Below are 42,136 nucleotides of genomic sequence, written 5' to 3'. Positions count from 1 at the left end.
AAATCTAAACTCAAGTTTTACTCGACTTACTAAGTGACTTGCTTGCCTCGCTAAGCGTTGCCTGCTCTGCCGTCTCAGTGGGGTCGCATTATAGGGAGAACAGATTTTTACGCAAGCGTTTTTTAAAGAAAACTTGAAATAAAGTACTGTTCGCTCACTATTCATGCCAAACACTACAAAACCTATACTTAATTTACGTTTTCATAACCTTATTAAGTAATTTAATGTAAAAAGCCCAGTGAAAATCACTGGGCTTTTTACTTGATAATAATTAGATGACAGTTGAACAATGCTTAATTAAGCGATGCCGTATTGTTCTCGGTATGCTTTAACTGCTTCTAAATGTTCATCCATTGTACCTTTGCTTTCAAGGTAACTAATAAGATCAGCTAGTTTCACAATAGAAATAACCTTAGTACCGAAGTCACGTTCAACTTCTTGAATAGCTGATAACTCTGCTTTACCTTTCTCTTGGCGATCAAGTGCGATTAATACACCACTTAAGTCTGCACCATTTTGCGCAATGATTTCCATTGACTCACGAATAGCAGTACCTGCGGTTATCACATCATCAACTAACATGATTTTTCCTTTGAGCTCAGAGCCTACTAATGTACCACCTTCACCATGCGCTTTTTTCTCTTTACGGTTAAAGCAATAAGGCACATCTTTATTATGATGATCAGCCAACGCTACGGCTGTGGTGGTCGCAATTGGAATACCTTTATATGCTGGGCCAAATAAAACATCATAATCGATTGCCGCATCTTCTAAAGCTGCAGCATAAAAACGGCCAAGGCGAGCAAGGTCACGGCCAGTGTTAAATAAACCAGCATTGAAAAAGTAAGGGCTAGTACGGCCTGATTTTAAAGTAAACTCGCCAAATTTAAGCACCTGCTTTTCAAGTGCAAATTCAATAAACTCTATTTGATAATCTTTCATTACTATTAAACCTATTACTTTATTAAGCGAGTGCTTGCTTTTGCACGTCAATAATTTCGCGAATTGAATGTTTAGCTAGAGTTAGCAGCTCATCAAGCTCGTCAAACGAGAACGGTTCACCTTCGGCTGTACCTTGCACTTCGATGATTTTTCCCGTTTCAGTTAGAATCACATTCATGTCTGTTTCAGCATCAGAGTCTTCTAGGTATTCTAAATCACTAATCGCTTGGCCTTTATAAACGCCCACAGAAATTGCAGCGATCATGAATTTAAGTGGATTCGAGTTGATCATACCTTTGCTACGCATATGAGTCAGTGCATCGACTAAGGCAACACAAGCACCACTGATAGATGCAGTACGCGTACCGCCATCGGCTTGAATTACATCACAGTCGATTGTAATCGTGTTTTCACCTAATGCTTTTAAATCAACCGCAGCGCGAAGAGAGCGTGCGATTAAGCGTTGAATTTCCATTGTACGACCGCTTTGCTTGCCTCGCGCCGCTTCACGACCATTGCGAGTATGGGTTGAGCGCGGTAACATTCCGTACTCGGCAGTGATCCACCCTTTACCTTGGCCTTTCATAAAACGCGGTACACCTGATTCAACTGTAGCTGTACACAGTACTTTAGTATTCCCAAACTCAACCAGCACAGAGCCTTCGGCATGTAATGTATAATTACGTGTAAATGTAACCGGTCTAATTTGGTTAGGTGTTCTTTCGCTTGGACGCATTAACGATCCCCTTAATTCTGAATTTGACATATTATAAGTATATATAGCGGCAGATGCCATGGTGAATTGTAGAAATGCTATAAGCAAAAACAACATCAACAAAAATTTCCGCTAGAGCTTATGCAGTGATACGGTATAATCAGTTCAATATTGTTTAAATAAACTAGGAAACCATCCATGATCCACAGTATGACAGCTTACGCGCGTCGCGAAATAAAAGGCGATTGGGGCACTGGCACGTGGGAAGTACGTTCAGTTAACCAACGTTACCTTGAAACTTTTATTCGTGCGCCTGAGCAATTTCGTGGCATGGAGCCCGTTATTCGTGAACGCTTACGTAAGCACTTACAGCGCGGTAAAGTTGAAGTATTCTTAAAATTTGTTGCCAACCCTGCTCACGTTGGTGAGCTTTCAATAAATGAATCGCTTGCTGCGCAACTTATAAATAGTGCTAAATGGGTGCAACAACAAAGTAATGGTGACATTAACCCTGTTGATATCCTGCGTTGGCCTGGTGTCATGGAAGCCGAAGAACTTGATATGGACAGCGTTAACACCGCCCTTATTTCAGGTTTTGATCAAGTTATCGAAGACTTTAAATCTGCTAGAGCTGATGAAGGTGCAAACCTTGAAGAAATGATAGCCACACGTCTTGATGCTATTTTAGAGCAAGTTGCTGTTGTAGAAACCCACATGCCTGAAATAGCAAAATGGCAACGTGAAAAATTAAATCAAAAGTTAGAAGATTTAAAAACCGATATCGATGAGTCTCGCTTAGAACAAGAGCTAATTTACCTTGCCCAAAAGCAAGATGTAGCTGAAGAACTAGACCGCTTAAAGTCGCATGTGAAAGAAACTAAAAAGATCCTTAAAAAAGGCGGTGCATGTGGCCGTCGTTTAGATTTCATGATGCAAGAGTTCAACCGTGAAGCAAACACCCTCGCCTCTAAATCAATCAACAGCGACATCACCAATGCAGCGGTAGAGCTAAAAGTATTGATTGAGCAGATGAGAGAGCAGATCCAAAACATCGAATAAGTTCCTAGGTAGAAAGTTACCCGTCCAAGAATGCCTTAGAAGCCCTGTATTACCTTGTGAGGAGCATTGAAAATAAAGGGCTTTTTCATTTTCCCAGTCCAAACCGGTTTGCAGATTTCCGTTACCTACGACCTGTTTTGTCGTGGGCAGAATGATAGGCAGCCCCCTCATTTTGCTCAATAAGCGTTTTGCGGTGAGAAAATCGGTGGTGAGCAACCATTATTACGCCCTCCATTATTTCAGAAGCTATGGAGTAAACATGGGAAAGTTCACAGCAAAACAGGTTACTGTATACAGCAAAGCCGCCCAAAAAATATTCAGACGGTGAAAGCCTATACTTTTGCGCTAGCAAACAGGGCTCACCTAACTGCATGAGCGGCTCTGTTGTATACCGTAAACACTTTAACTTAATCGGCGTAAAGCTGACATCTAAACTGGCTGTTCGTGCTTTTCTTCCGCCTCTTTGCTGAATTGACTTCACCTAATTCATCACATACGGAATGTTTATAGCTCAGCCCTGTTGCATCTTAAAGAGCGAGCACGAGTGACCGCTCTCTAACTATGTTGTCTGTGTAGGCAAGATGACATTAATGACTTACTGGCATTACTTTCTAAAGAAGCACTTATACTTACCAGACGTTTAGTGAGACGAAGATCATTAAGCTTAGCTTTACTGAAAATAAGTTGCGCCCATTCGAGAGATTCATTGCTTAGCGTATTCATGACCTAACTTTTTTGTTTATTAGATCATGAATCTAAGAAAATAGAATCTTCTGTATAAGAGACAGGCTGACGGCTAGATTTTCAATAATCCAACCAACCTCTCAATTTTACTAGTATCCAACTCGCCCATTTGTTCGCTGTTGCTTAAGGCATAAATTGCGCCTTCCACGGCGCTGTGATCGATGTCGGTTCTTGATTCTATTACATTAGCCCACAGTTCTAGGTCGTCTAAATCTATTTCGCCTGCAATGCAACGTTTAAGAACATCAAGTACGCTTTCGAGCGTTAATATGTAAGCAGGGCTTTGTTCATCTACTAGTGATGAAACAATAATACCAACTGCCTGCTCCTTATTTTTACCAAAGGTGACAAATTCTGCTAGCGCTTGTGCTCTGTTCATATTTGTTTATCTGTTATTCTAATAATGATTTTAAAAACTGAATGAAAATTAAATGACAACTTTAGCCTGTTCACAATGCCAAACCACGCTGACATGTAATGTTGATAACATTAATGCCTGTTGGTGCAATGAACTCCCCGCTATTTTACCCTTTGATAACACAACCACCAGCTGTTTATGTAAAGAGTGTACGTTGGTTAAAATTAATCAGTTTTTAACTACCTTGTATGACCAACCTTTAAAAGAACAACTAGCTTTTGCTAAACGCTTTCAAAGCAATGCCAACCTGATAGAGAACCTCGACTATGAAATGCAAAATAGCTATATGGTATTCACTCGTTGGTTTTTCTTAAAACGTGGAAAATGCTGCCAAAACAACTGCCAAAATTGCCCTTATAAAAAACCATAGAGTATTTATTCAAAATAATTACATAATCTTGCAAATAACGCATGACTAAAAGAATAAAAATACACTATAATTAGATATAAATTCACTTTATATCTAATTAATTTTGTTTAAAAAATCACTCAACTTTGATTTTAAAGCATAAATTAACTGTAACTTATTCGGAATAAAAACATGAACACCTTTAGGCCAGCACTTCTTGCATCAGCTGTTTCTGCTATTTTATTTAATAGCCAACACCTTGCAGCTGAAGAATCAACAACCCAAGCAGACAAAGCTATTGAGACTATACAAATCACAGCTACTCGTCGCGCCGGTTCAGTGCAGGAAGCACCTCTTAATATTACAGCTCTTGATGGTGATGTGATTAAAGATCAAAACATTGGTGATCTTGAAGATGTGGCCCGCTGGGTTCCAGGTTTAACTATTTCTGATCAAGGTGGCCGCGAAGGCTCTCCTATTATAGTTCGTGGCTTAAATACCAATACTTCTGACCGTATTTCTGACGGCGGCACTGTTGCAACATACGTAGGCGAAATTCCACTGAATATTGATTTACGCTTAACTGATGTTGACCGTGTTGAAGTATTAATAGGCCCACAAGGCACACTATATGGTGCTGGCACATTAGGGGGAGCGATTCGTTACTTATTAAAGCAGCCTGAGCTTGATATTACCGAAGGGCAAGTAACTGGCGATGTTTTTAGCATAGATGAAAGTGATGGCACCGGTGGTGAATTTGGTTTAGTTTTTAATACACCACTGATTGACGATGTATTAGCAGTGCGTGCCAGTGTAAATTATTACACAAACCCAGGTTATATAGATTATAACTACGTGGTACAAAACCCTGGTGTATCAAACCCAAATCCTGACTTTACTAATGAGCAAGACGTTAGCGCTAACTTGCGTAGTGTGAATGATGTGAACGATGAGCAAATTACCACAGGGCGTTTATCACTGCGTTGGCAAGCAAACGAAGATATTGATGCCACTCTTAACTACTTTTATCAAAAACAAGAGAACGGCGGCAATTCAACATCGCAATATAATTCATTAAGCGATAGCAGTGCGTTACAAGGCATGGTTGGGCAATATGAAAATGCAGCCCGAGTGCTTGAGCCTGGTGAAGAAGAAAACGATTTACTAAGCTTAGAAATTAAAGCTGATTTAGGCTTTGCTGAACTTGTATCTGCATCTGGCTGGTCAAGCTACGAGCAATCAGGGCAACGGGATCAAACTGACTTGCTTTACGACATTTGGAGCGGTTACGCGGACTTCCCAGCCTTTGTTGGACAAACACTAGATACATCTACACGTGATAGCTTTACCCAAGAGTTGCGCTTAGTCTCTAACTCCGACAGTGCTTTTAACTGGATTATAGGTGGTTACTACAACAAACTAGAAACTCATTCTGATGATAGAGAATATACGCCAGGCTTAACTGAGTTTTGGGGTGGTGGTATTCCAAATGTACAAGATGACCTTGAGTATATTTTAATTAGCGATTCAGAAACCACTGAAAAAGCACTCTTCGGTGAAGTTGGTTATGCTTTTACTGAGCAATTTAACGTAACCCTAGGTGCACGTTTTTATGAGTACGATGTATCAACCACATCAGGCTCTGCGACCCCACTGTATTCAGGTGACTTTGCATCTCTTGATGATTTAGCAATGGAAAATGTTAGCGCTAGCGACAATGGTAACCTATTCAAGTTTAACGCCAGCTACACGTTTGATTCTGGTGTGCTAGCCTACTTTACAGTGAGTGAAGGCTTTAGAATAGGTGGTGGTAACGGTATCGCACCTTGCCCTGAGGTACTACCCGAACAACAAATTGTTTGTGCATATCCAGATGAAGAAGATTACGAGCCAGATACTACGGTAAACTATGAGCTTGGTTTTAAATCAAGTTGGTTTAGAAACCGTCTTCATTTTAACGCAGCATTATTTAATGTTGATTGGAATGATGCTCAAGTTGGCTCTGCTACTGTCAATGGTCAAGAGCTTATTACGTCTAATGCCGGTGCAGCAAACTCAAAAGGTGTGGAAATTTCATCTCGCGCAATGATTGCTGATAACTGGACTGCCTACGCCACTTATGCCTATGCAAAGGCTGAACTAACTGAAGATGCACCTGGTTTGTTAGGCATACTAGGCGAAGATTACGCACAGTATCAAGCATACTATGATGGTGCTGATGGCGCTCGCTTACCGGGTGCGCCTGAACATCAATTTTCATTCGGTTTACGTTATGAGCAAGATGTATTGAATGATAAACTGCTGAGTATCAATTACGGTATGACGGCACAAAGTGACACCATCACTAAAGTTGGCTTAAAAGCGGATGGCGAAACATTAGCCGGTTATGCACTAAGTAACTTATCAGCCAAGCTAACAGGTGATATGTGGTCTGCGACTCTCTACGTTGATAATTTATTCGACAAATACGCGTTTACCTCAGTACGTCGCGATAAATCTTGGGCTGGTATGGCTAAGTACGAAGAGTTGAATAAAGAATTACCAGACTTACAACGTGTATACGGCCACTACACAACGGCGCCTCGAACTATCGGGATGAAGTTTACTTATAATTTTGAACTGTAAGTAAATTAACTTTATAAACAAAAGCCTTGGTGTTTTACATCAAGGCTTTTATGCTTGTGACTATGCAACTAACATCAGCTCAAACTCAGCTTCAACGCCATATTGACCAAGCAATTGCGCAAGGTAAACTTAATGACGCCCACCATTTATTAGTAAGCAATATAAAAAAGACCCCAAACGATCATTTTAGTTATTTTTTATTGGCACAAGTAAATTTAGCCGCGGGCGATACTAGTAAAGCACAAAAGCTACTCGAAAAAGCACTGAATATTACCAAGCATCCTTTATATATTGCTCACTTAGCAAAGCTTGCTACATTATCAGGCCAATTAAGGAGTGCTCAGCATTATATTGAACAAACATTAAAGAGTGAACTTGAAGATGCTACGTATTATGACCTTGTGGCCAACGTACTGACTCGGCTGGGGCAATACGAAATAGCTCTCGTTTGGCAGAAAAAAGCTTTTGCATGTCAGTCATCAAATCCGCAAGTAACTTATAATTTGGCGGTCGGTTACAAAGTGATGGGAGAGTTTGAAAAAGCTCGTGATTTACTACAGCAATTAATTACTCAGTATCCCTCTTATTTTCAAGCTCATTATTCTCTAGCGGAGTTAAATAACTCACACTCAGCAAAAGCCCATTTAGCGCAGCTTACAACCTTAGTTAAAAGTAAGCTATCAGCGCAAGACAACCACTATGCGCAACATGCTATGGCACTTAATTATGAACACTTAGGTGACTTTAAAAACGCTTACAATGCGTTTATCGCCAGCAAAAAGAACATTAACCAACTTGTAAAATATAACGCAGATCAACACAGTCAATTTTGTCAACAACTTATAAAGCTTAGCCAGCAATTCTCCAACACTCAAACTGATAACGACTTTGCACCAATATTTGTTGTCGGCATGCCTCGTTCAGGCACCACACTAATGGAAAAAATCATCAATCAGTCTGCAAAAGTACAAGGCGTTGGTGAGCTAAATGACATTGCTCAACTTTGCCAAGGGAGCAATCAACAAGTTTTAAATAGCGATGTTTTAATAAACGCCTACAATAATAAACACACTATTGAGCAACTTAATAATTATCAACAGCGCGTTAGCCAATTAGTGGCCCCGTCATTACATTGTTGCGATAAGCAGCCATTTAACTTTTATTATATTGACTTAATTTTAGCTGCATTTCCGCATGCTAAAATAATTTGTATGCAGCGGGGGCAACAAGATACCTGTATTGCAAATTTCCGTCAGCTTTATAACCCTGCCAGTGCTTTTCATCATTACAGTTATGATTTAAAAAATATAAACCGTTATTACTATGACTACTGTAACCTAATAAATCACTTCACGAGCACCTATAAAGACAATGTCCTGATCATGCAATATGAAGAGTTAGTAACTGAACCTGTCAGTAATACGCAAAAGGTATACGCTTTTTGTAATTTAGAATGGCAAGCAGACTGCTTAGACTTTTATAAACAACAAAGCCCCTCTGCTACAGCCAGTAAAGTGCAAGTGCGCCAACCGCTTAATCGTAAAGCAATTAACTATTGGCGCCACTATGACTTTGCAGTAAATACGCTGTAATTATAAACGCTTAGGGCAAGGCCCTGTTTCGATAGGAAGCTCGTCTCGTGCGCCCCACTCACTCCAAGAGCCATCGTAAACATGCAAGTTTTGATAGCCACACTCACTAGCAAATAACGCTAAAATGCACGCTGTGACCCCTGAGCCACAACTAAATTGCAATGTGGTCTCGCTATCAATGACTTTCTCAAAAGCAGCTTGAATCTGCTCAAATGATTTAGCTTCTCCGTTATCAAGTAGTTCACAGTATGGCATCGCACAGCTATTGGGTATGTGACCACTGCGCATGCCTTTTCGCGGCTCTGCCATTTCGCCTGTATAGCGTTTGTAACTGCGTGCATCCAATAGCAAAACGTCGTCGTTATCAATGCCATTAAACACCGCTGCGGCGTCAATAAAGTAATCGGCTCTGGGTTTGGCAACAAAGTTACCTGTATGGTGATTATGGCTGTATTCAACTTGAGTCAGGTATCCTAAAGACTGCCATTTGGCTAAACCACCGCTGAGTACTTTAACGTTATCAAAACCCATAGCTTTAAACATCCACCAGCCGCGCGCAGAGCTAAACAGGCCTTCATCTTCATAGATAACCACCAACGAATCTTGGTCGACGCCCATAAGCTGCATTTGCTGCGTAAATTGCGCAGGATTACACATAGTATGAGATAAACCGCTGGATAAATCCGCGAGTTGCTTTTTAAAATCAAAACGTTGTGCATTGGGTAACTTAGCGTCTGGCTGATACCTCCCAGGTAAGCCTGGGCGCACTATACCCGCATCAAAAATAACAAGTTTTGTATCGTTTATGTGCTCTTTTAACCACTGACAAGTTACTACATTCTTCATTGTTATCCTTTACGTTATTCAGTTGCTGCGAAAAAACATCTAACCCTATAAGACGTTCTTCGACAGCCTTAGCATGCTCTTTTGAGCAATCTTGCCACCTTCCTTCAATAGTGTAAACACGCTTTAAATAACAAAAAAACTAATCTCGTAACGCCAAGTTTAGTTGCCAACCTTGATCCAGTTGCAATAAGCGCTCAAATAGCTTTTGTCTATTATTTGCATGTAAAACTAAATCATCAATGTTGTAACATGCCTGACCAAGTGTAATTACCTGCTTTGCTAATAACAGCGCTTCTAATCCTACGGTTGAATTGATAGTGATTACAGCCTGTGCATTTTCGATTAAATCAGTAGTTGCATTGCCGTTTGCAAATATACCTTGAGGGTGCTTTTTGTATAAGTGTGTATAATGCTTATGCCACGATGGATGCTCTTTAAAAACCACTTTTAAATCAGGGTCATTTAACTTTTCTATAGCGTTCATTACCTCACTGTAAAGCATTTCCATTGAATTCAACCAAGGCGAGTAACACACAACTTGCGTATCATGAGGAACCTGAAACGGCACAAAAATATAACGCTTTGGCAATTTACTTTTAATAAATTCTTTGCGCTTTTTATGATTTGCTCTAGGGATTAAATTTACATCTTCAAGGTTAAAGTGACTTGGCAGCTTAAAAGGTACCGAAATACCCTATACCTAAGGGCGCCCATTATATGTATTTCTCTCTTCCAATATGTGAAATAAGATGCTTGCAGCACCGAACATATAAGTTTTTCATGAAGTGAATAAATGTTCCATCGAAAAGACAGTAAAACAAAAAGTACTTAAAAGTTAAGTTACAATATAATTTTGCAAAAAACTGAACACTAAAATTATTTGCAGCAACATATAATCGCCTATAATCCTTTACAGGCCTTTTACTCTGGTATACTTTTATAGGTTAATTCTTTAACACTATTGATGAGTTATTAATTATAATGAAATGCTGGCGCCAAATAGACTTCATAAACTGACGTTGGTACAATAAATTTTTTATAAAGACCTCAAGCTCAAGTAATGAGAAATAACTCCCTAGAAATAAAGATTTCAGTTACTGGCACGATCCTCGTAGTACTTCCCAAGTTTATTGGTGATGCAGTTAATTGCACCCCTGCACTTCAGTTGATTAAAGAAAACTACCCGAATCATAAAATTTCACTCCTGGTTAGGCCTCATTTAGCCGAGCTTTTCAAAAGAGATTCGCGCTACTCAGTAATTATTGACGAGCGTTTTAATAGCTCCAAGTCCATTTCAATGCTAGCTCAAGCCAAAATATTAAAATCAGAAAGAATTGAATTAGCCTTTATCATGCGTAATTCTTTATCTGAAGCTATGTTATGTTTTTTAGCGCGTATTAAATACCGTGTAGGTTATGCTAAAAACGGTCGCTCGCCTCTGTTAACACACAGCTTGATCCTCAACCCTAACCATCACTATATTTATCGCTATTGCAGACTTATTAATGAACCCCTTGGTAACCCATTTTCAACGATACCAAGTACTTCTTTAATGACAAATGAGAGTGAGTTGATAGGATGTACCAATAATAAAAATATTGGGATTTATTTTGGAGGTAAAAATAAAGAGTTGCGTCATTACCCTTTAAAACTTGCTCTAAAAAGCCTTGAGATAATTGCTAAACAAAATGATTGCTGCTTATATTTATTTGGTGATCCAACTGAAGTCGAAGATGTAAAACAACTACATGAGCAACTCATTAAGCAAAGTATAGACTCTAAAATGCTAGCTGGAAAAACATCAATAGCATCAATGGCCGATGCTATTGGTACTTTAGATTTAATGATAAGTATTGACTCAGGGCCCATGCATATTGCAGCGGCGCTTAATGTACCAATAATACCAATTGTAGGTCTAGGCACATCACCATGGAGCCTGGTCGCACCTAAAACCTTAAACCAAATAGCATTAGTTGCAAATGGCTCTCAATTACTTGAAGGCGATATCATTAAAGAAATAAATCCTAAAGATATCGCCGATGCCACTAAAAAATTATTAGATTAATCAAATATTAATAATCTCAGATCTTAGTGGTGCCATTTTCGCCAAAACTTGATTTTGTACCGAATGGCTGATGTGTTGCTCATCCATCGCATTAATTAATAAATCCACCACCCGATTAAAATCTCGTTCGCTAATATGCATTCCAGTATGAATATCAACCATATTATCGCCTTTATATTCACAGGGGCCATTTGTTATTGCGCATAAGTGAGTAATAAAGCCCGCTCTAAAGTGAGCAACATTGGCGTGCGTAAAATAAGGTAAGATGGTGTCGTCAGTGCCTATTTGATTAATAAAGCTATCAACCAAACGTTCAATGCCCTCTTGGCCATCCAGTTGCTGATATAAACTCAGCTTTGATGCTGATGTACATGCCATAAGTGTGGATAATAAAAGTACAAAGAAAAGGTTTTTCATTACCAATAACCTGTGACAGATAAATACCAACCTGTTTGATCTTCTGCACCTGCAATGCGGCCTAAATCAAGCCATGCAGCCGTCACACTTACATACTTATTAGGCATCCACGCTATAAATAAGTCCTGCCAATCCTGCTCACCTAAACCAAGATTATTAGACTTTTGCCGATACTCAATACCCACCGCTATTTCACGACTGAAAAATACCGCAGTACTGCCTTCAAATAAAACGTCTTTATTTTTACCGACTCCACCGAAACCTAATAAACCTAGTTGATTGGCATCACTGTAGCGTGTGGTTATGTTCCAAAACCAGTTATAACCGGCAATAGCGCCTAAATGTAGCTTACTTGCCGCTAAATAAATATCAGTCCCGCTGGTGTCTTGTGCGCCAAGCAATGTAGCAACAGTGCCATCTTCTAGTGACTTATGCTGTACGCCAATACTTAATTGTGGCCATTGACTATAAACAATATCACCATAAACTCTCACCTTAGCTGATGTGATTGACTGCTCGATTTGTGTATCGAGTGCTGGTACATCAAATTGTTGCTGTGCGTAACTAAATTCAACACGGTTAAACAAGTTAACTTGAGCACCACATACATCTAAACTGTAATCAGTAACATCTGCTCGGCTGCAAAAGCCGTTTATAGCAAATTCGTCATCACTGGCATAACCAGCTAACTGCGCCCAAGGTACAATACCACCTCCCGCACTGCCCTCCACTTGTGACACTCCTGGCGTAGCTAATAATTTACCTTGCGCAGCAAGAGTATGAAATGAATAAACACTTGTTATTAAAACTATGATTGCTTTAAGCGGGTTCATTATATTGCTCCAACCAATGCTCAAATACATCAGCTTTTAAGGGCCTACTTAAGTAATAACCTTGTACATGATCACACTGCATCGCTTTGAGTAACTCTAACGAGCCCTCGGTTTCAACTCCTTCAGCCACTACCGAAAAGCCCAACTGATGACCAAGTGTAATAGTTGATTCGACAATAAATTGATCTTTTTTCGATTCGTCTAGCTTTAAAATAAAACACTTATCCAGCTTAAGCTCATCGATTGGTAACATTTTTAATCGCCCTAATGACGTTTGCCCTACCCCGTAATCGTCCAGCGAAATTTTAACGCCAATGGCTTTCAAGCTCTCTAATGCTTGAATGCCTTTTTCTTCATTTTCAATCATATCGCGTTCAGTCAATTCAATAGTGATCAACGCAGGTGCTACCGAATGATTCTTTAATGTTTTTACTAGGTTTGCGTGAAAGCCTGGGTAAGCAATATCTTGAGCCGATACATTAATAGCCGCCTGCATAGCAATACCCTTTTGCTTCCATAAGTCGACTTGCGTCACAACGGTACTAATAACCCACTCAGTTAACTCAACGATGAGTCCTGACTGTTCAGCAAGATCAATAAATAACTCAGGTGATACCCAGCTGCCGTCTTTTCGTTGCCAACGGATCAAAGACTCAACTTTATCAATTTGTTCCGTGGCAATATTTAATTTGGGCTGATAGGTCATAAATAACTGCCCATCATCATCACTGATCGCTTGTTTAAGCTCATCGATCATGCGTAGGCTTTCAAGATGCTCTTCATCTTCACCATCTTGATAGTAATGAATATTTTCATGTTCAGTTGATGCACTATCAACAGCAATTAACACTCGACGGATCAAGTCATCGGCTTGCAGCCCTTGCTCTGGATAATTCACAACCCCAGCACTAAAACGTAAACTAATATTTAATTTTTGAATTGTGTAACAAGCCTGTAACTGGTCCATTAGACCTGGTATTCCACACTTTATATTTTGGCTGGTTAATGTAGGAAACACAGTTAAAAACTCATCCCCTCCGATACGTGCATGAAAGCCACCTAATTCATCAGAAAACTCGGCAATACGACACGCAACCGCTTTTAAACAGTCATCCCCTACTCTTGGGCCAAGTTTATCGTTTATATGACGTAGACCACGAATATCAATTGCGACTAAGGTGTACTGTTGAGTTTCCTCAAGAGACTCATTTAACACCTCAAGCATCGCGGAGCGATTATAAAAACCAGTTAACGAGTCATGTTTTGCCGCAAAACTAATTTGCTGTTCACGCTCGTTGATATCGTTACCCATGTTTTTAAAAGCATCAATAAGCGTTTTTATTTCATTGCTTTGCTTATTACTCATTGCGTCAACACTGTAATTACCGCGGGCGAACTGGCGAGCTAAGTTCGCCAATTGCGATAAAGGCATGGTTAAATTTTTTGCTAATAAGCTACTGGTGATAATACCGATTACAATAGTTAAGAAAGCTAAAAATATCAGCGTAAAAAATAGCCGTTCAAACTCAGTATAGCTTTGTGATAAATCAGCACTCAATAATACATTTACAGGACGCTCTTTCAATGAGGCTAAATGCAAATCACGATTACGATAGATAGGTCGCTCACCAAACAAACGTGAGGTCGTTGCCTGATGAAAATAACTATTTGGTACAAAAGGGGTTGGTCTAGACAATAGCGAGCTACGAATAACACCATCGCTTTGCGCAATAAAGCTAACATCCATGCTTGTCAGGTTTTTTAGCTCTGTTGCTACGTCGTCACTGATTTGAAAGCCAACCAAACTATAAGCAACCGTTCTAGGTGCTTTTACTGGCAGTAATATAACTTGATATAACTCACCTTCAAGTACCACAAAACTTGATTGCTCAGAGTTATTAAGTAGCTCGGTCATTAACTGCTTAAAATCATTACTAAACGTCTGGTTAGGCTTATTTGATGAAATTAACTCACCCGACAAATCCAACAGCAACATTACATCAGCATTAATACGCTGGCTATGATTGTATAAGGCACTGCTGATAGTATCTGCATCGCGTGTCGCTACAGCCTGTTTAAAGCCAAAATCTGATGTTAAAACCTTTGCCGCGGTTAATAATAGGCTTTCTTTCGCCGTTAAATATTGTTTGTATACATTCTCGGCAACGTTTATATCCTGAGTCACTTTATTTTCATTAAATTGACTCGTTGACCACCAAAAACTAGCCAAGCTAACTACTGTGGTTAATAACACCAAGCCGACACACAGTATAATAATGCGGTTTTTTAAACTATTGGTCATTCTCAGCCTTAAACTTATTACCAAATGTATTACGTTGCACAGGGGTATCCGTTTTAATCACAATAGCTAAACTGCTAACAGCATTTTCAGTAATGCTTAATAGCGCTTTTTCTTCAAGGGGTAGCGATTGCAGAGGATGCCAAAGGCTAATTTTCACAGGTAATCGGCTCTGCTCTATACGCACGATACCATTTGCATCACTTTGGTAAGTATAAGGACTACTTGCTATATAAATATAGCCCACCATAGAATCATGAATATTACAGCCAAGCACCACAATACCATCATTTTCAAACTCAACAGGCTGTTCTGGTTGTCCTGAGTACAATTTTAATTGAAATGGTTTAGCCTTCGAAAATGAATAAACGTGGTGGCGAATGTTATCACTATTGGGAAAGTTAACTTGCTGTCCCTGCTGGGCAACAAGTAAAGTCGGTGAAAAATGTTTATCTATTTGATCCATAATCAACACAGGTAAATCACCTGCAACAGCTTGATTATTCTGCCCGAGTAGCTCAACAACAGAGTTAGCTAATGGCTGGCCATGTTGATCCGTTATCTTAAGGGTAATATCAGCAGCAGAGATAAAGCAAGAGAATAGCAAAAGACCCAATGCCGCTATGTATTTAGTCACAATCCCCTGCCAAGCCATTTTATACCCTTGGATACACGAAGTACCATGTTTAAAGTTTTTATTAGGTTTTACTTAAGCTAATTAAACTGTGCTCTGTAATGCAACTATATACCCAAACCACCTAAAGATGCGAGTATCAGTTGAAATTAAAAGTGATTTAGGCAAGGCATTGATTGCAAGTAATAGTGGTTCTATTGTTAAAATCAATAACGCAGTATAAATCGCTTTTAAACCAACCCGTTGGGCGTTTCACAGGAACTTACTCTCATCGTTGTTACTTATTAAAAGGGACTGCCATTGTTGCAAAGTAACGCCTTGATATTAAGCCCCTGTGAAGCGCTGAATTCTGCACCTTGAGGTAGTTTGGGTATAAATGCCCAATTACACTAAATAATAGTAAAAAATTAGGCTTTTTAAAGTCACTTAACTACCAACTCATTATAAAGACTTAGTAATTAATCCATATTGCTCGTCTAATATGGCAATCACTTCACCGCGAGGATCCGCAGGGATAGTGATATCAGTACCGACAATTTTACTTGCAATACCAACATAAGTATCAGAAACAGCAAGCATGACAGACTCTGGAAGCACGTATTCTTGCGCTAGAGTTTCACGTTCATCCATACGGTCTTTATTTAGTAATACATCACTATCTGGCACATTGTTGATCAATAACTGGCGGAAACCTTCTTTTGAGTTTTCAACAATTTTACCATCTCGATATGCTGCTCCGTCCCAAATGCGTGATGAATCAGGTGTACCCACTTCATCGATATAAATCAGCTTGTCTGTACCATCTACATCTTCTACATAACCAAACTCAAATTTGGTATCAACAAAAATTTGGTCAAGCTTCGCAAGCTCTGCACTTATTAAGCCAAAGCCTTCTGTTAATAACTTTTCGTATTTAGCCACATCATCTTCAGACTTAAAATTAAAGACGCCCAAGTTATTAGTGATATTCTCACGCGTGATATTTACATCATCCACTTCAGGGATGTCTGCTACGCCCGTAATGATCCCTTTTGTAGAAGGAGTGATTAACACGTTATCTAACTTTTGGTTAGCCGTTAGCCCTTCTGGCAGCTCTAAGCCACAAAAATCACGTATGCCTTTGCTATAGTCACGCCACATGCTGCCTGTAATGTATTGACGCGCTATCGCTTCAACTTTAACTGTGCTCGCTTTACGTACAATCCACACATACGGGTGAGGAATATCAACAATATGGTTACCCGCAAGGCCAGCTTGATCAAATAATTTAAACCAATGCGATGCTACGCTATTTAATGCAATTCCCTTACCTGGCACACCATTTAATCCGTTTTCACCTTGCCAAATACAATCAAACGCAGAAATACGGTCAGAAATCACCATAATCGCAAGCTCAGTTCCTTTTGGCACCTTATAGCCTTTGTCGCTAATCAAACGTGCACTGTCTTCGTCTGTTAACCAGTAAACAGAGCGTACTTTACCACTGTGAACAGGGCCTTTTGTACGAATTGGTAAGTCATCGTTTACGTCTAAAACTTTATAGCTAGTCATGCTATCTCCGGATGTATGGCATGCCCATAGTGAGCATAAGTGTGGTATTGGGGTTATAAGGTGCTAATAATAATCGAGACGAGCCAAAAGCTCAATCTCTGCTCTTTTATACATAGCGTATAAATAAGAGCTAAAGGGGTATTCCAGTGTAACTTTGCTGTCATAAACAATATAGAGTTATAATATGGGTCTATTTATTGGGGGGACTATACTTGGACTATTTAACAGCAACTAAAAATAAAAAATACTTGATGTATATTTCTCAAAATTATTCTTATGCTATTTTGCGGCCATTACAGCAAGAAATACTAGCTCAAGGAGGTGAGGTAAAGTGGTTTTTGGAAGGAAATGAAGTTACATCTAGCTTCTTGAAAAATAATGAAGCTCAGCTATTAACGATTGAAGAAGTTATTAGGTGGTCTCCAGATGTGTCATTCGTCCCAGGAAATGTTATACCTCCTTTCATCCCAGGTATAAAAGTAGGTCTTTTCCATGGGTTCAATTCAGGCAAACGAAATCGTAAAGGCTTTGAAGATCACTTTAATATCAGAGGATGTTTTGATTTATATTGTACTCAAGGCCCTAATACAACATCAAGATTTGAACAACTGTCAAAACAATATAAGCACTTTGCTGTAAAAGAAACTGGTTGGCCTACATTAGATCCTCTATTTAATCCAGACACCAAAAGTATCTATACACAGCCTGATGATAAAAGAAAAACACTATTAATTTGCTCAACATTTTCAAGAAACTTATCTCTGGCACCGAGGCTTTACCAAACAATAAAAACTTTTAGTGAGCAAGGTAAGTGGCAAATTCTAATGCAGTTCCACCCTAAAATGCCAAATGAGTTAGTCTCTAAATATCAAGCTCTTGAGAACGAAAACCTAACTTTTATTGAAACAGATAATGTATTACCCCTTTTAAAAGCTGCTGATGTCATGCTCTGTGATACTTCATCAATTTTATTGATGTTTATTTTACAACGAAAACCAGTCGTCACTTTTTGCAACCAAAACCCAGGAAAACACCTTATTGATGTCACTGAACCTGAAAACGTAGAAGCTGCCATTGAGCTTGCTTTATCTCATCCTGCTCAGCTAATGGACGATATTGAGTCTTTTTGTCAGCAGCTTCATCCATACCAAGACGGCCTGTCGAGTCAACGTGTACTTGCAGCATGCAATGAATTAGTATTAACAAATCCAAAACTTAAGCCCAAACCGCTTAATTTAATTCGAAATTTAAAGATGCGTAAAAAGTTAAATTATTGGCGTTGGTAATAATTATATAGGTTTTTATGATCACACTTAACAATGTACTTTTCAAATGGCACAAGCAACAAGCAAAGCCCACGCTTAGCATAGCGGCATTAAACATTGCAGATGGCGAACATGTTTTTTTACATGGGCCGAGCGGCTCTGGTAAATCAACCTTATTGTCATTGCTTGCTGGGATCAATACTGCCAACTCAGGTACCGTAAAACTATTAAATACTGATTTAGCAGCCCTGAGTAACCGCAAACGTGATGTTTTTCGCTCTGATCATATAGGCTATATTTTTCAAAATTTTAATTTACTGCCTTACCTATCACCACTTGAAAACGTGATGCTAGGTTGCCAGTTTTCAAAGCCACGCCAAAAAAAGGCGCTACAACAAAGTGCCTCTTTAGAGCAAGAAGCCGCACGGTTATTAACTGCGCTTGGCCTCACAATGGAACACCACCAGCAAAACGTAGCAAATTTAAGTATTGGCCAACAACAGCGAGTTGCTGCCGCACGCGCTTTTATTGGCAGTCCAGAGCTCATTATTGCCGATGAACCGACCTCTGCACTGGATGCAAATAACCGCACAGCATTTATTGAGCTGTTATTTGCTCAGGCCAGTATAGCCGGTAGCACCTTAGTATTTGTTAGCCATGATGAAAGCCTGCAAACACTGTTTAATCGCTCAATCAGCCTAAGTGATATTACGGAGCAAGCACAATGATATTGATTAAGCTTGCTTATAAAAGCCTGCTGAACCGCCGTGGCAGTGCTTTTTTAACCCTGTTTACCATTGCCATTAGCGTAATGCTGCTACTGAGTATTGAGCGTGTACGCGTTGATGCCAAAAGTAGTTTTAGCAATACAATCTCAGGCACAGATTTGATTGTTGGCGCCCGCACTGGCGATATTCAATTATTACTGTCGTCTGTATTTCGCATTGGCCACACAAACAATGGTGTAAGCTGGCAGAGTTATCAATTTATCAAGCAGCAACGGGGGGTTGCGTGGACAATTCCATTATCCCTTGGTGACAGCCATAAAGGCCAAGCCGTACTTGGTACCAGCTTAGATTATTTTACACATTACAAATATGGAAAAAAACAATCACTAACATTCACCCAAGGCGCAGCATTTAGCCATTTAAACGAAGTAGTAATAGGCAGTGAAATCGCCAGCAAACTAAACTATCAGCTTGGCGATAAAGTGGTTATTTCACATGGCATGGGCAATACTAGCTTTCATCATCACGATGAAAACCCATTTACCGTGGTCGGTATTTTAAAAGCCACAGGCACACCGGTTGATAAAACCTTGCACATTCCCCTTGCTGCCATTGAGCTAATTCACGGCGGGGGTCACTCTGAGCATGAGCATGAGCATGAGCATGAGCATGAGCATGAGCATGAGCATGAGCATGAGCATGAGCATGAGCATGAGCAGCATAATGACAACCTAACCGGAGAGCCAAAACAAATTACGGCCTTTTTAATGGGCTTTGACTCGCCTTTATACACCTTGCAAGTACGTCGTAATATTAACCAATATAAACCTGAAGCACTTTTGGCTATTATGCCTGGCGTAACATTACGCGAGCTGTGGGAAATGCTCTCAATAGTCGAAAAGATCTTACTCTTATTTTCATCCATTGTGGTACTAGTGAGCCTGCTTGGCATGTTAACCACACTATTAGCCAACTTAAACCAACGCCGTCGTGAACTGGCGATTTTACGCTCTGTAGGTGCCAGACCTTGGCACTTGTTCTCGCTTATTAGTATAGAATCACTCCTTATCACATTGTTTGGTTGCCTATTAGGGTGCGGTTTATTTTATAGCTTGATGAGCATCGCCGCAGGTTTTTTACAAAGCCACGGGGGTATCTCAGTCACAATCAGTATGCTCTCCCACTATGAACTAGTGTTGATCGGCGCTATTATGGCGGCAGGTTTTATCGTTGGCCTTATTCCCGCAACGCGTGCTTATTTCTACTCACTGACCGATGGCATGAGCATTAAAATTTAAGAGGAACACCATGCAGTACATTCAAAAACTTAGCTTTGTGAGCTTAGTTATTATTAGCTTAGCAGTGAGCTTTTTAGCTCATGCTAACGCGCCAAAAGAAATATTTTGGGAAGACCTGATCCCCCAAGGGCATGTGCAAATTGATACCCAAGACCAAGCTAGCCATGAAGGCAGTGAGCAAAACTGGGTGCAACCCGATCTTGATGCACCGGTGGTAAAAGAGCTCGACGGCCAATCGGTGAGTTTACCGGGTTTTGTGGTACCACTTGAAGGTGACAGCGAAGTCATCACCGAGTTTTTACTGGTACCGTATTTTGGTGCTTGTATTCACGTACCACCACCGCCACCTAATCAAATTGTCCACGTAACAATTAAAGGCGGCGTACCAATCGAAAGCTTATATGATGCGATTGTTGTCACTGGCATCATCAGCACAGAAACATGGAGTGGCGACATCGCTCAAGTTGGCTATAAAATAAAAGCCGTAGGCGTCGCGCCGTTTGAGCTTTAAAAAAGCTTAAAACACAAAAAAGCCCGCAGCGTTAACTGCGGGCTTTTTTGTTAAATGAGTGAGTCAGCCTATAAGTGAACAGGGAGACTTTAGCGATTACTTACAAATCAATACGTTAAAGTTATTAGTGATTATATATATGTAAAATTTGGCACAGTATTTGGCACACTTCTAATTACTTCAAGCTTATTTTTCGAACGAAAAATATAGGTTCAAATTAAAACAACAAAGAGAGTTAAAAAAGTAGAATATTTCGTAATAAATAAGAACTAGCAAAATAATGGTGATCATGAGATTCACAATAAAAGTACTGGCTGCTCGTTTTTGCCTGAGCTTGAAAATCAGATTCCTCTTGGAAACCATCAATCATGCTCTAGCGCAGTTTTAAAAGCAAAAGACAAGTGGCCTGAACATAAAACAAACGGTTGTTATTACTGCTGTAATGCTTGTCACTCGAATTAAATGCAAAGGGGGTAGAAGAGTACCCCCTTTGCATCAATTAACTAAAACCTGGTTAGAGATGGAGGTGGAGGTGGAAAATGATCACCCACAAAAAACTGTGTTCCAGATACAAAACCGCAGTGTGTAGGAAACTTTTTATAATGAGAAGTATTCTTGCTCCACCTTAAAGCGGAATAGCCCCCCATAATTCTGTGGCCCACCCACCTTTCATCAATCAGTTTATAACCACTTGGTTTATTTAATAGTAATAAACTTCCCATAAACTGTAACCACTGCTCATGATTTAAAAGTCTATTACCATATGCATGATAGGAACGACCACTTGAGAATATATTAAATCCCATCTCCCAATAATTGCATAGCTCTTTAAGCATACCTGATGCTGAAGGTTCAGCTCCTTTAGACCCAAAGTCAATCATTGGTAAATGTAATATCTCTGAGTTTAAATATAGCTTTGAATGAAAGGCAAGTTCGTAATCAGAATCAAGGTTAACCAACTCTGTCAACAAGTTAGTCTCATTCAAGTCTAAAGCTGATATAGAGAACTCTTGCCTATCATCTTTGAATGATTGTGGTTCATAACGATATCTACTCAGGTTAAGCGTAATTAAGTTATTTGAATAAGTCTCGATAACTTGTCTAACCCAAAATATCGGGTGACGACTTAGCTTCACCCGTTTTGTTGAGCCATTAGGATCATTTGCTAACATTTATACCTTTCACCATTTGAAAAAACTCCATCGAAAATTGATCCGTCATTCCAGAAACAAAATCAATTATTAAATGTAACCTTAACTTCCACTCAATCTCATTATTTAGCTCGCGTATTCGCTTTTCAAACTCATTGTTAAGATTCGCACTATCTCGATCGCACTTTAGCTCAAAATCAGGAATTGATGAGCTTAAAATTGCTGCTTTATATGCATTTAAATGTTTTTCTGGTAACCGATTAAATAATCGCCTCTGCCTATGTAACGTCTCTTGTTTAATTCCATCAAAATTATTATTTAACAAATGAAGAAAATGCTCTTTCTTAAGCTTAAGAATACACTCAAATTCCTCAAGAATTCCTAAAATAATTTTGAAGCCAGATAGCTCCATACATTCGGCTTCTTCTGATGTAAATAAGTAGTTACCAGTATATACCTTTAGTACTTTAAGCAGGTCGTAACTTAAAGTATCTTTACAAACCAGTTCCTCTTTTTCTCTAAAATTAACTATACTTTCATAGTTAGTAACAAACTTTTCAGCTACAGAGTCAACTAAAAAATTAGACAATTCTGTTTTGAAGCTCAAAAATATACCTATAGTGTTACCTTTAGTTCCCTCAAGTTTGTCTATTAATGTTTTACAAATTTTCGGATTGTTATACTTTTCTGCAACCTCAGTTAAACCATGTACCACTTTTTCTTTAAAGTGATCCATATTTATGATCTTCTTTTCTATCCCATCTTCAATATCACTAATACAATAGGAAATATCGTCAGATGCCTCCATTAAAAAACCTAGAGGATGTCTACTATGCTCAGGCATCCCTAAACTTTTCCAAGCCGACTTAATTACTTCCTCTTCAGTACTAAAGTAGCCAATTTTTTTACTAAAAGGAGCGTTTTCATTTTTTGTTTTCTCAGCCGAACTATAAGTATATTTTAAAAACGCAGCTAACTGGGTATATGTTAAGTTTAGACCGTAAAACCCATCATCCCCCTGTAATTTTGTAATAATTCTAAAGCCTTGTGGATTACCATCAAAATGAGTGAGATCTAAAGTTAATGACTTCCTTATACCTTCATCTTTAAAAAGGCTTTCAAACCAGTCTTTTTGAGCTACCGATTCTGCCCATTCTGATACAGCGGCCTCGCCAAAATGACCAAAAGGAGGGTTTCCAATATCATGCATTAAGCAAGCAGTTTCTACTATATTTGATAATGAAAGACTGTTTATGTCCCAATACTTTTTGGTCTCATCAGGCATTTCTGATTCAGCTATTTTTTCTAAAACCCTAGCAACTATATATCTACCGATATGAGAAACTTCAATAGAGTGAGTCAATCTAGAACGAACTGATGAATTACTTTCTAAAGAAAAAACTTGAGCTTTCTGTTGAAGTCTTCTAAACGCAGCAGAATAGATTAATCTGGCACGATCACTTTGGGTAGAAGCAAGCAAAGAGTCATGTTGAGCCGTTGAAGTTCTATGTCTTACAGTTGAATTTAAATTTTCCATTTCATCTACTTATTATAATTAAAATAACCATACATTTAATTTAATAAGCATACATAACTTACTCTAAAATTAATATTCAAAACGCCTAAGTATCAAAAACCAATCCTTGATTTTTTAACGTTTTTCAAATGTTGCTCTTCATATAAGCAATCAATTAAAGCCACTACTGATATATCTTCGCCAGTAAAACGGATTTTTCGGGCTATTACGCTAAAATCACCGGGAGTTATACGATCTAAACCAGCCAATTTAGCGCTCTCACTTTTAGCCAAGGCTTTTTTGCCTGTTAACTTTAATATCATTCGTGATACTTGTTCAGGTGTTAAGTAATCTAACTCAAGCTTGAAGTCACAACGGCGCAATAAAGCTTTATCTAAACGCTTTTTAAAATTGGTGGCGGCAAAGAAAGGAAGTCCAAACATTTCAAGGTTACATAATAGTTGGTTTACTGACTGAACCTCCCAGCTGTTTGTGGCACCCTCACGGCTTGAAAATAAGCTGTCGGCTTCATCGATAAATATAGCCGCACCTTCTTCTGTAGCCCGTATAAATAAGTTCTTTATATTTTGTTCACTCTCCCCCACCCATTTACTCAATATATCTGAAGCCTGAACACTAATTAGCTCAAAACCAGCTTCTTGGCATACATGGTTAACAAATGCTGTTTTGCCAGTACCCGCAGGGCCAAATAATAACGTTCTTGCGCCATGATGGTTATTCAGGGCGTTGGTTATATCATTAAGGTTAGAAAACGAGCCCTTTAAGTTAATATTGGTATGGTCAAACTTAAGCTCTGGTTTGTAATGCATTTGGTTTAAATCAACACCCGATGCAACCATTACCCCTTCAATATATGAATCAATAAACTCTTGTGCAGCTTCACTTTCATAACCACATAGACTAGCGCCATGGCTGGCTTTACTTATATTCGCCAAGCTTAGGTGTTTATTCGAAACCACCTTTTCAATAAAGCTTTGGCTTACTTTTAGCTCATTAAAGTACCCTAGGGCATGTTCTAAACGCTTTTCCTTCGTTAGCTGGGGCATTTCAAGTACAAAATCGAAACGCCGTACACAACTTTCAGGGATATCTTCAATATGGTTCGTTATCCATATGGCTGCACCATTAGGTTCTTCAATTAAGCTATGCAAAAGCTCTTTTGGTTCACTAGAGCCAAACATATTTACATCGAATATGTCTTCGCATTCATCTATAAGTAACACTCCATCATGGCGGTCCCCCATTAACCTACGCGCCATAGATAAGTTATGAGTACGGTAGCTGGTTGAAGACTTTGTGCCTAACTGTCTTTCAACTTGTGCATCAACTTCAGAGCTAGATTTAACTTTCATTAAAACTAGATCAGCATTACTACATAAAGACTTAGCTAATTCAGATTTACCCGTACCAACAGCCCCATATATCAATCTATTTAAGCCTTTATTATTTGATCCCTTCCAACCACTTAATAAGTGTTTTAAGTGTAACGTATCCCTATGGCCAAAAGAGCTTAACTTGTAACTAGCTGGCTCTTCATTTTTTAAAAATAACCCTAGTGCATCTTTAGTCTTGTATTGGGGGCTAGTAAATAAATAATGGGCAAGAGATTTGGGGAGCAATGGTAACTCGTAGTCAAAAATTCGGTTTTTATATAATCCAATCGATTCAAGTGCTTCTAAACACTCTTCCAGCTCAATTTCCCCAAGCCCTAATAACACACTGAATGCATCTGAATATGAGTACGCAGATTTAGTAATAAACTGCTCTATAAACTTAAAAATGGTTGGTTTAAGAGTACCAACAACAATAAACTCAATAAGGGAGTTAGCATTGCTTGGCAATCCGATACTTTTGCTAAAGTAACGGCAATTTTTTGAAAGTAATTTTTGGTCAAAGTCTGTAGTTATCTCAATAAGTGAGGCATATAGTTCATCCAGATCAATAGGTAAATTTGATCTTTTTGAACCAGATAACTGCTGTACTTCCCTATGGCTATATTGCTCAAATGTATCCTCATCAAACAAGCCTGACTCTATTAACTTGATACCATAATGGCTAGTAAATTGGCTAATTAGCAACTTAATCATAATCACCTCACCCATTCACAGATAAAGTATTAACAGCGCGCCTTAAACTGTCCGCGCCACGTTTATCGTATAGCTGTGTGGTTAAAATGCTATTATGCCCAGCCAACTTACTCACTGTAGAAATATCCACACCATTAGCCAATAGTGATGAAATATAAGTCCGTCTCATATCATGGGGTGTAAACTTTTCCCCTAAAGCATGCCTAGTTCTGGCCGTTACAACGCTATATATAGTCTCAGGTGAAATACCACGGGCTTGAATAACTTTACCATTCAAAACCACGCAAAATAATGGCCCCTCGTTTTTACCACGTACCGTTAGCCATGAGCTTAAAGACTCTAATACCCACACTGGTAAGTACTGCGTTCTAGTACGGTTTCCTTTTCCCTTATGGATAACAACTAGCTGATCATCTATTGAAAAGTCACTAAGCTTTAAGGCCGAAACTTCAGATCGTCTTAATCCCGCACCAGCCATTAAAGCCAATAATGCAATATCACGTACGTTAATAACTGAAGGTGGTGTGCAGGGCTGTTTTAACATGCTTTTTAGCTGTGTGGCAGTAAGTGACTTACCCTTTAGGCTTGGTTCTATATGGGGTAGCTTAAGAACATTAAACTTTTCAAGTTCGTGCTGCTCAATTAAATTCATTAAAAAAGCAGTTTTAGCTATGGCTTTAATAACTTGAAAAGTAAGTTGGATAGTTCTAGCTGACTTATTATTGAGTACTAAGCTTTGTTTAAGTTTAGAAAGCTGCTCAAAACTTAACTTGTGAAGTGGTAATGCGGCTAGCTTCTCAGTCAATAATAAAGTTTTTTTAACACTTTTTATCAGTGAAATAACAGCCTTTCGCCCTGTTGGTGCTAAGTTATTTAAGTAGCATTCTGTAGGTGTGTAATTAGACATAGTAGATACCTTTTATACATAAACGTATAGTCGGTATACATGACTAACTACTTAAAACCAGGGCTGTTTTTGACTAATATCTACGAGTGTTACTCGTTCATCTCTAAGCCTTATTAAGTGAACTTATTCATTGATTAGAGTAGGATGTAGTCTTTAAAATCTCAAAAATTAACTTTCAAGGAATGAGCTATGGGCTTGAAGTCTATTAAAATAAATAACTTACTCTCATTTGACAACTTTGTTATTAATGACTTCAAAGATATCAACTGTATTATTGGAAAAAATAACTCTGGAAAATCTAACCTCCTTAAGTTAATTGACTACTTTTATAAAAAAATGGACGGTGAGCAAGCCATTCCACCTAAATTAAACTCTGAATACACTCCTACAGGCTCTATTAGCTTAGGTTTTGACATAACACGCTTAAAAAAAGTTGTTACATCCAATCGTAAAAAAAGTGACTATCAAAGACATATTTATAATACCTTGTTCACTGGTGAGTTTAATAAAGGTTTTGTATTTCCTTTCGCTGGCACCAGCAACTTTACAGAAAAGCAGCCCTATATAGAGGTTACACTTACAATTAGAAAAGATGATTCAATCTTCTGGTCAATAAAAGACCATGAAATATTGAAAATAATAAGTAGGGTATACCCTTTCTTTTCGATCGACACTCGGAAAATAGAGTTATATGACTGGCGAAAATTATGGTCATTGATAAGTAAAGTTAAGTTTTTAAATACAAGGTCTCTAAAGAAAGAAGACGTTGTTAATTTCTTAAACGATAAAATATCTGCAAAAAGTGGGTCATATAAAGATTATATTGAAAAAATCGATGATATAACGGAAAGGAGTGACTATAGCTACCAAGAGCGAGTTTTAAATTATGTCAAGGTTGGCTTGGGAGGCCAAAATTTCAATATAGATGGTATGGATTTGGAATTTCACTCTGATGGGACTAACTCACATAAATATTTAGAACTATTTCTTAGTTTAATCATAGCACTAACTAGGCGAGAATTTGTTACTCCTTCAGTTTATATAGATGAACCAGAAATAGGTTTACATCCAAAAAGGAATGAAGAATTAATTTATAGACTTCATGAAATCTACTTTTTATATAAAAAAAGTGAAGAAGGAAAACAAAAAAATAAATATGCTACTCCCTACCCTAAAATAATATTTTCTACCCACTCACCTAATATAGTCAAACAGTTAGTTAGACTATTCGAAGGAGAAGAAGAACACCAGCTATTGCATTTTTCTAAAAAAAAGAAAGCATCAACTAAAGTGACAACTTTAAATACACACTTCCCAGACAAGCGTTTTATTAATATTTTTTCAGATAATGAAGCTAGACTTTTTTTTAGTGACTACATCTTATTTGTTGAAGGTGAAACCGAATTAGAAATTTTTGGAAACCAAAAATTAATGGAGCTATTTCCACGGCTACGTCTTGTTGATACTTATAAGACTAATAAAGTAATGCTCAACTCTATTAACCCTCGCTCTGCAAATGTAGCAATACCTTATCTTGTTATCTATGACGCAGACAAGTTACTAAAATATGATTTCCCTAAATCAACATTAACTTTCAGGAATGATACTATCGATCTATATGAACTAGCCAAACCTTATAAGTTTTCTATCTATGGGAGCAAAAAGTATACGCAAGGTGCAAACATCAAATACTTAATTAGTCATGACAAAAACGAAAAAAACTCGAACGAAGATAAAACTGACTACGAAATTTTCAAATACAATGAATTCATTAAAAGAATCAACATTACGACTTTAAGAACATTAAACACCTACTTTTTTTCAACAACAATAGAAGGTGCGCTAATTAATAAGAAAACAATTAAAATATTCTATAAGTGGTTATTTAATGAGTACCTATATATAGCATGTGTTGGTGGAAGTGGAGACGTAAATAAAACCATAGATACTCTATACCCTAAGCTCGGCTCACATATGAATATAAAACAGGTATTTAAAAGTATATTTAAGTTCCCTCCATTCAGAGGCAAACTAACAACCTCTAGTATCTCCAAGTCTAGAAAAGTAAGAGTATCTTATATAAAAGATTTAATCGTTCAGATAAAGGCTTTACAACTTACCGAAGACGAGTTGATTACTATATTTAGGCTTGTATTCAATGGGAAAACAAATCTTCTGGAGGGTCGTGATAATGAAAACTATCAATATGTATCTGATAAAATTTCTAATGCAGTCACTCTTATTTCTAATGAACTCAACTCAACATACCCACATAAAATTGCAAAAACAGGCGGCTGGGTTACTAGCTTTATAAATTTTAGTTTTAATTATTTAATAAAAATGACTAATAAAAATCAAACTATCCTCCAAGCAGAATTTGAGAATACATTTATGGAGCTATCTGTTATTCTTAAGAAAGTTTCCGCTTCGATAGAGTAGGGACTTACGCTAATATAGGTAAGTGAGTGCTAGACACTCCTAGCCCATTAATGGTTAATCGGGATACTTGTCGACTAGGCTGCCTTTTAGTCCACTAAGTGAAAAGATGATCTTGTATCAAAGCGGAAACAATAATTTATGAGTGAAATTGACAACCCTACTTTTTTTGATCAACTTGTTGTAGGAAAATACTCTTTATTTAGAGTTACAGGTATACCACCCATAAGCTTCAATGAGGTCATTGAGTTTCAATCAGGGAAAAAGTTCTTTTATAAAGTTCAAGAAAGTTCAGATCTGAGTAAAAGCCATAATAGTATTGTTTCAAAATTCTTAAACAATATCCCTCTAAACAATTCTGCAAAAGCATTTAGACCTCAAACCTCTTATTTAAATTTCCTTGAGCCTCACCGTAAGAACTATAACTTTTTACGGTTAGATATTAAGAACTTCTTTCATTCAATATCTGAAGATTTACTTAAAGAATCCTTTGACTCTTACTTTAAGGCACAAATAGTAAATACTAAGACAAGATCGTTACTGGTTGATAGCTTTATAAATTTGGTAACAGTGAACTTACCTAGAGACTCTAAAAACAAAGAGTTTTTAGAGAAAAAAATATTACCTATTGGATTTAGCACCTCCCCAGTAATATCAAATATTATTTTTAGGAAGTTTGATATTTTAATCCAAATGTTATGTAGCAGATATAACATTGAATACACTAGATATGCCGATGACTTATTATTTTCTTCGCCTAAAAACTTGAATACCATTCAATCGGCTTTTTTTCATAATGAAGTCTGTTTCTTATTATCTAGTGGAGGTTTTAAAATAAACAATAGCAAAATATTATCTGCTAAGAAGCTAATATCTATAAAAGGATATACGATTGACGGAAGTGAAGATGAGAAAAGGTTAGGAACAATACGTATTTCTAATAAGAAACTGAAAATTATAGAAAAATTATTGCATGAAAAAAATAAAGGCACTGATAATGTGACAATAATGAAAAAGGTTTTCAAAAAGAACATACAAAAAATGAAATTTAAATTTGAACCTAAAAAATCCTTTCTAGAAAAGTACTGTTACGATCAAATAATAAATAAAGCACTAGGCTATAGATCATTTTTAATATCATTAATAAAGTTTCATAATCTTTATGAGTGTATGGATGCAGACTCTATTAAAAAATATAACTCATTAATAAAGGAGCTTGAAAAGCTCACCCAAACTATCTCAATTACCAACTAACGTTAATATGTATTAACGTTAGTTGGTGTGAGCTTTTTAAATATTATAAGCTTAAATATATAGAACTACCTACGGCAGCGACGGCTAAAACTATTGCAATGTAAGCTGGCACTTGAGATACCTTGCGCTGCTCTAAAGCTACCGTAGCTGCTTCAAGTTTAATTATACGCTTTTCTCTCAATTTATCTGCGCTGGTGTTTTCTTGAATATCGCCAATAGACTGTTCAAGTTTAAGCGCTTTTAGTTCTAATCCATGTTCGAGAATTGATAGCTTTTCACTTTGCTTTTCAACGGTCTCCGCTAATTCATTCAAATGCTTTTCTTTAGCTTCTAGTGAGAAACGAATCTCCTCTAGCTTATATGATTTTTCACGCATTGCTTTGATAAGCTGAGATATTTTCTCCGCCTGCTCCGCATCTGTTTGACCTTTTGCAACAAGCTCTTCGTAAAGTGCACCGATGTTTTGCATATTTTGGTCTACATTTTTGCGAAGCTCTACTTCACTTTCAACTTGGGCGTGCACTTGCCTATAAAGAGTTAGTACTGCTGTTTCAACCTGTTTCGTATTCTCATCCAAAGAACCGTCATTTTTGCCAAGCTGATGTAGTTTACTTTGCTGCTCTTCAATTTTTTTATCTAGAGCACTTAAAAAACCTTCTTGAACAACACTTTTATGCTGTGCGAGTTCAATCAGAAATTTAACCACCTCTTGTGTTACTTTAACATTTGCACCTAAACCCTGAATAATGCTAGCTAGCTCTTTATCCGACTTCCCTGAAATACCAGAAAAAATAGCCTCGAACCGACCTTTTCCCCCAAATACCTCTGCTTTATTGGTCAATTCTTCGGTAGTTTTTAACGCGTTTTTAATCTGATCAAGCATTCCTAACAAATCACCGATACTTTTTTCGACTAGCTCACCTGATTTTGCTCTTTGTCGTAAAACTAGTTTATTCATTTCCATATCCCTTTAATTGACCTAAAAAGTCTCGTGTTTTTATTGTATTTACTTTAATGCTAGGCTTTCCAAATTTTGCTTTCATGATATTCATATGATTCATTACACGAAGCTCGGATTGCAATAATGCACCTGCTGATTCATATAACTCTTCACTTAGTTTATAGCTTTCAACAAGCTGAAGATAAGAAGAACGACGCGCTTCTAAAGCCATTTTATGAGATAAACCGACCCCCAATATGTATTGAACTAGCTTAGGAACATACTTAGAGAGTATATGACTGGTTATACCGAATCCTATAGCTGAAATAATACCAGCTATCACTCCCGAAAAAATTCCTGTATAGGGAAAAATCATTCCTTCAATAACAACATCTAGAGAATCCCATAAAGCAAGAGAGCCAGAAATAACAATAGTTTCAGTAATCTTATTAAGCATCTCCTCAGTACTCATCGAATCTTTACCTTGATAAATACTGTATGCATTTGCCGCTAAATCAAAAATATTACGTGCAAGGTTATAAACTTGAGCGATTGTTTGACTCACCAGACCAATAATTGCCTCCCAAATACCCTTTAACATTTGTCGAAAATTGGTCTTTAAATTTTTAATGTCATTCAATACAGCTTCTAAAAAGCGTTTCACACGGTCAATTGCCTTAGTCTTACCACCCTTAAATAGATCAACCAATTCGACTTTTAGGTGCTTAATTGATGATGCTATTAAACCTTCAATAGCTGACGCTAAAGCTTGTTCTCCGACTTCTTTAGCGGCACCAGCTGCTAATTTCCCAGCTGAGTTTAACCGTTCTTTCATTTTTTTAGCTTCAATATTAGAACGGGTTCCTTGTTGATTCTTAAGCTCCTCTTTACTATTTTTCAGCTCATCTTTATGGTTAGCAATTAAATTGGCCTCAATCGCCGCAGCTGTTTCTTTTGTATCAGTGTGAAGAACCCTGACAGTGCATCCCTCTTCAAGCTCAGCCGCGAGCTTATATTGTTCACCATTTTTAGCTTTTTGCTTATTTTCATTTAGATGTCCTGCATTCCAGCGTTTCTTAACTTTTTCTGCATCACCAACATAAACAGGATCTCCTCGTTTATCATAAACCACGTAAACACCTGGACCATCATGAGCAGAGTCTAGCCCTGTGGCAACACCACCTGTGACTGTAAACTCGCTATCAAATTTAATCGTTGAAAGCGAGCTAACACCATGGCTAAAAGATTTAGTTATAACTTCTTTCCAGTCCAAAGTTCGACCTGCTATATCTATCGTGCTCGCAGTAGTTGAAGCACCTAATACATCTTTTACTTCTGATTTAACATCTGAAGAATTTGCATTGGGTCGTGAGTTTTTTCTATTGCGAACACCCGCAACTAATTTTCTAGTGACATTATCTATGGCTTTATCGACAATTTTATCACCAAGTGGAGAAAGCTTTTGCACTTCTGTAGGCACAATTAAATCCTTTTCTAGTGAACATTCGCGGTGAAGGTGTATACTTAGACATGCTTATTATTAATTGTAAACAAAGTAAAAAAGCTATCCCAATCTTAATAACAAATACTACTGTCTGTACTTCCCATGGTTTATTAATTTTTGGCACTGTCTTTTGCAACATTAGTACCCATCACATCTATTAAAGCATATACAATAGATGCCTCCCAACTTAATTAAAAGTGTTAGTTTAGATCGTTCCGAAACTATCAAATCATTGTGAAAATAAAGTGGGCTTTGTTATTTAAACATCAAAGCTATTAATTACATTGGCTACTCTCCTCAAACTAGCTCCACCATGCGTATATTTATCTGTAATCCCACCTTTTGAAATTTCATGACCAACAACTTGTTGTATTAATGAAAGATCGAACGAGTGGTTATTACGTATATTACTTATGAACGTATGCCTAAAGCTGTGATAACTTCGCAGTTCATCTAATTCATTCACACTTGGTATTTCAAGCTCCACAACTAAACGACCAAACCAACTAGTGATACTCTCAGCCGATGTTATTTCATATAAAATACGTTCTTCTGCCTGCTCTACATACTCTAAAAAGCCAAGCTCGATTAAGCGTTTATGGATAGGAATTTTACGTTTGGCGTTGTTAGTTTTAAGGCGTTGTGATTCGTGTTCATTAGTCACTAAAATGTAGTTAATACCATCTTCAATACGGATATCAGGTTTTCTTAACTGGTAAATCTCTGTGCGCCTTGCACCTGTGTACATGGCTAATAATAGTGACCACTTTTGCCATGCATATTTTGTTTGTATTGCAAATGTTTCAAACTTAGTAAGCTCATCACTATTAAAAGCACCACGTATACGCTGCTTAAAGTCTCGCTTTATAGTACATGGTGAATGCTGAATATATTCAACAGTATCTCTTTTAGCATACGCGAATATCCCCTGTAACCACTTGTAATAGCCTTGAACAGTTTTAGGTGTAACTAGGTCATCTTCTGGCACATCGAAGTCTAGGCACTCTTGCAGGCTCATTTTTCTGTATGGTGCGAGAGTCTTTTTAGGTAGCTGATAACAGCGATCAATGAAACGACCGATATCACTCGCTTTGTAACTTTCAATTGCTTTATCTTCACTCAGTAAACACCATGCTTTGTAGTGGCGAGCATATTCTTTTACAAGCCTATCGCTTAAACCTGCATTTACTTTAAAATCTAAAAACTCGGTATACACTTCTGAAAACAGTGGGCCTTGAGTTTGTTGTTTTTCTTCACTTGGCTGACTTTCAGCTATGGTGTGTAAGCTTTTATTAAACATTGAATCTAATAAATGTTTTTGCTCTGAGTCTTTAGTTAAGCAAGAGGCTAAGTATTTAGCCTGCAGATTTCTTGAGGTTTCTAGCATACTTCTAAATGCTGAATACTCTAATGACCCATGCTCAAACTCTACCTCGTGTTTGTTGAGAGTATCTATTGCATCAATGTCATCAGCATAAAAGCTGTCGTCTTCATCTGAGTCATCAAACAAGTCTTCATCTGTTTCAACTTCAGAACTATTAAACATACCAGCGAGTAAAAACGTATCTAATTGACGTGCAAGTTGACGAACACTTTTTTCGATTTGTTTATTAGCTACAATATTGGCATTACTTAAACCACTATTTTTAAGTGCCATGTACTTGCTGACCAAAACATAAATATTAAGAACGTCATAATCATTGTTTTTTAAAGCTTCAACTAATAACTCCCCCGTTTCACCATCTGCAATAGAAAGCATAATGTTTGCTGCGGTTCTTAAGTGTGTAGGTGAGTGATTGTTTAACGGCTTTGCTTTAATGCCATTTATAGAGTGTGCCGTTGAAGCATAACGTTGTTCTTCTTTTGCTATTATTTTTTTGCTTAGCTCATGGGTAAGTTTTTGCTTCATATGAATTAAGATACGTTTTGCTTGAGTGATTAAAGTTTCAGTATCTATATTGTGTCGATCACTCGCAAGTATTTTTAGTTTATCTAATTCGGGTTTGATTAATTCAAGGAAGTTTAAAGCATGATGAAGGTGTTGGGTTTTAAGTGAAATGCGTATATCGGAGCCGATAAATTTACGAGGAAAAACATAACGAAAATAGTAACGTTCTTTTCGTAGTATGAGGTGTTCGGGGAGTTTGATATGTCTCATTAAGTTACCTATGTGTAAGTAACGTATTGAGTTTATTTGGCACACTATTTGGCACATTTTTGAAATTTTGTGCCATGAGATTAGTGGTTCAAGCGTAAGCACCTAATAAATCAGATGCTTACGCTTGAGTTTGAGTCAGCCTATAAGCCGGGTTCTGTTCTTTCCTAAGAAAGCGATAATCATTCGTCTAGGCCATAAATCGCTCTATGGCTCAAGCAACCTACCCGGTTCCAACGTGGGCCACGCCATAAGGAACCCTATTTGGTCTTGCTCCGAGTGGAGTTTACCTTGCAACCGACTATTACTAGCGGCCCGGTGCGCTCTTACCGCACCCTTTCACCCTTACCAACCGAAGTTGGCGGTCTCCTCTCTGCTGCACTTGTCGTGGGCTCACGCCCCCCAGCCGTTAGCTGGCACTCTGCCCTGTGGAGCCCGGACTTTCCTCCCCCTGCGCATTTTCGTTGCAGGCAGCGATTATCTTGGCTGACTCGGCGCGCAGTATACCTGAGCTTGATGCTCTGTGCAGTAAAGAATTAGCCTTTTTCGTCAATAATTGTTTTATACAGGGCATTTTTCTTCATGCCAAAGTAATCGGCTACCACACCACAGGCTTTTTTCATTGGCATTTCGCTTTCAAGTAAGGCTAACATTTTACGCGCTTCTGGCGGAATATCATCTACCACCTTAGGTTTGCCCGGTAGCATTAAAACAATTTCACCACGTTGTTTAGTTGGATCATTCGTTAAAAACTGTTTTAACTCAGTTACCGTGCCATTAAAAAAGGTTTCAAACGTTTTGGTTAGTTCTTTAGCAAAAACCACCTGTTGTTCGCTACCAAGGGCGCTTTCTAAATCATCAAGACTAGCCATAATACGGTGCGTACTTTCGTACATTATACTGGTAATGCCTGAATTCACGGCTTCAATAAAGAAGTCTTGGCGAGCTTTACTTTTCGCTGGAGTAAAACCAATAAATTGAAAGCGATCGGTCGGTAAACCTGAACAGCATACCGCAGTAATTGCTGCACACGCACCCGGTACCGGTGTTACATGAGCCCCTTGCTCACGACATAAATTAACAACGGCATAACCAGGGTCGCTAATTAAGGGAGTACCAGCATCTGAAACTAGTGCTATATTTAATCCTTGATTCAACTGGTCAATAATTTGCTGGGCTTTTTGCTTTTCATTATGGTCATGTAAAGCAAAGGTTTTTGCTTTAATACCAAAGTGACTGAGCAACTTACCCGTATGGCGAGTGTCTTCAGCAGCGATTAAGTCAACCTGCGATAATGTCGCGATTGCGCGCTGACTTAAGTCGTCAAAATTGCCAATTGGGGTGGCAACGATATAAAGAGTGCCGATTTTATCTGAATTCTCCTCATTTAACATTGAGGTCTCCTGCGTCAGTCAGTAATATAAGCAAATCGCGTTAACGTATTGGGAAATCATTGTGCGACTTAAACTTGTTAGTCTATTAATCATATTGTCAGGGTTATCGGCCTGTAGTACAACCGAAAAACCGACTAAAACTTCTGAAAACCTTAGTTCAGCTAATAGTACGTCACAAATTCAAGCTACTGATGCACAATCAATGTACCAACTTGCGTTAAATCGCCAAGGTGCTGATAAAATTCAGCTGCTTTATAGTGCACGAGATGCGGCTATCGAAGAACAACGCTGGCCACTGCTAGAACAAATATGCACTGAACTTGAACAAACCCCAACGGTTGATCAAGTGCAGAACAAGCTCTACACCGCATTTGCACAAAAGCAGCAGGGTAAAAACACCTTAGCGCTGGAGATGTTAGCTAGTTTAAATAATCAGTTAACGCAACCTGAGCACTTTGCTTGGCACCAATATTTGACGGCAAGCATTTACGCCTCACAAAACTTGCCAAAACAAGCTGCACCGTATTTTTTTAGGGCATCAGAGGCTGCCAGTAAAAATGATTTAACGATTCCTGAGCTTAATAAAGCGCTTTGGCAAAATCTACAACAGCTTTCATCTTATGCATTAGAGCGTTTTAATCGTGGTTCGGTTGTACAGCAAGGTTGGGTAAACCTGGCTTTATACCATCAAGTTTATTTAGGTGCACCGGTTGAGTTAGATCAGGCAATAAATAATTGGCAGCGCCGCTATCCAACTCACCCTGCAATGGCAGTACTTCCTAAAAGAGCAGCTGAATTAATCGCGATAGAGCCTGTTAATATTGAGCGGCTAGTAGTGCTACTACCTCAATCTGGGGCTAATGAACGCTTAGGCGATGCATTAAAAGCTGGGGTGCTTGGGGCACTCGATAACAGTAATATCACCGAAACAGTTTTTCTTGATGAAATGCTGACGACCACTGAACTAGAAACTAAGCTAGCAGAATTAAAACCTAACTTTGTTATTGGCCCACTACTCAAAGCAAACATTGATAAACTAGCGAATAATCGAACCTTAGTGAACTACCCTGTTTTGCATTTAAATTCTTTTGAAGGACAGCGCGTCTCAGGCCAACATTTCTTTTTTGCTTTAAACCCTGAGCACGAAGTACAACAAGCTCTTGAGCACTTTTTAACTCAAGGTTACCAAAAGCCTATGATTCTTGCGCCAAATAGCAGTGCCGGACAACGCTTAGTTGATTTTTTTAATATGCAGTGGCAGCGCTACAGTGAAATAAAACCACAAGTAGGTCTGTATAGCAGTAAAAAGGATATGCCAAAAACAATCGCAGGTTTACTCGAAGTTGATAAATCAAAAGAGCGTATTGCATCGGTTAAATCCCTATTTAGGCAAGAGGTAGAAAGTGAGACTCGCTCACGCAGAGATATCGACGTTATTTATATTTTGGGTGACGCTATAGAAACCCGTTTAATTAAGCCTTACTTAGATGTTAACGTAAGTACCTTTGTAGAGCGCATACCACTTTACGCGAGCTCTAAAAGTCATAGTAAACAAATTGATAGGACCGACAAAGGTGATTTAGACGGCTTATATTTCACTGAGCTACCTTGGATGCTTAGCGGTCAAGTATCTAACCAAGCCTTGCGCCAGCAATATAATTCTCTATGGCCAGAGCAAGCCGATATCAGCCAACGCTTATTTGCCATGGCCTATGACTCTGTGGCTATGCTAAGTGATATTACGCAACTGAGCATGATCCCAGGTAAGCAATATACCGGATTAACGGGTCAATTAAGCATCGCTAGTGATGGCCAAATTAACCGTCAGCTTAAATGGGCACAATATAAAAATAAACAAATTAAGCCTGTGCAATTAAAAACCCAAGCGCCAGTACCTTTATTTATGCAAACAGCTACAAGTGAATAATTACCAACAAGACAAGGATGTGTCATGTCGTGGTTCAAACAATTATGGCAAAATAGTCGAGAAAAAGGTCAATACTATGAGCTTCAAGCGCAAAAGTATTTACAGCAACAAGGACTAACCCCCATAGAGCGCAACTATAACTGCCCTTATGGTGAGCTTGATGTGATAATGCGTGACGGTGATACACTTGTATTTGTAGAAGTAAAGTTCCGTGCAAGTAGTATCAAAGGCGGTGCAATGCATGCGCTTGGCAAACAGAAGCAACAACGTTTAAAGCGCACTATTTATCATTATTTAGCAGCTAAAAAGCTAAAAGATCAAGCGCTAAGAATCGACTTTGTCGCTATCACTGGCGACAAAGCACAACAACTTAATTGGATAAAAAACGTATTTTAATATGCAAGATACTATAAAAGAGATTTTTACAGAAAGCATTCAAGTGCAAATCGCCGCTGGTGAGGTACTACCAAGCGCGTTAGAAGCCGCCGCTTTTACCATTGCACAAAGCCTTATTAATGGTAATAAGTTGATTTGTTGTGGTACCGCAAGCTGCCACATGCTAGCTCAACATATGGCTGGTGTACTAATCAACTTTTATGAAACCGAGCGCCCCTGCCTACCTGCAATTGCCCTATCGCAAGAAAATATTAATTTAGGGCAAAGTAACCACACAGATGATCACGAAACATTTGCACGTCAAATTCGTGCGTTTGCTCAACAAGGTGATTTATTACTGGTAATGGCAAGCAACGGTAACGAAAAAAATATAATTTCAGCAGTGGAAGCAGCACTTACAAAAGACATGAAGGTCATAGTAATGGTTGGCGATGATGGTGGAGAATTAGTTGGCCTACTTGGCGCTAATGATGTAGAAATCCGCGTACCATCTAAACGCCCTAGCCGTATTATCGAGTCTCACTTGGTTAATCTACATTGTTTAAGTGAGTTAATCGATTTAACCCTATTTCCACAGGAAGAAAGTTAATGTTCAAGCAGTCACTTATTGTTATGGGAACCGTTTTATTATTACAAGGCTGCGCAGCTGCTGTTGTCGCAGGTACAGCAGGCGCAGTCACAGCTGCGAATGATCGCCGCACGCTTGGCTCACAAATTGACGATAACAACATTGAAATTAAAAGCGGTATTGCTATTAACGACGTAGAGCGCTTAAAAGACCATGCCAATTTAAACGCGATTAGCGTCAACGGAATTGTGCTCTTAATTGGTCAAGTTGCTAATCAAGAAATGAAAGATGAAGCGCAAACTGCTATAGAAAATATAGATGGCATTCGTAAAATTCATAATCAAATTCGTATTGGCTCGAATATCAGCATGAGTACAAAAACCCATGACTCATGGCTCACCTCTAAAGTGAAAACTCAATTACTCACTACCGATAACATCAGTAGTAACAATATTAAGGTGATTACTGAAAACGGCGAAGTATTTTTAATGGGCTTAGTATCTGATGCTGAGGCTAATACTGCGGTAGATGTTGCACGAAATGTATCTGGTGTTGAGCGAGTTATAAAAGTATTTGAGTATTTATAAGGTTATTATTAGAGCACTGAGCTTTAAAACTAAAAGGCGGGAATGAATCCCGCCTTTTATTTTGACATGTATCTTAGAACTTAAACGATACACCAGCAAATAAGCGTGGGCCGTAGCTGTTCACTTCACCTAAGTTGCCATCTGCATAGTAATCTTGTGATTTAGGCTCGCTAAATAAGTTAATTGCTTCAACTTTAACTTTAACGTGGCTATTAACTTTGTATGACGCTCTCATTTCCCATACACCAACCGCATCTACATAACGTAAACGGGTACCATTGCTTGTATATGGTTGGAAATACTCACTACGGTATTTATAAATAACCGCCGTATCAAAGTCGCCAATTTGATAATAAAGTTGACCACTGAATACATGCTCAGAGAAGCCTGGAACAGAGCCTGGCTCAACAATTCCCTCTGTTAACTGGGTAGTGTTGCCATCAACATCAGTGATGAAAGTATCGCCGTATTTACTATCTTCGAACTCGTAATCTGTATCAGCATAGTTATAACCAAATTTCACACCAATTCCTGTGTCCCAACGATAAGCAATTGAAGTCTCTAGACCAAAGATATCGCTTTTCTCATCAGTTGTAACAGAGTTAGTGATTGGTAACAGGTAGCTATCGCCATCGATTATAAACTCTTCTAATACTGTTTGCTGTTGGAAACCACCTTGGAATTGCTTATAGTAAAAACCAAGCGATACAATAGCATCTTCATTAGGGTACCATTCCGCTGCGATATCGTAGTTCCACGACATTAATGGCTTAGTATCAGGATTACCTGAACCGTTAACACCAACAAATAAGTCTTCAATACTAGTTGGTGCTGCATTATCATCGGTTTGGAATGTACGGCTGTAACTCATATCACTTGGGTCAGCACGTGACATACCACGGAAAATACCACCACGGAATAAAATGTCTTCGCTGTAATCTACCACTAAGTTAAAGCTTGGTAACACTTCAGTGTAACCACCACCACCTTCGATTTGCTCAAGTGATTCACCTGGAACAACACTCAATACACCTAACTCATCAGAAACTACTTCAAAAGTATTTCTAAAGCCTACTGACGTTACATCAGTATCAACAACACGAACACCAAAGTTACCACGGATAAACTTACCAAACATTTCTGTATCGTAATTCGCCATTAAGTAAACTGAAGTTGTTTCTTCGGTAACATCTTTAGTACCAGCGTTCATATATTCAAGTTCAGGGTAGGCAAATTCACCACCATTTGAAGCCGCTAGCGCTTGTGAGAAACAAACATTATCGTAGGTTGCCCAAGACGACCCCGTACCACTGTCCACTACATTACCATTGCTATCTACCTGAGTAATAATATCGCCGTCAGACACACTTGATAAGAACCCTGACTCAGGGAAGTCTATTTGACACCCTTGTAATACATCAAGCGCTGCAGTCGTTGTTTCATCAAGGTTATACTCAGTACGAGAGCCATTACCTTGAGAGCCACCATACTGAATAAATGATAACTCTGACATTCTCACGCCACCTTGAATACTGGTAAATACATCACCTTCAAGTGCATAGTCAAAGTCTACACGCGCACCTATCACTTCATTATCACGTACGTTTTCACGGTCCATACGTGTACGTAAGCTGTCGGTATAATTTGTAATATCTGTCACGTCAAAATCTGTTAACGTGAAATGAGGGATACTCTCTCCCATGTCCCAACTAAAGAACGGACGATCAACACTTCTACCACGATTAGAAATTTGAATTTCTTCACGTTTAGTTTGTGAATAAGAAACATCAAAATCTAAGGTCAATCTATCGGTTGCATGATACTCAACATTCAAACCATACCCTTTGTAGTTTTCTTCACGTGAAAACTGCTCACCAGCTGATTCAATGCGTTCTTCACCTTCCCAGTGTAGGATACCACCAGCTTGGTTTGTAACCAGCGTTGGGCCTGTTATACCTGGTGTTGCACGTTTTTGTAAAAAGATTAAATCATGACGAGCTTCTTGTTGAATGCGGTCTGATAGTTGGATATCTAGATTAATATCCCATGCATCTGATGGCTGATATTGAAAAGCTACAAATAATGCATCACGTTCATCAGAGGTTTCATTTTGACGGAAACTTCTACTGCTGCCGGTCCACGCGTAAGGAGTGCCGTCGCTGATTGCTTTGCCTGTATCAGGATCGATGGTGGTGTTGTAACCTTGGTTATTGCTACCACTTACTTGATCTTCACAGTCACCTGCGCTACCACGGTAAAAACCTTCGTTCGTGTTAGATGGATCATTTAAACATGCCCACAGAGAATCACCTGTAGGACTTGAGCTGCGGTACTCACCTTCAGGTTGACTAATATCCTGGCGTTGCACACCAAAAGACACACCTAAAGCCTGACCATTATCA

General features: G+C 38.4%; 35 protein-coding genes and 1 other RNA gene (1 of these 36 running past the window's edge). 15 read left to right on the top strand and 21 right to left on the bottom strand.

Features of this window, described 5'->3' with window-relative positions; translation table 11 throughout:
• Window positions 1-297 precede the first annotated feature (297 nt).
• Both pyrE and rph read right to left on the bottom strand, forming a co-directional pair.
• A complete protein-coding gene (gene pyrE, locus AAEU30_RS19515) occupies window positions 298-942 on the bottom strand; it encodes an orotate phosphoribosyltransferase (protein WP_087533049.1) in 645 nt (214 codons plus the stop codon).
• Window positions 943-964: 22 nt separating this feature from the next.
• The gene (gene rph / locus AAEU30_RS19510; protein WP_058560283.1) at window positions 965-1,678 is read right to left on the bottom strand and encodes a ribonuclease PH; all 714 of its coding nucleotides are present in this window, start codon (window positions 1,676-1,678) and stop codon (window positions 965-967) included.
• A 177-nt stretch (window positions 1,679-1,855) separates the two neighbouring features.
• Between rph and AAEU30_RS19505 the strand changes: the two genes are divergently transcribed.
• Window positions 1,856-2,716 (top strand): YicC/YloC family endoribonuclease, encoded by an 861-nt coding sequence (locus tag AAEU30_RS19505; protein WP_290209522.1) that lies wholly within the window; start codon window positions 1,856-1,858, stop codon window positions 2,714-2,716.
• Window positions 2,717-3,271: 555 nt separating this feature from the next.
• Here the strand turns inward: AAEU30_RS19505 and AAEU30_RS19500 are convergent.
• Together AAEU30_RS19500 and AAEU30_RS19495 are read right to left on the bottom strand one after the other, a co-directional pair.
• Window positions 3,272-3,439: an IS4/Tn5 family transposase DNA-binding protein gene (locus tag AAEU30_RS19500; protein ID WP_421961985.1), complete on the bottom strand. Its 168-nt coding sequence runs from the start codon at window positions 3,437-3,439 to the stop codon at window positions 3,272-3,274.
• 73 nt (window positions 3,440-3,512) lie between these two features.
• The gene (locus tag AAEU30_RS19495) at window positions 3,513-3,839 is read right to left on the bottom strand and encodes a hypothetical protein (protein WP_421961984.1); all 327 of its coding nucleotides are present in this window, start codon (window positions 3,837-3,839) and stop codon (window positions 3,513-3,515) included.
• Between the two features lie 52 nt (window positions 3,840-3,891).
• Between AAEU30_RS19495 and AAEU30_RS19490 the strand changes: the two genes are divergently transcribed.
• From AAEU30_RS19490 to AAEU30_RS19480, 3 genes are all read left to right on the top strand, one after another.
• Entirely contained in the window at window positions 3,892-4,248 is a 357-nt protein-coding gene (locus AAEU30_RS19490; RefSeq protein WP_421961983.1) for a DUF5522 domain-containing protein, read from the top strand.
• Between the two features lie 171 nt (window positions 4,249-4,419).
• A complete protein-coding gene (locus AAEU30_RS19485) occupies window positions 4,420-6,852 on the top strand; it encodes a TonB-dependent receptor (protein ID WP_421961982.1) in 2,433 nt (810 codons plus the stop codon).
• A gap of 50 nt (window positions 6,853-6,902) precedes the next feature.
• Window positions 6,903-8,444 carry a tetratricopeptide repeat-containing sulfotransferase family protein gene (locus AAEU30_RS19480; protein WP_421961981.1) on the top strand — a complete coding sequence of 514 codons (1,542 nt, stop codon included), beginning with the start codon at window positions 6,903-6,905 and terminating at the stop codon, window positions 8,442-8,444.
• Here the strand turns inward: AAEU30_RS19480 and AAEU30_RS19475 are convergent, their stop codons facing one another.
• Window positions 8,445-9,290 (bottom strand): sulfurtransferase, encoded by an 846-nt coding sequence (locus AAEU30_RS19475; protein ID WP_421961980.1) that lies wholly within the window; start codon window positions 9,288-9,290, stop codon window positions 8,445-8,447.
• A 139-nt stretch (window positions 9,291-9,429) separates the two neighbouring features.
• Window positions 9,430-9,879, bottom strand: coding sequence for a capsular polysaccharide export protein, LipB/KpsS family (locus tag AAEU30_RS19470; protein ID WP_421961979.1), 450 nt, complete (start codon window positions 9,877-9,879; stop codon window positions 9,430-9,432).
• A gap of 471 nt (window positions 9,880-10,350) precedes the next feature.
• On the opposite strand from AAEU30_RS19470, the gene AAEU30_RS19465 reads away from it, so the two are divergent.
• Entirely contained in the window at window positions 10,351-11,355 is a 1,005-nt protein-coding gene (locus tag AAEU30_RS19465; RefSeq protein ID WP_421961978.1) for a glycosyltransferase family 9 protein, read from the top strand.
• Here AAEU30_RS19465 and AAEU30_RS19460 read toward each other — a convergent pair whose 3' ends face one another.
• The 5 genes from AAEU30_RS19460 to AAEU30_RS19440 form a co-directional block, all read right to left on the bottom strand.
• Window positions 11,356-11,772, bottom strand: coding sequence for a group I truncated hemoglobin (locus AAEU30_RS19460; protein ID WP_421961977.1), 417 nt, complete (start codon window positions 11,770-11,772; stop codon window positions 11,356-11,358).
• Window positions 11,772-12,605, bottom strand: coding sequence for a DUF3034 family protein (locus tag AAEU30_RS19455; protein ID WP_421961976.1), 834 nt, complete (start codon window positions 12,603-12,605; stop codon window positions 11,772-11,774). The genes AAEU30_RS19460 and AAEU30_RS19455 overlap by 1 nt, the downstream gene beginning before the upstream one ends.
• Window positions 12,592-14,907 carry a bifunctional diguanylate cyclase/phosphodiesterase gene (locus AAEU30_RS19450; RefSeq protein ID WP_421961975.1) on the bottom strand — a complete coding sequence of 772 codons (2,316 nt, stop codon included), beginning with the start codon at window positions 14,905-14,907 and terminating at the stop codon, window positions 12,592-12,594. Before AAEU30_RS19450 ends, AAEU30_RS19455 begins: the two co-directional genes overlap by 14 nt.
• Window positions 14,897-15,559 (bottom strand): methylamine utilization protein, encoded by a 663-nt coding sequence (locus AAEU30_RS19445; protein ID WP_421961974.1) that lies wholly within the window; start codon window positions 15,557-15,559, stop codon window positions 14,897-14,899. The genes AAEU30_RS19450 and AAEU30_RS19445 overlap by 11 nt, the downstream gene beginning before the upstream one ends.
• 420 nt (window positions 15,560-15,979) lie before the next feature.
• Window positions 15,980-17,089, bottom strand: coding sequence for a phosphoribosylaminoimidazolesuccinocarboxamide synthase (locus AAEU30_RS19440; protein ID WP_421961973.1), 1,110 nt, complete (start codon window positions 17,087-17,089; stop codon window positions 15,980-15,982).
• Between the two features lie 212 nt (window positions 17,090-17,301).
• On the opposite strand from AAEU30_RS19440, the gene AAEU30_RS19435 reads away from it, so the two are divergent.
• The 4 genes from AAEU30_RS19435 to AAEU30_RS19420 are packed head-to-tail and all read left to right on the top strand — an operon-like array spanning window position 17,302 to window position 20,891.
• A complete protein-coding gene (locus AAEU30_RS19435; RefSeq protein WP_421961972.1) occupies window positions 17,302-18,375 on the top strand; it encodes a CDP-glycerol glycerophosphotransferase family protein in 1,074 nt (357 codons plus the stop codon).
• Between the two features lie 17 nt (window positions 18,376-18,392).
• Window positions 18,393-19,082, top strand: a complete 690-nt coding sequence (locus tag AAEU30_RS19430; protein WP_421961971.1) for an ABC transporter ATP-binding protein — start codon at window positions 18,393-18,395, stop codon at window positions 19,080-19,082.
• Window positions 19,079-20,380 (top strand): ABC transporter permease, encoded by a 1,302-nt coding sequence (locus AAEU30_RS19425; RefSeq protein WP_421961970.1) that lies wholly within the window; start codon window positions 19,079-19,081, stop codon window positions 20,378-20,380. Before AAEU30_RS19430 ends, AAEU30_RS19425 begins: the two co-directional genes overlap by 4 nt.
• Window positions 20,381-20,390: 10 nt before the next feature.
• Complete coding sequence (locus AAEU30_RS19420) at window positions 20,391-20,891, top strand: DUF3299 domain-containing protein (RefSeq protein ID WP_421961969.1); 501 nt, start codon at window positions 20,391-20,393, stop codon at window positions 20,889-20,891.
• Window positions 20,892-21,394: 503 nt separating this feature from the next.
• On the opposite strand, the gene AAEU30_RS19415 is transcribed toward AAEU30_RS19420, so the two are convergent.
• The 4 genes from AAEU30_RS19415 to AAEU30_RS19400 form a co-directional block, all read right to left on the bottom strand.
• Window positions 21,395-22,063 (bottom strand): primase 1D-like protein, encoded by a 669-nt coding sequence (locus tag AAEU30_RS19415; RefSeq protein ID WP_421961968.1) that lies wholly within the window; start codon window positions 22,061-22,063, stop codon window positions 21,395-21,397.
• Entirely contained in the window at window positions 22,050-23,579 is a 1,530-nt protein-coding gene (dgt, locus tag AAEU30_RS19410; protein ID WP_421961967.1) for a dGTPase, read from the bottom strand. Before dgt ends, AAEU30_RS19415 begins: the two co-directional genes overlap by 14 nt.
• Before the next feature lie 92 nt (window positions 23,580-23,671).
• Entirely contained in the window at window positions 23,672-25,666 is a 1,995-nt protein-coding gene (locus AAEU30_RS19405; protein ID WP_421961966.1) for an AAA family ATPase, read from the bottom strand.
• Window positions 25,667-25,673: 7 nt separating this feature from the next.
• Window positions 25,674-26,573: a tyrosine-type recombinase/integrase gene (locus AAEU30_RS19400; RefSeq protein ID WP_421961965.1), complete on the bottom strand. Its 900-nt coding sequence runs from the start codon at window positions 26,571-26,573 to the stop codon at window positions 25,674-25,676.
• Between the two features lie 189 nt (window positions 26,574-26,762).
• On the opposite strand from AAEU30_RS19400, the gene AAEU30_RS19395 reads away from it, so the two are divergent.
• Both AAEU30_RS19395 and AAEU30_RS19390 read left to right on the top strand, forming a co-directional pair.
• Window positions 26,763-29,012, top strand: coding sequence for a retron Eco8 family effector endonuclease (locus tag AAEU30_RS19395; RefSeq protein WP_421961964.1), 2,250 nt, complete (start codon window positions 26,763-26,765; stop codon window positions 29,010-29,012).
• A gap of 138 nt (window positions 29,013-29,150) precedes the next feature.
• Complete coding sequence (locus AAEU30_RS19390) at window positions 29,151-30,263, top strand: reverse transcriptase family protein (protein ID WP_421961963.1); 1,113 nt, start codon at window positions 29,151-29,153, stop codon at window positions 30,261-30,263.
• Window positions 30,264-30,306: 43 nt separating this feature from the next.
• On the opposite strand, the gene AAEU30_RS19385 is transcribed toward AAEU30_RS19390, so the two are convergent.
• The 5 genes from AAEU30_RS19385 to rsmI form a co-directional block, all read right to left on the bottom strand.
• Window positions 30,307-31,227: a hypothetical protein gene (locus AAEU30_RS19385; RefSeq protein ID WP_421961962.1), complete on the bottom strand. Its 921-nt coding sequence runs from the start codon at window positions 31,225-31,227 to the stop codon at window positions 30,307-30,309.
• Window positions 31,214-32,683 (bottom strand): GIY-YIG nuclease family protein, encoded by a 1,470-nt coding sequence (locus AAEU30_RS19380; protein ID WP_421961961.1) that lies wholly within the window; start codon window positions 32,681-32,683, stop codon window positions 31,214-31,216. Before AAEU30_RS19380 ends, AAEU30_RS19385 begins: the two co-directional genes overlap by 14 nt.
• Before the next feature lie 283 nt (window positions 32,684-32,966).
• Window positions 32,967-34,865 carry a DUF3258 domain-containing protein gene (locus tag AAEU30_RS19375; protein WP_421961960.1) on the bottom strand — a complete coding sequence of 633 codons (1,899 nt, stop codon included), beginning with the start codon at window positions 34,863-34,865 and terminating at the stop codon, window positions 32,967-32,969.
• 127 nt (window positions 34,866-34,992) lie between these two features.
• Window positions 34,993-35,356, bottom strand: an RNA gene (gene rnpB, locus AAEU30_RS19370) — RNase P RNA component class A.
• A 42-nt stretch (window positions 35,357-35,398) separates the two neighbouring features.
• On the bottom strand, window positions 35,399-36,256 hold the full coding sequence (gene rsmI, locus AAEU30_RS19365; protein WP_421961959.1) for a 16S rRNA (cytidine(1402)-2'-O)-methyltransferase: 858 nt from the start codon (window positions 36,254-36,256) through the stop codon (window positions 35,399-35,401).
• Between the two features lie 61 nt (window positions 36,257-36,317).
• Here rsmI and AAEU30_RS19360 point away from each other — a divergent pair, with 61 nt between their 5' ends.
• From AAEU30_RS19360 to dolP, 4 genes are read left to right on the top strand one after another with little or no spacing between them, the layout of a single operon-like run.
• On the top strand, window positions 36,318-38,183 hold the full coding sequence (locus AAEU30_RS19360) for a penicillin-binding protein activator (RefSeq protein WP_421961958.1): 1,866 nt from the start codon (window positions 36,318-36,320) through the stop codon (window positions 38,181-38,183).
• Between the two features lie 24 nt (window positions 38,184-38,207).
• The gene (locus tag AAEU30_RS19355; RefSeq protein ID WP_421961957.1) at window positions 38,208-38,579 is read left to right on the top strand and encodes a YraN family protein; all 372 of its coding nucleotides are present in this window, start codon (window positions 38,208-38,210) and stop codon (window positions 38,577-38,579) included.
• A 1-nt stretch (window position 38,580) separates the two neighbouring features.
• The gene (locus AAEU30_RS19350; RefSeq protein WP_421961956.1) at window positions 38,581-39,168 is read left to right on the top strand and encodes an SIS domain-containing protein; all 588 of its coding nucleotides are present in this window, start codon (window positions 38,581-38,583) and stop codon (window positions 39,166-39,168) included.
• On the top strand, window positions 39,168-39,734 hold the full coding sequence (gene dolP, locus AAEU30_RS19345; RefSeq protein ID WP_421961955.1) for a division/outer membrane stress-associated lipid-binding lipoprotein: 567 nt from the start codon (window positions 39,168-39,170) through the stop codon (window positions 39,732-39,734). Before AAEU30_RS19350 ends, dolP begins: the two co-directional genes overlap by 1 nt.
• A gap of 73 nt (window positions 39,735-39,807) precedes the next feature.
• Here dolP and AAEU30_RS19340 read toward each other — a convergent pair whose 3' ends face one another.
• Window positions 39,808-42,136, bottom strand: partial view of a TonB-dependent receptor gene (locus AAEU30_RS19340; RefSeq protein ID WP_421961954.1) — the 3' portion only. The gene runs 701 nt beyond the window's last position; 2,329 of the gene's 3,030 nt are visible here — the last part of the coding sequence; the start codon falls outside the window, past its right edge; its stop codon occupies window positions 39,808-39,810.

This window comes from Pseudoalteromonas mucoides (assembly GCF_049257175.1).
GTDB lineage: Bacteria > Pseudomonadota > Gammaproteobacteria > Enterobacterales > Alteromonadaceae > Pseudoalteromonas.
Note: the sequence above shows the minus strand (reverse complement) of the source record. Positions and strands in the feature narration are given on the sequence as shown.

What these genes read in the sequence shown, in the direction of transcription:
- pyrE (WP_087533049.1), bottom strand. Translation starts at nt 942, where the DNA reads ATGAAAGATTATCAAATAGAGTTTATTGAATTTGCACTTGAAAAGCAG.
- rph (WP_058560283.1), bottom strand. Translation starts at nt 1,678, where the DNA reads ATGCGTCCAAGCGAAAGAACACCTAACCAAATTAGACCGGTTACATTT.
- AAEU30_RS19505 (WP_290209522.1), top strand. Translation starts at nt 1,856, where the DNA reads ATGATCCACAGTATGACAGCTTACGCGCGTCGCGAAATAAAAGGCGAT.
- AAEU30_RS19500 (WP_421961985.1), bottom strand. Translation starts at nt 3,439, where the DNA reads ATGAATACGCTAAGCAATGAATCTCTCGAATGGGCGCAACTTATTTTC.
- AAEU30_RS19495 (WP_421961984.1), bottom strand. Translation starts at nt 3,839, where the DNA reads ATGAACAGAGCACAAGCGCTAGCAGAATTTGTCACCTTTGGTAAAAAT.
- AAEU30_RS19490 (WP_421961983.1), top strand. Translation starts at nt 3,892, where the DNA reads ATGACAACTTTAGCCTGTTCACAATGCCAAACCACGCTGACATGTAAT.
- AAEU30_RS19485 (WP_421961982.1), top strand. Translation starts at nt 4,420, where the DNA reads ATGAACACCTTTAGGCCAGCACTTCTTGCATCAGCTGTTTCTGCTATT.
- AAEU30_RS19480 (WP_421961981.1), top strand. Translation starts at nt 6,903, where the DNA reads ATGCTTGTGACTATGCAACTAACATCAGCTCAAACTCAGCTTCAACGC.
- AAEU30_RS19475 (WP_421961980.1), bottom strand. Translation starts at nt 9,290, where the DNA reads ATGAAGAATGTAGTAACTTGTCAGTGGTTAAAAGAGCACATAAACGAT.
- AAEU30_RS19465 (WP_421961978.1), top strand. Translation starts at nt 10,351, where the DNA reads ATGAGAAATAACTCCCTAGAAATAAAGATTTCAGTTACTGGCACGATC.
- AAEU30_RS19460 (WP_421961977.1), bottom strand. Translation starts at nt 11,772, where the DNA reads ATGAAAAACCTTTTCTTTGTACTTTTATTATCCACACTTATGGCATGT.
- AAEU30_RS19455 (WP_421961976.1), bottom strand. Translation starts at nt 12,605, where the DNA reads ATGAACCCGCTTAAAGCAATCATAGTTTTAATAACAAGTGTTTATTCA.
- AAEU30_RS19450 (WP_421961975.1), bottom strand. Translation starts at nt 14,907, where the DNA reads ATGACCAATAGTTTAAAAAACCGCATTATTATACTGTGTGTCGGCTTG.
- AAEU30_RS19445 (WP_421961974.1), bottom strand. Translation starts at nt 15,559, where the DNA reads ATGGCTTGGCAGGGGATTGTGACTAAATACATAGCGGCATTGGGTCTT.
- AAEU30_RS19440 (WP_421961973.1), bottom strand. Translation starts at nt 17,089, where the DNA reads ATGACTAGCTATAAAGTTTTAGACGTAAACGATGACTTACCAATTCGT.
- AAEU30_RS19430 (WP_421961971.1), top strand. Translation starts at nt 18,393, where the DNA reads ATGATCACACTTAACAATGTACTTTTCAAATGGCACAAGCAACAAGCA.
- AAEU30_RS19425 (WP_421961970.1), top strand. Translation starts at nt 19,079, where the DNA reads ATGATATTGATTAAGCTTGCTTATAAAAGCCTGCTGAACCGCCGTGGC.
- AAEU30_RS19420 (WP_421961969.1), top strand. Translation starts at nt 20,391, where the DNA reads ATGCAGTACATTCAAAAACTTAGCTTTGTGAGCTTAGTTATTATTAGC.
- AAEU30_RS19415 (WP_421961968.1), bottom strand. Translation starts at nt 22,063, where the DNA reads ATGTTAGCAAATGATCCTAATGGCTCAACAAAACGGGTGAAGCTAAGT.
- dgt (WP_421961967.1), bottom strand. Translation starts at nt 23,579, where the DNA reads ATGGAAAATTTAAATTCAACTGTAAGACATAGAACTTCAACGGCTCAA.
- AAEU30_RS19405 (WP_421961966.1), bottom strand. Translation starts at nt 25,666, where the DNA reads ATGATTAAGTTGCTAATTAGCCAATTTACTAGCCATTATGGTATCAAG.
- AAEU30_RS19400 (WP_421961965.1), bottom strand. Translation starts at nt 26,573, where the DNA reads ATGTCTAATTACACACCTACAGAATGCTACTTAAATAACTTAGCACCA.
- AAEU30_RS19395 (WP_421961964.1), top strand. Translation starts at nt 26,763, where the DNA reads ATGGGCTTGAAGTCTATTAAAATAAATAACTTACTCTCATTTGACAAC.
- AAEU30_RS19390 (WP_421961963.1), top strand. Translation starts at nt 29,151, where the DNA reads ATGAGTGAAATTGACAACCCTACTTTTTTTGATCAACTTGTTGTAGGA.
- AAEU30_RS19385 (WP_421961962.1), bottom strand. Translation starts at nt 31,227, where the DNA reads ATGGAAATGAATAAACTAGTTTTACGACAAAGAGCAAAATCAGGTGAG.
- AAEU30_RS19375 (WP_421961960.1), bottom strand. Translation starts at nt 34,865, where the DNA reads ATGAGACATATCAAACTCCCCGAACACCTCATACTACGAAAAGAACGT.
- rsmI (WP_421961959.1), bottom strand. Translation starts at nt 36,256, where the DNA reads ATGTTAAATGAGGAGAATTCAGATAAAATCGGCACTCTTTATATCGTT.
- AAEU30_RS19355 (WP_421961957.1), top strand. Translation starts at nt 38,208, where the DNA reads ATGTCGTGGTTCAAACAATTATGGCAAAATAGTCGAGAAAAAGGTCAA.
- AAEU30_RS19350 (WP_421961956.1), top strand. Translation starts at nt 38,581, where the DNA reads ATGCAAGATACTATAAAAGAGATTTTTACAGAAAGCATTCAAGTGCAA.
- dolP (WP_421961955.1), top strand. Translation starts at nt 39,168, where the DNA reads ATGTTCAAGCAGTCACTTATTGTTATGGGAACCGTTTTATTATTACAA.